This is a genomic window from Priestia sp. 179-F W1.4 NHS (assembly GCF_045369295.1).
Taxonomy (GTDB): Bacteria; Bacillota; Bacilli; order Bacillales; family Bacillaceae_H; genus Priestia; species Priestia zanthoxyli.
On record NZ_JBIQFF010000001.1, the window covers coordinates 173015 to 230685 of the forward strand.

Here is a 57671-nt window from a genome sequence, read left to right on the forward strand (position 1 = left end):
TAGGTGTTCCTGACCCATATAGAGGAGAAACAGTGAAGGCTTACATTGTATTAAAAAATGGTGTAAGATGTACTGAAGAAGAGTTAAATGAGTTTTCTAGAAAGTATTTAGCTGCTTATAAAGTTCCGCGCCTTTATGAATTTCGAAATGAGCTTCCAAAAACAGCGGTCGGGAAGATTCTGCGACGAGCGCTGATTGAAGAAGAAAATGAAAAGCATAAAAAGGCGACGTAATCGATCGTCGCCTTTGATTTTTTTGCTGAAACATAATTGACAGATACTTGCGGTTTCTTTATTATAAAGATATGAATGAATAATCATTCATATTTTAAAGGAGCGTATAAGATTGAGAAGAAATAAGCCAAAGTATAAGCAGATTATCGATGCAGCTGTAGTAGTAATAGCAGAAAACGGATACCACAATGCTCAGGTTTCTAAAATTGCTAAGCAGGCTGGAGTTGCAGACGGTACGATATATTTATATTTTAAAAACAAAGAAGATGTCTTGATTTCCTTATTTCAAGAGAAGATGGGACAGTTTGTAGAAAAAATTTATGAAGAACTGGCGGGAATTGAAACTGCGGCAGAAAAACTTCACGTATTAATTGACAAGCATTTTTCGTTTCTAGCGGAGGATCATCATTTAGCTACAGTGACACAGCTTGAACTGCGTCAATCGAACAAAGATTTAAGATTGAAAATTAACGATGTATTAAAAGATTATCTGACTCTCATTGATTCTATTTTACAGACAGGAATCGAAACGGGTGAGTTTTCTGAAAATATAGATATTCGTCTTGCGCGACAGATGATTTTTGGAACAATTGATGAAACTGTCACAACATGGGTAATGAACGATCATCGATATGGTCTAATAGAATCGGTAGATAAAGTCCATTCCCTGCTGTTAAACGGCTGCAGCGGCTCATAATCGTAAGTGAGCCTGCTGCTCCCTTGCGAGGGGAGAAGCGCAAGGTAATGAAAATAGAAAGAAAGGGTGGGGGAAACAAATGGAGATTATCCAGGTTGAAACTGTTGATGCAATAAGCTTCATTACGTTGAATAGACAACCTGCTAACGCTTTGTCTCAAGATTTATTAAAAGATCTTTCAAGTGTTTTAAAACATTTAGAAGATAGCAAAGAGACAAGGGTTATCGTCATTAAAGGCGAAGGGAAATTCTTTTGTGCTGGAGCTGATATAAAAGAGTTTACATCACTGCAGCAGGAAAAAGATTACGAGAAACTTGCTGTTAACGGCCAAGAGCTCTTTGAGTATATTGAAAATTACCCAAAACCAGTTATTGCAGCTATTCATGGAGCTGCTTTAGGCGGAGGATTAGAGCTTGCTATGAGCTGCCATATCCGTTTGGTAACAGAAAATGCTAAGCTGGGCTTGCCTGAACTTCAGTTAGGAATTATACCAGGGTTTGGAGGAACTCAGCGATTGCCTCGTTATGTAGGGGTTCATAAGGCTTGTGAGATGATGCTGACAAGTGATCCAATATCGGGCAGCGAGGCAGTGGAGTTAGGATTGGCAAACGCAGCTTTTGAAGAAAGTCAGCTTATCAATGAAACATTTTTACTTGCTAGAAAAATTGCCAAAAAAAGCCCAATCTCTGTTAAAGCTACCTTGCAGCTGCTTCAACATGTAAAAACAGATGCTTATTACAGCGGCATCAAAAAAGAAGCACAGTTTTTTGGAAGCGTATTCAAAAGCCGGGATGCTCAAGAAGGCGTAGCCGCTTTTATTGAAAAGCGCCAGCCTAAATTTTTAGGAAAATAAGCTTAGGAGGGGAATTGAATGAATATTTATGTGTTAGTAAAAAGAACGTTCGATACAGAGGAGAAACTTTCACTAAAAAATGGTCAAATTGTTGAAGATGGAGCTGAATTTATTATTAATCCTTACGATGAGTATGCAGTTGAAGAGGCTATTCAGCTAAAGGAAAAGCATGGCGGAGAGATTACGGTCGTGAGTGTAGGAGGGGAAGAATCAGAAAAAGAACTCCGAACAGCTTTGGCTATGGGAGCAGATAAAGCGGTTTTAATCAATACGGAAGATGACATAGAAGATGGTGATCAGTACACGACTTCTAGGCTGCTGGCACAGTACTTAAAAGAGCAATCTCCTGATTTAATCTTAGCAGGAAACGTAGCGATTGACGGAGGTTCAGGCCAGGTGGGACCGCGCGTAGCAGAACAGTTAGAAATCCCTTATATTACAACGATTACAAAGCTGGATATTGAAGGTGAAAAAGTGACGGTTGTACGCGATGTGGAAGGAGATTCGGAAGTTATTGAAACGTCGCTTCCTCTTTTAGTAACAGCTCAGCAGGGACTTAATGAGCCTCGCTATCCATCTCTTCCAGGGATTATGAAAGCGAAGAAGAAACCGTTGGTTGAAGTGGAATTAGACGATTTAGATTTAGATGAAGATGATGTAGAAGCAAAAACAAAGACAATTGAAATTTATTTACCTCCGAAAAAAGACGCGGGGCGCGTATTACAAGGAGATATAAAAGATCAAGTAACAGAGCTGGTCAATTTACTGCATAAGGAAGCAAAAGTCATTTAATAAGTCAAAAGTCAAAACAATGGGGGTATTGTAATGGGACGCAAAGTGTTAGTTCTTGGAGAAGCACGTGATGGGGGATTACGAAACGTATCGTTTGAAGCGATTTCCGCAGCGTCTACTGTAGCTGACGGGGGAGAAATTATTGCAGCGTTAGTAGGAAAGGACGTAAAATCTTTAAGTGAAGAACTTATTGCATACGGAGCAGATAAAGTTGTTGTGACGGAGCATGAAGATTTAGCTGCTTACACATCGGATGGTTACGCTCAGGCATTATTAGCCATCATTGAAAGTGAACAGCCTGAAGCTATCGTATTTGGGCATACGGCTCTTGGCAAAGATCTAGCGCCAAAACTGGCAGCTCGCTTAGATAAAGGACTTATCTCGGATGTGACGGATGTAGAAGTGGGAGGGGATCAAGTAGTCTTCACTCGCCCAATTTATTCTGGTAAAGCATTTGAGAAGAAAATCATGACCGATGCTTTTACGTTTGTCACGATTCGTCCAAATAATATTTCACCGCTTGCAAAAGATGAGGGGCGTACAGGTGATGTAGAGGATTTAAATGTTGAAATCAAAAACCTGCGTACTGTTGTAAAAGAAGTCGTACGCAAAGCAACGCAAGGGGTTGATTTGTCCGAAGCAAAAGTCGTGATTGCAGGTGGTCGAGGTGTAAAAAGCACGGAAGGTTTTGGACCTCTCCAAGAACTAGCGGACGTGTTAAATGGAGCTGTTGGAGCGTCTCGCGGAGCGTGCGATGCAGATTACTGCGACTATTCTCTTCAAATCGGTCAGACGGGTAAAGTAGTCACACCAGATTTATACATTGCCTGCGGAATTTCAGGTGCTATTCAGCATTTGGCAGGTATGTCAAATTCAAAAATTATTGTTGCAATCAATAAAGATCCTGAAGCGAATATTTTTAAAGTAGCTGACTACGGAATCGTTGGAGATTTATTTGAAGTAGTGCCTCTGCTAACGGAAGAATTTAAAAAGCTGAAAGTACAGTCTGCGTAAGATTCTCGGACAAAAGTATTTGAGACGAAGTGAAGAACGAACCGTTGATCAAGATTTTTGATTAGTGGTTCGTTTTTTTGTTAGGGTAAACGCAGGGTAGGTCTTTCTAGCAGGTGATTGGAGGGCAAGGCGAAGACTCCTGCTAAAAAAGCGAAGTCTTGCATGGAAATCAACTGCGGTGTCGCAAGCGGTTCAACCCATGTATACTATTTGTTCGTCTTTGGATTCATTTAGTCAGGTCTCAGCCTCATGGGAAACGAAATTTTCTACGCATATTTTTAGGCAAATTGTACAAACTAGAGCGGAGAATAAACAGTATAAATGTAAGCAAAAAGTTAGCAAACCTTATTTGAAGGTGATATACTGTGAGTAGAATTTGGATATTGCATATATTTAGGAGGAATTAAAATGGCTATTGCACATGCTACAGATAAAAACTTTACAGATGAAATTAAATCAGGCCTAGTGCTTGTTGACTTTTGGGCACCATGGTGTGGCCCTTGTAAAATGATTGCTCCAGTTCTTGAAGAAATTGATGGCGAACTTAACGATAAAGTTAAAATCGTAAAAGTAGACGTTGATGAAAATCAAGAAACAGCTGGAAAATTTGGTGTTATGAGTATCCCAACTTTAGTATTATTCAAAGATGGAGAGAAAGTTGATCAAGTAGTTGGTTTCCAACCAAAAGAAGCATTAACAGAATTAATTAATAAACACGCGTAAGTCAAAACCTAGCTCAGGCTAGGTTTTTTTCTTTTTCTCCACTTTTTCTCTTTTGGGAATACTTTTATTTAGCGAATATGCGTTCGTTTGTTTTATACTAGATGTAAGGAACACCGCCATAAATCCAGCTTATGTACATGTATTAAGACAGGAAAGAATGTAGGTTACGCTTCATAAGCGATTGTGTAGATGGACAGAGTAAGAGAAGAGGAAGGAGAAAAGTATGAACGATTATTTAAAAGAAAAGCTGGCTATTTTACCGGATCAGCCCGGCTGTTACTTGATGAAAGATAAATATGGAACGGTCATTTACGTAGGAAAAGCAAAAGTATTAAAAAATCGAGTACGTTCCTACTTTACCGGATCTCATGACGGAAAGACGCTTCGACTTGTAAACGACATTGTCGACTTTGAATATATCGTCACATCTTCTAATTTAGAAGCGCTTATTTTAGAAATGAATTTAATTAAAAAGCATGACCCAAAATACAATATTATGCTTAAAGATGATAAGGGCTATCCGTTTATTAAGATTACAGCTGAAAAACAGCCCCGACTTGTTATTACAAGAAAAATAAAAAAAGATAAAGGGAAATACTTCGGTCCTTATCCTAATGTTCAAGCAGCAAATGAAACCAAGCGGCTTCTTGATCGCATTTATCCGTTAAGAAAGTGCTCCACTATGCCAGATAGGCCTTGTTTGTATTACCATATCGGGCAATGTCTAGCTCCTTGCGTAAAAGAGGTAAAAGAAGAGCAAAACAAACAAATTATTGAAAATATCACGCGGTTTTTAAATGGTGGATATGAGCATGTCAAAACAGAGTTAACTGAAAAAATGTTAAAAGCTTCAGAAGAACTTGACTTTGAACGGGCTAAAGAATACCGAGATCAAATTGCTCATATCGAAGCGACAATGGAAAAGCAAAAAGTAACGTTTAATGATTTTGTTAATCGAGATGTGTTTGGCTATTCTTACGATAAAGGCTGGATGTGTGTTCAAGTTTTCTTTATTCGCCAAGGGAAATTAACTGAGCGGGAAGTTTCTATGTTTCCTTTTTATAAAGAGCCAGAAGAAGATTTCTTAACTTTTATCGGTCAGTTTTATGCCAAAAATATTAAGCCAAAAGAAGTGCTGGTTCCAGCAACGATTGATGCAGAGTTAGCTGAGAAATTAGTAGAAGTAGAGGTTCAGCATCCAAAGCGAGGCAAAAAGAAAGAATTAGTAGAACTTGCGTGTAAAAATGCAAAAATTGCGCTCGGAGAAAAATTCTATTTAATTGAACGAGATGAAGAGCGCACGGTTGGCGCAGTTGAACGGTTAGGAGAAGAGCTTGGAATTGCAGCGCCTTACCGGATTGAAGCATTTGATAACTCAAATATTCAAGGAACAGACCCAGTTTCTGCGATGATTGTTTTTGTTGATGGGAAACCGGAAAAGAAAGAATATCGCAAATATAAAATTAAGACCGTAAAGGGACCAGATGATTACAGTTCCATGAGAGAAGTCGTTCGCAGACGGTATTCCAGAGTGTTAAAAGAAGGCCTTCCGCTTCCGGATTTAATTGTTGTAGATGGAGGCAAAGGGCATTTAGCTGCAGTCCAGGACGTTCTCGAAAATGAATTGGGACTTTTAGTGCCTACAGCAGGTCTTGTTAAAGATGATAAACACAGAACCTCCAACCTGATGATTGGTGAGCCTCCTCAAATCATACCGCTTGAACGCAATAGTCAAGAATTTTATTTGCTTCAGCGAATTCAAGATGAAGTTCACCGCTTTGCAATCACCTTCCACCGTCAAGTGCGCTCTAAGTCCGCTTTTCAGTCAGTTCTAGACGACATTCCGGGAGTGGGAGAAAAGCGTAAGAAAGCTTTGTTAAAGCATTTTGGTTCGGTGAAAAAATTGAAAGAAGCAACGGTTGAAGATATACGAAATTCAGGTGTTCCTCAAAACATTGCTGAAAAAATTTATGAAACATTACAAAAATAGTCTTGAAATAATAGAAAATATTTGATAAGCTATTAACTAATTTCATACGACACTTCATCAAATGAAGTGAAGATAGAGGTGCAAATTTAATCAGTACGCATCAGGAAGGGTATGAGCCCTTATGAACGATGCGGAAAGGGAAATTTGCCGAAGTGAACATTACCTCATAGTAATGATTGCTGGTTCTGCGTTGAATAAACGTAGGATTGTCAAGATGTAGATTCTTGGAGAGCTATCTCACGGCAGTGGACGGTTATGTTTTATAATTTTCGTTCGTTAAGCAATGAGAGCTCATCTCATTGCTTTTTTTATTGTCTGAGTAAAAAAATTCAGCTTCTCATCATCCTGCATATGCAAATTTATTGAAAAGGAATGAACAAAATTATGGCATTAATCGTTCAAAAATTTGGTGGAACATCTGTTGGTTCTGTTGAACGTATTCAACATGTAGCAAACCGTGTTATTCAAGAAGCAGAGCGCGGTAACCAAGTAGTAGTTGTTGTATCGGCAATGGGCAAAACCACAGATGCACTGGTGAAATTAGCAAGTGATATTACGGACAGTCCAAGTAAACGCGAAATGGATATGCTTCTTACAACTGGAGAACAAGTAACGATTTCCCTGTTAACAATGGCTCTTCAATGCAAAGGTCATGAAGCCACTTCGCTAACAGGTTGGCAAGCTGGTATCCAGACGGAAGCAGTTCACAGCAATGCACGAATCCAGCACATTGACACGACTCGTATTCAAAGCCAATTAGATAGAGGTCGAATCGTAGTAGTAGCTGGATTCCAAGGCTGTTCAGAAGATGGAAGCATTACAACATTAGGTCGAGGCGGCTCTGACACGACGGCAGTAGCTCTTGCCGCGGCACTAAAAGCTGCAAAATGTGATATTTATACAGACGTAACAGGAGTGTTTACGACGGATCCGCGCTACGTAGAAGATGCTCGTAAACTTCATTCTATTTCATATGACGAAATGTTAGAATTAGCCAATTTAGGAGCAGGGGTGCTGCATCCGCGCGCTGTTGAGTTTGCAAAAAATTATCAGGTACCGCTAGAAGTGCGTTCAAGCTTAGAAAACGAGAATGGAACGATTGTTGAGGAGGAAGTTTCAATGGAACAAAACTTAGTCGTAAGAGGAATTGCGTTTGAAGATAATATTTCACGGGTGACAATTGAAGGGTTAAACAACGAGTTACAAACTCTTTCTACTATTTTTACAGCATTAGCAAAAGAACAGTTAAATGTGGATATTATTATTCAAAACGTAACGGCTAATAATCGCCTCTCTATCTCATTTTCTATTAAAACTGTAGATGTAGAAGCTGCTCTTGCCGTCTTAAAAGAGTATAAATCTACCTTGGGGTATACGCGTATTGAACATGAAAGCAGTCTGGCTAAAGTATCGATTGTGGGATCTGGCATGATATCTAATCCAGGTGTTGCAGCCGAAATGTTTGAAGTGCTGGCAGGAGAGAAAATTGAAGTGAAGATGGTCAGCACGTCTGAAATTAAAGTATCTACAGTTGTACCGCATGCTGATATGGTAAAAGCTGTTGAGACGCTTCACGTAGCATTTGAATTAGAAGAGCAGCAGGCAGTGCAAGTATAAAGAAAAGAAAAAAGACGTGGTATCTCCACGTCTTTTATATATACGTATTTCTTACTTTTTATAACGCTCCGCACGGGTTTCGGTAGGTAAGATATCTTTTCGGTCCCACTGCACGGAAATCAGCACTTTTCCGTTCTTTTCTTTAGGTGTTAAGTAGGCTTCTGTTAGGCAGTTGTTTTGACGCTGAATCTGTTCAGCCACAAACCCTGACTCAAGATGAAATGAACAAGTTTCCTGCTGAAATCTTTTGCTGACCACATCACCTGATAACTCAAGCTCTAGTGAATATTTATCTTTTTTGGCAAGCGTCAGTGTTCCCCAGGAAGCTGCTTTAAAAAATGCGACGATTTCATCCATTGTATTTAATGGATATTTACGCGCAAGGTGTTTTCCTGCCCAGTATGAGATGGTATTCGTTTCGTCTCCAAGAAGCTCTGGAATTAACACGTCACGCAAAAGGCTGTATCCGAAATATGGAACGTGATCAAGAGCTCTCTCTGTTTCAGCTGCGGCATTAGGTTCTAATGTTTCCATCGTCTCTTCAAGTTCTTGCTGTGATTCTGTTTGTAAATTGCTCATGCTTTCCCCTCTTTCTTTACTACTATTATATACAAATCTAAAAAACCTCTCACGCATTTTTTTAATAAAATGTAAGAGGATCTTTATTATGGTAAAAAGAGTTAGATGTAAAGATAAAAAATCCATAAAATTACTTTTAAAAGGGTACTTTTACCTGTGTAAATGTTTTGTGAACTTGTTTACAATAAAAGTATAAAGTAAACGCTTACTTAACTGTGGCAAGCGATATTATAATAGAAAGAAAAAATCTTTAACATCAATGCAGTAAGCGTTAACAAATATAAAATTTTATAAATTTATATTTTATAGAAGATTTAAACATCTTGCCTTGACGCTCTTAATCGATGGGAGTAAAATTAACCTGTCACATACTTTATTAGGAAATGCAAAGGTTTTCATTTCCTGTATTCACGATTAATCTATTTGTCTAGTGGGAGTAAGAAAGTTCTTCACAAACTATGTTCATTTAACTAAGGGGGGTCTACGCAGATGGCGGCAAACAGAGAGTTTCAATATCGGAGAATCCATTCACTACTTGGAGTAATACCAATCGGGATTTTCTTAACACAGCATTTAGTTGTGAATCATTTCGCGACAAAGGGAGAAGAATCATTTAATCAAGCAGCTCACTTCATGGAGAGCTTACCTTTCCGCTATGCTCTAGAAATTTTCATTATTTTCTTACCAATCGTTTTTCACGCAATATACGGTCTTTACATCGCATTCACTGCTAAAACAAACGTTAACAACTATGGATTTTTCCGTAACTGGATGTTTATCCTTCAGCGTGTTTCAGGTGTAATCACACTTATCTTCATCACATGGCACGTATGGGAAACCAGAATACAAGCTGCGCTTGGAAAAGAAGTAGATTTTCAAATGATGGAACGAATTTTAAGCAACCCAGCAATGTTTGCATTCTACATAGTTGGTGTTGTATCTACGATCTTCCACTTTGCAAACGGTCTATGGTCATTTGGAGTTAGCTGGGGGTTAACTGTAACACCACGTTCTCAAAGAATTTCAACTTATGTGACATTAGCAATCTTCTTAGCACTTACATTCGTAGGTGTTCGTACATTATTCGCATTTGCATAAAATTAAGGTTTTGAAGGAGTGGGGTTCCGATGAGTAACGGAAAAATCATCGTAGTCGGTGGCGGTTTAGCTGGCTTGATGGCAACAATAAAAATTGCTGAGTCTGGCAAGCAAGTAGATTTATTTTCACTAGTTCCGGTAAAAAGATCTCACTCAGTTTGCGCGCAAGGTGGAATCAACGGAGCCGTAAATACGAAAGGTGAAGGAGATTCACCATGGGAACACTTTGATGACACAGTGTATGGCGGAGACTTTTTAGCCAACCAGCCACCTGTAAAAGCAATGTGTGAAGCAGCTCCTGGTATTATTCACTTACTTGACCGTATGGGTGTTATGTTTAACCGTACTCCTGAGGGTTTGTTAGACTTCAGACGATTTGGCGGAACGCAGCATCACCGTACGGCTTTTGCTGGAGCAACAACGGGTCAACAGTTATTGTACGCATTAGATGAGCAGGTTCGTCGCTATGAAGTTGCCGGACTTGTGACAAAGTACGAAGGATGGGAATTCTTAGGTGCTGTTCTTGATGATGAGCGCAGCTGTCGCGGAATTTCTGCACAGAATTTAAAATCAATGGAAATTAAAACGTTCCCAGCTGATGCGGTTATTATGGCTACAGGTGGACCTGGTATTGTCTTTGGAAAATCGACGAACTCAGTTATTAATACAGGTTCAGCGGCATCTATCGTGTATCAGCAAGGTGCATACTATTCAAACGGAGAGTTTATTCAAATTCATCCAACTGCTATCCCGGGAGATGATAAGCTTCGTCTTATGAGTGAATCTGCTCGTGGAGAAGGCGGACGCGTTTGGACATATAAAGACGGTAAACCTTGGTATTTCTTAGAGGAAAAATATCCAGCATACGGTAACTTAGTACCTCGTGATATTGCAACTCGTGAAATTTTTGACGTCTGCGTAGCGCAGAAGTTAGGAATTAACGGAGAGAACATGGTTTATCTGGACCTTTCACATAAAGATCCAAAAGAGCTAGACATTAAACTTGGAGGTATCATCGAAATCTATGAAAAATTCATGGGCGATGATCCGCGCAAAGTACCAATGAAGATTTTCCCAGCCGTACACTATTCAATGGGCGGTTTATGGGTGGATTACGATCAAATGACAAATATCCCTGGCTTGTTCGCAGCTGGTGAGTGTGATTATTCGCAGCACGGAGCGAACCGTTTAGGAGCAAACTCATTATTGTCAGCTATTTATGGCGGTATGGTTGCTGGTCCTAAAGCCGTTGAATACATCAATGGTTTAGAAAAGAGCGCAGATGCTATTTCTTCAAGCGTATATGATCGTCATGTGAAAGAAGAAGAAGAGAAATGGAACAATATCATGAATCTTCAAGGTACAGAAAATGCATACGTTCTTCATAAAGAGCTAGGGGAATGGATGACTGACAACGTGACAGTCGTACGATACAATGACAAACTGTTAAAAACAGATGAAAAGATTCAAGAATTAATTGAACGCTATGATCGTATTAACATTAATGACACGGCTAAATGGAGTAATCAAGCGGCAACATTTACTCGTCAGCTTCAAAACATGCTCCAACTTTCACGTGTTGTAACGCTTGGAGCTTACAACCGTAACGAAAGTCGCGGTGCTCATTATAAGCCGGATTTCCCAGATCGTAACGATGAAGAATTCTTAAAAACAACAATGGCATCTTTCGTTGATAAGAAAACGGCTCCTTCTTTCCATTATGAAGAGGTAGACGTATCGTTAATCAAACCGCGTAAGCGCGACTACACAAAGAAAAAAGATGAAAAACCAAAAAAACAACAAGAGGGGGTTCGTTAATCAATGAGTGAACAACAAACAGTCCAAAAGACAGTGCGCTTCATTATTACACGTCAAGATTCAGCTGAATCTGCTCCTTACAATCAGGAGTTTGAAATTCCGTATCGTCCGAATATGAACGTTATTTCAGCACTGATGGAAATCAGACGTAACCCTGTTGATGCTTCAGGTAAAGAGGTTGCTCCGATAAACTGGGAAATGAACTGTTTAGAGGAAGTATGCGGAGCCTGTTCAATGGTTATCAACGGTAAACCTCGTCAGTCATGTACAGCTCTTGTTGATAAACTAGAACAGCCGATTCGCTTGCAGCCAATGAAAACATTCCCTGTTGTTCGTGACTTGCAGGTAGACCGCAGCCGTATGTTTGATTCACTGAAAAAAGTAAAAGCGTGGGTTCCGATCGATGGCACATACGATTTAGGACCAGGACCGCGTATGCCTGAAAAGAAACGTCAGTGGGCGTATGAGTTATCCAAGTGTATGACATGCGGCGTTTGCTTAGAAGCTTGTCCAAACGTAAACGACAAGTCAAACTTCATCGGTCCAGCACCGCTTTCTCAAGTTCGCTTGTTTAATGCCCATCCAACCGGTGCGTTAAATAAAGGAGAACGTTTAGAGACGATTATGGGTGATGGAGGGCTAGCGAACTGCGGGAACTCTCAAAACTGCGTTCAATCATGTCCAAAAGGAATTCCATTGACTACTTCAATCGCAGCTTTGAACCGCGACACAACAATTCAAGCATTCAGAAGTTTCTTTGGTAGCGATCAAGTATAACCACTCAAAACCTCTCCACGTGGAGAGGTTTTATTTTGTCTATGACGAACGGAGGAAATACAGATGAATAATATTTCGTATATTGAAGACATGGATCACTGGAAAGAGTCATTTTCGTTTAAGCAGAAAATCAAGGTAAGATTTTCGGAAACAGATATGTTTGGGCACTTAAATAATACGGTTCCTTTTGTTTATTTTGAACAAATACGTACGGAATTCTTTCACCATATTGGCTTTATGCAAAAGTGGACGAGTGAGTATGAGGGAACGATACCGGTGGTGGCTGATTTGCAGTGCGACTATGTCAAACAAGTGTATTTTGGCAACGTGCTAGCTGTTTTTGTAAAAGCCCATAAAATCGGACGTTCATCGGTTGATTTACACTATATGATTCAAAATGAGCAAGGAGAGGTTGTACTCACGGGGAGAGGAACAATGGTGCAAATTTCTAAAGAAACAGGAAAAAGCGTGCCTTGGAATGAAGAGATGAAAAGGTGTTTATCGACTATATAAAAATGGCTTGAAGGCTCTTTCTTCAGGCTTTTTTTCTTTTTCAAAGGTAAAAAAGAGTTTTTTGCATATTTTTTCTAAAACTAGTAACCGCGTAGGCATACCGCACATAAGATATGTTGACTAAATTTACACCCATCCGATAGTTCAACTCAGGATCAGGCAAGGAGGGTTACATTGAAAGAAAAAGAGTTTCAACCTAAACCGCTACTTACAAAGCGTGAACGAGAAGTATTCGAGCTTTTAGTACAGGACAAAACAACAAAAGAAATCGCGAGTGAACTATTCATTAGCGAAAAAACAGTTCGAAATCATATTTCTAATGCGATGCAAAAGCTTGGAGTCAAGGGGCGTTCTCAAGCAGTCGTAGAACTCCTTCGAATGGGAGAACTTGAACTATAACATGAGCTGGCTTTCTTCTTAGAAAGCCAGCTTTTTGTATATTTTTTTTAGTGGCGCATACATATCTAACAAGAATATCATTAAGAAAATATTATAAAAAAGGTAAATCTTTATAAAAGAAACTTATTGCTTGAAATTGAATTTCAGAGTACGTATACTTTTAAGTAAGGAGATACTACTTCAAAAGAAAGAGAGGTGAGATGATGAAAAATGTATGGTTAGGGGTATTATTATGCATGATATTCTGCTTGCCTTTTGCGAGTTTGCCAGATAAATTTATTGATAATGACTTTGAAAAAGTAAAGGTCACAAAAAGTTCGGTACAGCATTACACGGATATCGTGCACATGTCTCCAGGAGCTAAGCACAGCGTCAAACAAATAGGATCTCTCATACAAAATGTGATAGTAACTTTTGCTTTAGTATGGGTGAGTACCAAGCTCATCATTCCGACGCATCAAATTGCGTATTTTTTCCTCAAGAAAACACTTTTTTATCCAAAAATCTTTCAATCAAGTTACCTCAATTAAATAAAAAAGGTTGAAATTTCAGCAGCCTTTTCTTCAAACCTAAAATTACCTACTATTCTTAGGCTTATTTGTCATGGGGATTTTCTATACAAATAATGCAATGAAAATTTAATATTCTTCTTAAAAACTTTATAGGAGTGATCATTCAATGATGATTAAAGAAACGGAATTACCAGGAATCGGCCGTAAATTTGAAATTGAGACAAGCGGAGGAAACCGTGTGGTCGTTATTATTCATGATGATGGACGGCGTGAGATCTACCACTTCGATCAAAAAGATTTAGAAGAAAGCATTTTTGACATTACGTTAACAGATACGGAATCAAGACAGCTAGCTGCAATTTTAGGCGGCATGATTTACAAGCCAAAAGCAATGGAAACCATTGAAGTGGCATTCAATGACTTAGTGATTGAATGGTACAAAGTTGAAAAACAGGCGAAAGCTCACAGTAAAACAATTGGCGAAATTGACGTTCGCAGCAACTATGATGTCACAATCATCGCTGTCATTAAAAACACGCAAAAAAAATTATCCACCCCAGGACCAGATACGTTAATTGAAGAAGGAGATACGCTTGTCATCTCTGGTGAAAGAGGAAATTTAAAAACGCTCATTAAAGAATTGCTTTCACAAGGAGGTAGTTCATAATTGGATCATTTAGTATTTGAAGTTGGGACAGCTTTGTTATTAGTCGCTTTAGCGGCTATACTAGCACATAAATTTAAATTTACGATTATTCCATTCCTCATTCTGCTGGGCATGGCGGTTGGTCCCCATGCTCCTGAGTTTGGCTCATTCAGTTTAAAGTTTATTGAAAGCCAAGAGATTATTGAATTTATGGGGAGAATTGGAGTTCTCTTTTTACTCTTTTATTTAGGGTTAGAATTTTCAGTTGGAAAGTTAATTAAATCAGGTAAGTCCATCGCGGTGGGAGGATCTATTTATATTTTAATTAACTTTACCTTAGGATTATTGTATGGATACCTGACAGGAAATCCTCTTCTTGAAGTGCTGATTATCGCTGGAATTATTACGATTTCGTCCAGCGCAATTGTCGCAAAAGTATTGGTTGATTTAAAACGAACGGCAAATCCAGAAACGGAATTGATATTAGGGATCATCATGTTTGAAGATATTTTCTTAGCGGTTTATCTTTCTGTCGTTTCAGGGTTGGTGCTTGGAGACCACGGATCGCTTGCTGGATCTTTAACATCTATTTTAATTGCGTTTGGCTATATGATGCTGTTCTTTATCATTGCTCGAAAAGCTACGCCTCTACTAAATAAACTTTTAAATATTTCATCGAATGAAATCTTTATAATCGTCGTTTTTGCGGTATTGTTTTTTGTGGCAGGCTTCTCAGAAACAATTCACGTGGCAGAAGCAATTGGAGCATTATTGCTTGGACTTGTATTTTCTGAAACAGAACATCGCGATCGGATTGAACATCTTGTCGTACCGTTTCGTGATTTCTTTGGAGCCATTTTTTTCTTCAGCTTCGGATTAAGTATTGATCCTCTCACGCTCTGGGATGCAGGATGGCTTGCTCTTGGAGCAGTTGCGCTTACGATTATTGGTAACTTTACAGCCGGTATGATTTCAGGAAGAAAAAGCGGGCTATCACACAAGGCTTCTACCAATATTGGATTAACAATCATGTCACGAGGTGAGTTTTCAATCATTATGGCTAACATCGGAATTGAAGGAGGATTATCGGCCATCCTTCAGCCATTCGCTGCGCTTTATGTATTGATTTTAGCTATTATTGGTCCTTTGTTAACGAAGGAGTCTAAGCATATATATGGATTTTTAAACTCAATATTTAAATGGAAAAAAGCAAATCCTCAAGAATCTAATAGATAAAATATATAAAACACAGTTGACAAATCGGATTAATATGATAAAATTCAAAATAATCCAATAACAAATCAGTTAACTATAGCAATGGGCTGATCGGTCAACCGAAAGCTCCTACCTTTTTTAGGTAGGAGCTTTTATGTTTTTAGGTGAAATAGCTTTTGATTTAAAAATTCAAGGAGGAGGAATTGCTGTGAGTGTCGTGATTCAATCGGTTAACCGCTCATTTCAAAAAGGAGAACAAGTAACTCAAGCATTGCGAAATGTAAATCTTACGATTAATAAAGGTGAATTTATTACCATTATTGGTCCGAGTGGATGCGGAAAAAGTACGCTGCTTAAAATGATCGCTGGACTTGATATAGATTATGAAGGGCGCATTGAAATCAACGGGAAGCACATAGCCGGACCTAGCATTAAACAAGGAATGATCTTTCAAGAACACCGCTTGTTCCCGTGGCTTAATGTGGAGCAAAATATAGCGGCTGACTTATCGCTGAAAGATTCGAACGTTCGGCGCCGCGTAGATGAGCTAATTGATATTGTCAGGTTGAAAGGATTTGAAAAAGCTTATCCTCGAGAACTATCTGGGGGGATGTCCCAACGAGTTGCGATTGCGCGTGCTCTTTTAAGAAATCCAGAGGTTTTATTGTTAGATGAACCGTTTGGTGCGTTGGATGCTTTTACTCGCACTCATCTGCAAGATGTGCTGTTAGACATATGGAAAAAAGAAAAAACAACCATGATTTTTGTTACCCACGATTTAGATGAATCCATTTACTTAGGAACTAAAATTGTGATTATGAGTGCCAGACCAGGAGAAATTAGTCGGGTTGTTCCAGTAGAAATTAGTCATCCGCGAAAAAAGACAGAAGTACCTTTTCAGCAGCTAAGGCAGCAAGTGCTGAAAGAATTTGAAGAAGCAGGAGAACATTAAAGATTCAATCAGACAGAGAAGGAGACAGAACAGATGAAAAAGCTACTTTTAACTGCAGCTATTGTACTTGTTCTCGCATTGGCTGGGTGCGGGACCAAAGAAAAAGCGAGCGGCGAAGATTCGAAAAACGTTACGATCAATATTGGCATTCAACAAAGCCTAGGACCTTTAATGCTGGCACAAAACCAAAAATGGTTTGAAAAAGAATTTAAAAAAATAGGTGTAAACGTTAAATGGACAGAGTTTCAAAGCGGTCCTCCGCAATTTGAAGGGTTAGCATCTGGACACTTGGATTTCGGCCAAGTTGGAAACTCACCGGTTATTTCTGGTCAAGGGGCAGATATTCCATTTTTAGAAATTGCTAATTCGAGCGACGGATTAAAAGGAAATGCTATTTTAGTAGGAAAAAACAGCAAGATTAAAAGCGTAAAAGATTTAAAAGGTAAAAAGATTGCGGTTGCGAAAGGCAGCAGCGGTTTTAACTTATTGTACAGAGCTCTTGATCAAAATGGGTTGAAGCCAAGTGACGTAAAGATTATTCAGCTTCAGCCAGACGAAGCTCAGCCAGCATTTGAAAATGGGTCAGTGGATGCATGGTCAATTTGGGAACCGTTTATCTCCCTGCAAAACTTAAAAAATGAAGCTCGTATTTTAGCAGACGGCGATTCGTTAAAGGTTGCTTCACCAGGCTTTACTATTGTAAGAGAAGGCTTTGCAAAAGATCATCCAGGGTTAGTCGTTAAGTTTTTACAAGTTTATCAAAAAGCACTTGAATGGCAAAACGAACATTTTGAAGAATCTGTGGATATTCTAGCAAAACAAAAAAATCTAGATAAAGACGTAGTAAGACAAGTGTTAAAAAATAATCCTGCCTATAATCGCCCAACCTCTAAAGAAATTATTGCAGAACAACAGCGAACAGCTGATTTTCAACAATCTTTAGGCGTTATTAAAAAGAAAATTGATACGGGAGATGTCGTTGATAATTCATTTATTGAAAAAGCATTAAAAGAAAAATGAGGTGATGAAAATGAGTAAAACATCCGTGGTTTCAGGACATGTCCAGTCTTCAGCAGCTCACTTGCAACAAGTGAAAAAAAGAAAGGAAGAAGCGAAAAATAAGCAGGGAATTTTCCTTCGTTCTCTCGTCGTGCCAATTTTGCTTATCGTCGTGTGGCAAATCATTGGTTCTGCGGGCTATGTATCTAAAACCGTTCTTCCTACACCTGTTGATATTGTACTTTCTTTCAAACAGCTCATCGTATCGGGAGAACTCGGAGCTAATCTTCAAATCAGTATTTTACGTGCTGCCATAGGTTTTGCCGTTGGAGCTGGTCTAGGTTTACTATTTGGTATTATTGTCGGTTTCTCAAAGAAAACGGAGCACTATATGGATCCATCCATTCAAATGCTTAGAACTGTTCCTCACCTTGCCTTGGCTCCTTTATTTATCTTATGGTTTGGTTTTGGGGAAATTTCAAAGATATTGCTAATTGCAAACGGTGCGTTTTTCCCAATCTATGTTAATACGTATTTAGGCATTCGCGGCGTTGATTCGAAATTGTTTGATGTTGCGCGTGTTCTGCAATTTAGTAAATGGAAACAAATCACGAAACTCATTTTACCAGCCGCTCTTCCTAATATTTTACTTGGTGTCCGATTGTCTTTAGGTATTGCATGGCTCGGACTGGTAGTAGCTGAATTAATGGGAGCAAGTGAAGGTGTAGGATATATGATTATGGATGCTAGGCAGTTTTCTCAAACAGATGTAGTTTTTGTCGGAATTATCATTTTTGCTGTTGTAGGCAAATTAACTGATTCATTTGTCCGAGTATTAGAAAAGCGTCTTCTTAAATGGAGAGACAGCTACGCAGGTGAAAAATAAAAGAAGGATTTATATACTTATTAATCCTTGTAAATCTATCAGTTTTATAAGTTAAAAGGAGAGATGATAATGAGTCAGTTTACAATTATTACGGGAAGCCCTTCAAAACAATCAAGGTCAGCTGCTTTAAGTGAGTATATTGCAGCATATCTGCAAAATGAAAAACATGAAGTAAAAACCGTGCATGTCCGCGATCTACCAGCTGAAGACTTACTATATGCTAACTTTTCTAGCCCTGCGATTCAAGAAGCTCAAAAGAAAGTGGCAGATGCTGATGCCGTTATTATTGTCAGCCCAATCTATAAAGCTAGCTACACAGGAATCTTAAAAACATTTTTAGATTTAATACCTGAAAAAGGTTTGCACAATAAAACTGTGCTGCCGATAGCTACAGGGGGAACCATTGCTCATCTACTGGCTCTTGATTATGTATTTAAGCCGACATTATCCGTTTTAGGAGCTACTGCTCTTATTCATGGAGTTTATATTGTTGATTCTGAGGTGGCCTATACGAAAGAAAATGAAATTGAGTTTATTGCGGAAGAAGCAGAAGCGAGAATTAAACGTTCATTAAAAGAGCTTGAATATCATCTAGAACAAACGAAAAGGAGTGTTGAATCATGAAAATGTTATGGTTTATTCCTTCCCATGGAGATGGAAGATATCTAGGGACAAATCGAGGAGGTCGTTCAGCAGACTATTCATATTTTCGACAAGTTGCTCAAGCAGCTGACCGGTTAGGATTTGAAGGAGTTCTGATTCCAACGGGGAAATCATGCGAAGACCCGTGGCTATTGGCTGCTTCACTTATACCTGAAACAGAGCGTTTGAAATTTTTAGTAGCTGTACGTCCAGGCATTATGGCTCCTTCCGTGGCAGCGCGCATGACTTCGACTCTTGATCGAATTTCAAACGGTCGTTTACTAGTTAACGTAGTAGCAGGAGGAGATCCAGCAGAATTAGCCGGAGACGGCCTTTTCTTATCACATGATGAACGTTATGAAGCTGCGGATGAATTTTTAGATGTGTGGAAAGGGTTATTGGCTGGAGATACGGTTAATTATGAAGGAAAACATATTCATGTAGAGAACAGTGAGCTGTTGTATCCACCTGTTCAAAAACCTTCTCCACCTATTTATTTTGGCGGATCTTCACCCGCAGGACAAAAAGTTGCAGCAAAACATTCTGACGTGTATTTAACGTGGGGAGAGCCTCCTGAACAAGTAAGAGAAAAAATAACGGCTGTGAGAAAGCAAGCAGAAGCAGAAGGCAGAACCGTTAAGTTTGGGATTCGTTTGCATATTATTGTACGGGAAACGGAAGAAGAAGCTTGGGAAGCAGCCGATCGATTAATTCAGCATTTGGACGACGACACAATTCAAGCTGCACAGCGTACTTTTGCAAGGTATGACTCAGTTGGGCAGCAGCGAATGGCGAGCCTTCATAGAGGAACCCGAGAGGAACTTACGATTAGCCCTAACTTATGGGCAGGTGTGGGGCTCGTCCGGGGAGGTGCAGGAACTGCCCTGGTAGGCAGTGCTGAAAATATAGCGAAACGAATAAAAGAATATGAAGCTTTAGGAATTGAATCTTTTATTTTATCAGGCTATCCGCATTTAGAAGAAGCTTATCACGTAGGAGAGTTATTGTTCCCGCTTTTAAATATTGATGAGGGTGAAGGAAAGAGTGAAAGCATCGGTGAGATTATTGCAAACGATAGGTTTCCAAAAGCTTCAACCTCGTAAAAGAAGAACCGGTGAATTTTTCACCGGTTCTTCTTTTACATTCATCTCAGCCGAGAGACGAGTCCGTTAAATTGTTGGTTTTGGTTTTTCAGGTGCAGCTTGTTTATCTTTTCGACTTTCTTGAATATATACTTTAAAGAGAAAAATATTTAAACAGCCCAGTGTGAGGAATAACGGTGCAAAATAATATTCTTGAGACATAAGTAGGACGAAAACGCTTCCAAAACAGAACAGAGAACTAAACATAAAGTAAAACTGTAAGAATCTTCTCATTTTAGTCGCCTCCTATTCTTTTTCTTCTTACACTTATTATATCAAATACTTTCCAAAAAAGACACAAAATATTCAATTTTTTTCTTATTTACCTATTGATTTTTTTGTCGATATGTAAATTAAGTGGGTTGTAATACCAATTAATTCCTGGGTGTAACTTTCTGATGGAAAGTTTATGTAAAATTTTATATGATAGAAATGGTATTGAAAAAAGGGGGAAAATCATCATGAGACGAATTGGGTGGCTATTTTTTACTATGGCAATTCTCTTACTCATAACTGCCGGTTGCTCAAATGATCAACAGAAAGCACAGGATCGATTTGATAAATATGTAGCCATGTGGAATAAAGAAGATTTTGAAGGTATGTATGGATACTTGTCTAAAGATGCTAAAAAGACGATTTCAGAAAAAGACTTTGTAAATCGATATAAAAATATCTACGATGCAATTGAAGCGGACAAGCTTAAAGTGAAGGCAAGTAAAATAGAAGACTTAGAAATAAAAGACCATAAAGCTGTTTTACCTTTTGAAGTAAACATGAACTCTGTAGCCGGTGAAATCTCATTTAAAGAAAATGCTGCTGTGGTTCAAGAAAAACAAGGGGATACAGAGAATTGGTATATTAATTGGAAGCCTAATATGCTTTTTAAAGGACTTAAGCAAGGAGAGCAAGTAAGAGTAGCTACTCAGTCAGCTGTGCGTGGAGAAATTATGGATCGTTCAGGGAAATATTTAGCTCAAAACGGAGAAGCGATTCAAGTTGGAGTTGTTCCCCAGCAGTTTTCTAAAGGCGGCGAGCAAGCGATACGACAATTAAGCAAGACTCTTGCTCTTTCAGAAAAAAGTATTAATCAAGCACTGAGCGCTTCTTGGGTGAAAGAGAATCAATTTGTTCCTATTAAAACAGTTAGTCAAAAAGACGCCTCTAATTTAGAGAATTCTTTGAAAAAAGTAGAAGGCATTCAACAAAAAAAGGTGAATGCGCGCGTATATCCTTGTGAAGAAGCGTGTGCTCATTTAGTTGGATACGTTGCGCCTGTCACAGCTGAATATTTAAAAGAGCATAAAGATGAAGGTTATAATGCTCAGTCTAAAGCTGGAATGATTGGCTTAGAATCTTTGTATGAAGATAAGCTTCGTGCTCGAGACGGCGTCACGATTTATAGTGTAGATAAAGATGGTAATAAAAAGAATGAAATTGCAAAAGTGAATCTAAAAGACGGGGAAAGCATTCAGGTTACGGTAGACACGAATGTTCAAAAATCCCTTTATGAACAGTTAAAAGATGAAAAAGGAGTAGCTACTGCTCTTCAACCTAAAACGGGAGAAATATTAGGTCTTGTAAGCACGCCAGCTTTTGATCCGAATTCTTTTTCTTTTGGAATCGATGCTAATACGTATCAATCCCTTTCAACGAATCCTAATAAGCCGTTAATGAGTCGTTTTACCAAAACGTATTCTCCGGGATCTACATTTAAGTTAGTCACCGGAGCTTTAGCGGTTGATGAAGACGTGCTAAATCCAAACGAAAGTATATCAATCAGCGGGAAGAAATGGCAGAAAGATAAAAGCTGGGGAAATTTCTACGTAACACGAGTGGGCAGCAAACCGAATGTTAATTTACGTGATGCTTATGTTACATCTGATAATATTTATTTTGCGCAGACTGCTTTGAAGCTAGGTTTAGACAAATTTAACAGTGGTTTAAAACAGTTTGGGTTTAATCAAAAATTGCCTGTTAATTATCCTTTTGAAACGTCTAAAATTGCAGGTGATCAAGATATTAAAGATGAGGGAGTATTAGCAAACTCTGGCTATGGCCAGGGGAAACTGCAAGTGAATCCTCTCCACTTGGCATTGATGTATACATCGATTGTAAACGATGGAAATATAGTAAAGCCTATTCTTATGAACGGTGATGAGAGTGGAATATGGAAAAAACAAGTAATATCTAAAGGAACGGCGCAATTAATTCAAAATGATTTAGTTGATGTCATTGAAGATAAAAACGGTACGGGTCATGCAGCAAAGATAGATGGGTTAACCTTGGCTGGAAAAACGGGAACAGCAGAGCTAAAGAAAACTCAAGGTGAAAAAGGGCAGGAAAACGGATGGTTTGTAGCTGTGGACACAAAACAGAAAAACTTACTCGTTTCAATGATGGTTGAAGGGGTAGAGGATAAAGGCGGAAGTCATTATGTCGTGCCGAAAGTAAAAAATGTATTTCAGCAATATAATAAGTAAATAATAAAAGCCAGTTCTAAAAGAGCTGGCTTTTATTATTTACACAAGGGGAGTAATGTTAAGTTTTTGTAAATCCCAATTTTATACAAACTCTGAAAACCCTTATTTTAAAAGGAATCAACGTATTATTGTTAATGTATTGTAAAGAAGCCTAAAAAAATGTGTTTGAAAAGTTATTGACAATTAACAATAATAGGAGTAATTTTTGACTTGGCGTAAAAAAATGAATCGCATAACCTATAGGTGAAAGAACCACATTTTGGGACTTTTGCTCTGGTAAACGTTTGTTTTTTTAGAATTTTTTGATACACAAGAGAGGTGGTTTCTCTCGTTATAGTAATGAACAGCTAGGTTTTATCCATTACTTTAAATGAAAAAAGAAACTAGAACACATATAAAAAGATAGAGAGAAAAAACGAGTGGTAAAGTTTCGATAAATTGGATGGAGGATTGCAACGTGATCAAAAGAAAAAAAGACAAGTTTTCTGAAATGTTAATGGACATTGCCCAAAATATTAAGGACTCAGCGGAGTTTTTAGGCAGCTTTGAACTTCAAAATGTATCTGACCTAAAGGAATTTGCCAACGTTTTAAAAGCGTATGAATCAAAAGGTGATAAATACGTGCATACAGTGATTACTGAGTTGAACAAAGCATTTATTACTCCAATTGAGCGTGAAGATATTTTACAGCTAGCGATGAGCATGGATGATGTACTTGATGGCATCGACAGCTTTGCTGCTTTAATGGAAATTCATTCAATTACGACATTTGATGAATATGTAGCTGAATTTGTTAAAAATATTCAAGGCTGTGCTGAAGAAATTTTAATTACGATTAATTTGTTGTCTGAGAAAAAGCTTCTTCAAATTAGTGAGCATGCAATTAAAATTAAAGAGTATGAGTCACATTGTGATACATTATATCGTCGTGCACTAAAACAATTATTTGCAACATGTAAAGATCCAATTAAAGTTATTCAATATAAAGAAATTTATGAAACGCTAGAAGAAATCGCGGATTATTGTCAAACGGTTGCGAACAACTTAGAATCAGTTATTATGAAGAATGCGTAACGGGGCTATAGTATAATGGATTCAATGCTAATATTAACCATTCTAATTGTAGTTGGTGCACTTGGTTTTGACTTTATCAACGGATTTCACGATACAGCTAATGCCATTGCGACTTCTGTTTCAACCAAAGCTTTAAAACCGCGACATGCAATTCTTTTAGCCGCAACCATGAACTTTGTCGGGGCTATGACGTTTACGGGCGTAGCCAAAACGATTACAAAGGATATCGTTGATCCTTATACGCTTCAAAATGGTTCTGTCGTTATTTTAGCAGCATTAATTTCTGCTATCGCGTGGAACCTAATCACATGGTATTTCGGTATCCCGAGTAGTTCTTCTCATGCAATTATTGGATCGATTGCAGGAGCAGCTATTGCAGCTGCTGGATTTGGTGCTTTAAATTACAAAGGTTTCATCAAAATCATCGAAGCCCTTCTAATTTCACCAGTTCTAGCTTTTGTAGTAGGTTATATTGTCTATACGATTATCAAGCTAACGTTTAAAAACCATAACTTGACGAAAACGAATAAGCGTTTTCGCCGCGTTCAAATCCTGACTGCAGCTCTACAATCTTACACACACGGTACGAATGATGCGCAAAAAGCAATGGGTATCATTACGCTAGCGCTTATTGCTAACAATATGCAAAGCGGTACTGAGATTCAGTGGTGGGTACAGCTGGCTTGTGCGGTCGCAATGGGGCTTGGAACGTCAATTGGTGGATGGAAAATCATTAAAACCGTTGGCGGTAAAATTATGAAAATTCGTCCTGTTAATGGAGTAGCTGCGGACTTGACGGGTGCTGCCATTATCTTTGGAGCAACATTTATTCATCTACCTGTCAGTACTACTCATGTTATTTCATCTTCTATCTTAGGTGTAGGTTCTGCTCACCGAGTGAAAGGTGTAAAATGGGGAACTGCACAGCGCATGGTGATTACATGGGTTATCACATTGCCAATTTCAGCTTCATTAGCTGCACTTATCTATATGATTTTAAATTTGTTCTTTTAATAAATGGGGAGCTTCTTTTAAAGAAGCTCCTTTTTTTATTTACATCCCCTCATTTGCACAGTACACTTAAAACATGAAAATAACACAATCGTTTTTAAAAGGGAGATGGAGAAATGTTTGGAAAAGTAGCTGCTGATGTATTGGGGCTAAGTGATATTGGTTCTGTTATTAAGCCAGTTGATTATGACAAGGTAGATGCAGACGATTACGTTATGCATGAAGAACAAGAAAAAATTTATTTTCTAATCAAATCAAAGTCAGATGAATATTGCTTTACCAATAAAGCGCTCATTCACCTTGATGGAACAAGTGCTACAAGTAAAAAGCGAATGCTTCGCCGCTATAACTACAGCACAAATCACATTTCAAACGTAATGCTAGAAACGGCTGGAACTGTCGATTTAGATGTGGAAATTAAATTTAAAATTGGCTCCGAAACTTTTTCTATCGATGTACACAAAAAGCATATAGAAGAGGTAAAAGATTTATATAAAGCGCTGTTTAAAATGTCTGAAATAACGCGTGAAAATGAAATTGCGCTCGATTTTGCTAAACAAAGCATTCAGCTAGCTTCTTCTACGCTAAGCAGTACAAGAAATACAAGTGGAAGTGTTGCTGGTGAATTTAAAGAAATTAACGAAGCCGCGTTTTCTTGGTTATTAGATAAAAAAACAGCCTACACAACAAAAGATTTCAGCTCAGTTTTCGAGCTGTATATCAATAATTAATAGAAACAGCTGCTCCTTTTATGGAGCAGCTGTTTTTTAATGCTGAACGTTGTAGAATCCTCATGTTAACCTTGAAAAATCACCGAAAAAAGAGCACAATATAAAATAGAAAAGAGAAACAATAGAGACGGGTTTAACTGAAAGAAATAATAGAAAATAAGACTCATAGGTGGAAAGGATTACGGTATGACAGCAAAAAATAATGAGGATACAGTGGCAGAATTAGAAAAGTCACTTCGACATATTGCAGCTATTGTGAAGCAAAAAGGAAGAGAAATTTTAGAAGACTATACGATTACGCCACCTCAGTTTATTGCTTTGCAGTGGCTGTTTGAACGTGGAGATATGACGATTGGCGATTTATCAAATCGGATTTTTCTCGCTTGTAGTACAACGACAGATTTAGTAGATCGTATGGAAAAAAATAAGTTGGTGGTTCGGGTCAAAGATCCGAAAGACCGCCGCGTAGTGCGTATTCATTTGCTTCCTGAAGGAGCACGCGTTATCGAAGAAGTAATTGAAAAGCGACAAACGTATTTAAATGGCGTACTGGCAAACTTCTCTCCTAGTGAAACAGAAGTTTTACGAGTAACGTTACGAAAATTACATGATGAAATGAAAGAAAAATGAGGCGATTGTTTTGAGTAGACCAATTGGTGTTATAGATTCAGGTGTGGGCGGATTAACGGTAGCAAAGGAAATTATGAGACAGCTTCCGAAAGAACAAATTATGTACATTGGAGATACAGCCCGCTGCCCATATGGTCCTCGTCCCAGTGAAGAAGTACGAGCTTTCACATGGGAGATGACTAATTATTTAGTAGATAAAGATATTAAAATGCTTGTTATTGCGTGCAACACGGCTACGGCAGTGGTACTAGATGAAATTCAAGAACAGCTCGATATTCCGGTTATAGGCGTCATTGAACCAGGATCACGAGCTGCGCTTAAAGTAACTAAAAATCATAAAATAGGCGTAATCGGCACAAACGGAACCGTTAAAAGCCAAGCCTATACACATGCACTCCGCGCTCTTCATACGAGAGTGGAAGTGGAAAATTTAGCATGCCCTTTGTTTGTACCTCTTGTGGAGAGCGGTAATTATGAAGGACCGGAAGCGCAGCGAATTGTAAAAGAAACATTAAAACCTTTTTATCATACAGATATGGATACCCTTATTTTAGGATGTACGCATTATCCGTTATTAAAGCCAGTTATTCAAGAAGCAATTGGACCTCGAGTTCAGTTAATTAGTTCTGGTGAAGAAACGGCAATAGAGGTAAGTGCCATTCTTTCTTATAGCAATTTACTAGCTCCTAGAAGCATGGAGCCCGAACACTACTTCTATACAACAGGCTCAACAGAACTGTTTCAATCTATTGCATCTAAATGGTTTGAACACCCTGTATATAATGTTGAGCATATCAAGCTTTAAAACCGAGCATATTAAGCTCGGTTTTTTTTGTGACCAAAAACTTGTTTGAGCTGGTCTAAAATGCAAATAAGCTCGTATACATAGTAGTACAAACAGTCTGAGGAGGGAAAGGAATGTCCAAAAAGACCAAATTTGTTCTCATATCCGCCGTGGTGACCACATCTGTGTTGTTATCCGGCTGTGGACTTTTCGGAGGGGATAACGCAGCAAAGGAAATTGATCCGCCAAAGGATGTCACCTATGTGAAAGATGAAAAATCATTAGCGACTGAAGCGAAAGTAACGGAAGCTAATAAAAAACAAAGTAAAGCGGCAGAAACATCTGCGCCTACCAAAAGAGAAATTTACTTGATTGATAAAAACGGGTATGTTGTTCCCCAGACGCTTGAAATTCCTAAATCAAAAGGTGTCGCTAAACAGTCTCTTGAATATTTAGTAGAGGGTGGACCAGTCACAAACTTATTGCCAAATAATTTCCGAGCAGTTCTTCCTGCTGATACAAGAGTTTTAGGGACAAAGCTGGAAAGTGACGGCACGATGGTAGCAGATTTTTCACCTGAATTTGCTGAATATAAAAAAGAAGATGAACTCCGTATCCTGCAGGCCGTAACGTGGACGCTGACGCAGTTTGAAGGCGTAAATAAAGTTAAAATTCGCATTAACGGCTATGATAAAGATGAGATGCCTGTAAATCATACACCAATCAGTAAAGGGTTGAGCAGAGCAGATGGCATTAACTTTGATAATACTGGAGTAGTTGACGTAACCCAAACGAAGCCAGTTACGATCTATTACTTAGCTCAAGAGGGCAAACAAACTTACTATGTTCCTGTTACAAAACGAATTGCTTCTGATGACAAAGATATGTACACTGCAATTGTGAACGAGCTTGTAGAAGGACCTGCGCCTGCATCAAGTTTAGTGACAGATTTTAATCCTGATGCAAAGCTCGTAGCAGCTCCAAAGTATGCGGACGGTCAGTTAACGCTGAACTTTAATAAAAATATCTTTGGAAATTTAAAAGGAACGGAAATTTCTCAGTATGTTCTCGACTCCTTGGTGTTATCGCTGACGGAACAAAAAGCCGTAGACAGCGTTGCCATTAAGGTGAATGGCAAAAAAACGCTAAAAGATGAAAAAGGGAAAAAGCTAACGGAGCCAGTTTCAAGACCTAAAAATGTGAACACAGGTAGTTTTTAAAAACAAATTTTTGTTATACTAGTAAAGGACTAAGTAGAAAGAGGTCTGCTGAAATAGCGACCTCTTTCCGCTGTTTTATAGTTAAAATGGAAGAAGCTATTACATATAAATGAATTAATAGGAGGACATGCTTAATGCGTTTGGACGGTAGAGAATTTAATGAATTGAGACCTGTATCTCTTCATACTTCATACTTAAAGCATCCAGAAGGATCTGTATTAATCTCGGTGGGAGATACGAAGGTTATTTGTACAGCAAGCATAGACGACAGAGTGCCTCCTTTTATGCGTGGACAAGGAAAAGGATGGATTACAGCTGAATATTCTATGCTGCCTCGAGCTACGGCACAAAGAAATATACGCGAATCAACAAAAGGTAAAGTCACAGGACGAACAATGGAAATTCAGCGTCTGATCGGACGAGCTCTTCGTTCTGTAGTCGACCTGGAAAAGGTCGGAGAAAAGACCATTTGGATTGATTGTGATGTTATTCAAGCAGATGGCGGAACAAGAACAGCATCGATTACAGGTGCATTTGTGGCTATGGTTTTAGCGTTTGGAAAGCTGGTTGAAGAGAACAAGCTGACAGAAATTCCTATTCATGACTATTTAGCTGCGACTTCAGTAGGTATCCATGGAGAAAATTCGATTTTAGATTTAAATTATGAAGAAGATTCGACAGCGGAAGTTGACATGAATATTGTGATGACAGGAAGCGGACAGTTTGTAGAATTACAGGGAACGGGAGAGGAATCGACGTTTTCGAGAGAACAGTTAAACCATCTTCTGGATTTAGGGGAAAAGGGTGTTTATCAATTGATTGAACAGCAAAAGGAAGTTCTTGATCATCTGGCTGCTTACATTCCGGTTAAAGAAAGGTAAGGGATTAACGTGCGTGAAATCATTATTGCAACTAAAAATGCAGGCAAAGTAAAGGATTTTGAAACACTATTCTCACCGAAGGGATTTAAAGTAACATCGCTTCTTGATTTTCCTGAAATTGAGGACGTGGAAGAAACGGGCGTTACATTTGCAGAGAACGCCACGCTAAAGGCAGAAACCATTTCATCAGCATTAAATAAGCCGGTTATTGCCGATGATTCTGGGCTTGCTATTGATGCCTTAAACGGAGAGCCAGGCGTTTATTCCGCGCGTTATGCTGGTGAAAATAAAGATGATAATGCTAATATAGAGAAGGTACTTCAAAAATTACATGACGTGCCGTTTGAAAAGCGCACGGCACGTTTTCATTGTACGCTTGCTATTGCAGTGCCTGGAAAGAGAACAGAGTTCGTAGAAGGCACGTGTGAAGGGCGCATCTTGGAAGAAAAAAGAGGCGAGAACGGCTTTGGATACGATCCTATTTTCTTTGTAGAAAAATGGAACTGCTCCATGGCAGAATTGTCTAAAGAACAAAAAAATCAAATTAGTCACCGAGCAAATGCGTTAGAAAAACTAGCACCGCTAATTGATGCGCAATTTTAGAAGGAGTGATGACGTGTGAAACTATTAATTGTAAGCGATAGCCACGGGTTACAAGAAGAACTGCTCACTATCAGGGAAAGACATGCTGATGTAGATAAGATGATTCATTGTGGTGACTCTGAGCTGCCACAAGACAGCAAAGAAATGTCTTCGTTTTTAGGCGTTCGAGGAAATTGTGATTATGATGCATCTTACGTCAATGATCGAGTAGAGTCACTTGGAGAAGCCACGTGTCTGGTTACACACGGTCACTTATATAATGTTAAAATGTCTATGATGAATCTGCATTACAAAGCGAGAGAAGTGGGGGCAAACGTTGTTTGTTTTGGGCATTCTCACATAGCGGGAGCTGAGCTCATGGACGGAGTTTTATTTATCAATCCAGGAAGTATGTTACTTCCTCGTATGAGAAAAGAACGTACGTATGCTATACTAGTAATGGATGGTACAGAAGCTACCGTGCAGTTTTACGATATAAGCGGTAAACATATTCCTAGCATGCAGTTAACCTGTACACTTTCAGCATAATATAGCCAAATATAGGGAGAAGAGAAGGTTTTTTACCTCTCTTCTCATAAAAATTCAAAAAAACGTTGACTTTTAAATTATATTTGAATATAATAAGTATTGTCTTTGATACACTTTAACATTATGTCCCAGTAGCTCAGCAGGATAGAGCAACGGCCTTCTAAGCCGTCGGTCGGGAGTTCGAATCTCTCCTGGGACGTCTATAAAAAAATCCCGGCTTTTACTTTTTAGTAAAAGCCGGGATTTTTTTATTTATCTTAAAAGTGAATGTTTGTTCATTCAGTGTGTACAAATGAACGTTTCAGAAAAACTTTTTGAACTGCTATAAACCCTTATTGCATCAATAATGAAAACGCATTCAAATATTCTGTTTAGTCTAAATTGTCTAAAAAAATCTTGAAAAGTGGTTGACTATGCATAGAAATGGGCGTAAGATAGTCCTCAAATATAAGTTTTCTAAAAATTTTAATTAATTGTAATTAATTTAAAATATGATGTGTAAAGCATTGTTCAAAAAGCATATAGCGTTTTAAAACGTTGAAGAGGATAAGTAGTTTTGATGTTTAGGTATCAACAGAGAGTCGGGTTGCTGGAAGCCGGCGTTACCAAGTCAAAATGAACTCACCTCAGAGTGTCACCCTGAAATTCAGTAAGGGCGACCGAGTGTACTTCCAAAGCACTCGTTATCAAAAAGAATGTACAGTATACATTCATAAGGTAATCATTACGATTACAAACGAGGGTGGTACCGCGTAAAGTACAAAAGACTTTTCGCCCCTTGACCTATATCATTTGATAGGGTCTATTTAGGGGTGAGAAGTCTTTTTTCTTTTATCTAGAAAACGAAAGGATGAGAAAAGTGGGAGCCAATATGCAAACGAAAGAACCTGTAAGCGCTGGGGCACAAATGAATGGAGCTGACATGTTGATTGAATCTCTAAGAAGAGAAAACGTTGACGTCATCTTCGGTTACCCAGGGGGAGCCGTTTTACCGATTTACGATAAGCTATACGGTTCAGGAATGTTTCACGTACTTGCTCGTCACGAACAAGGTGGAATTCACGCAGCAGAAGGGTACGCAAGAATTTCAGGTAAACCCGGTGTAGTTATCGCAACAAGTGGTCCTGGTGCAACAAATATCGTAACAGGTTTGGCAGATGCGATGATTGACTCACTTCCTTTAGTTGTTTTTACTGGTCAAGTAGCTTCAAGTGTAATTGGTTCTGACGCGTTCCAAGAAGCAGATGTATTAGGAATTACAATGCCAATTACAAAACATAGCTATCAAGTACGCAATATCAGCGACATGCCGAGAATCATCAAAGAGGCATTTCATATTGCGACAACAGGAAGACCTGGTCCAGTCTTAATCGACATTCCAAAAGATATGGCACAGGGTGATGGAACATTTAATTACGAAGGAGAAATTGATTTACCTGGCTATCAGCCAACTTATTTTCCAAATCAGCTGCAGGTTAAAAAGTTAACAGACGCAGTAGCAGCTGCAAAGAAACCTGTTATTCTAGCAGGTGCGGGAGTATTATTGAGTAAAGGTTCAGAAGAATTAAAAAATTATGCTGAGCGTCAAAATATTCCGGTTATTAATACGCTTTTAGGGTTAGGCTGTTTTCCTGCAGATCATCCGCTTCATTTAGGAATGGCTGGCATGCACGGAACGTACACAGCAAACATGGCAATTTATGAGAGTGATCTTCTCATTAGTATCGGGGCGCGCTTTGATGACCGAGTAACAGGTAACTTAAAGCATTTTGCACCAAATGCAAAAATTGCTCACATTGACATCGACCCAGCGGAAATTGGAAAGAATGTTCCAACCAAGATTCCAATTGTTGGAGATGCAAAAGAAGTATTAAAGCAATTGCTTCTGCAAGAAGGAGAAGTTGGAGATTATACGAAATGGCATGAGAAATTAGCGGCGTGGAAACAAGAATATCCATTATGGTATCAGAACTCAGCGGACGTGTTGAAACCACAAAAAGTAGTTGAGTTGCTTCACAAATATACAAATGGAGATGCCGTTGTTACAACGGACGTTGGGCAACATCAGATGTGGGTAGCTCAATACTACACATTTAATAATCCAGATCGATGGGTAACTTCAGGTGGCCTTGGCACCATGGGCTTTGGATTACCTTCTGCAATCGGCGCTCAGCTGGCAAATAAAGATAAAACAGTTGTAGCAGTCGTTGGTGACGGTGGATTTCAAATGACGCTTCAAGAATTAGGAGTTATTAGAGAATTAAATTTACCTGTAAAAGTCGTTGTACTTAACAATCAGTCGCTTGGTATGGTTCGTCAGTGGCAGGAAATCTTCTATGAAGAACGCTACTCACACTCTTTAATTCCGAATCAGCCTAATTTAATGAAGCTTGCAGAAGCTTATGATATCAAAGGTTTACAAGCTTCTACTGAAGAAGAAGCGCATGCGGCTTTGAAAGAAGCAATGGAAACAGATGGACCTGTTCTACTAAATTTCTTTGTCGCACCTAAAGAAAACGTATATCCAATGGTTGCACCTGGAAAAGGATTACATGAAATGGTAGGGGTGAAACCATGAAGCGAATTATTACAGCAACTGTATTAAACCGTGCGGGCGTATTAAATCGCGTGACGGGGTTATTTACAAAAAGAAATTTCAATATTGAGAGTATTTCGGTAGGTCACACTGAATCTGAAGATGTATCACGCATGACGTTTGTTGTGAACGTAGAGCATGATAACGCTGCTGAACAAGTGATTAAGCAGTTAAATAAGCAGATTGACGTGTTGAAGGTTCAAGATATTACGGATCAAGCGGTGGTATCAAGAGAGCTTGCTTTAATGAAAGTAGCCTCTACGCCAGCGAGCCGTAACGAACTTTATGCAGTAATTGAGCCTTTCCGTGCAACCATCATTGATGTAAGTCGCGACAGCTTAATTATTCAAGTAACAGGTGAATCCAGCAAGATTGAAGCGATGATTGATCTGCTTCAGCCTTATGGATTAAAAGAAGTAACGCGCACGGGTACAGTAGCTGTTCCGCGCGGTACGCAAAAAGCAGCAGCCAAACTTTCATCAATCATTTAATTCTAGCTAGTTACTAACCAAGTAAACTATATAAAACTATATAAACTAAGAGGAGAGATTTATTATGACAAAGGTATATTATAACGGAGATGCAAAGGATCAATTATTACAAGGTAAAACAGTAGCAATCGTAGGCTATGGTTCACAAGGTCACGCCCATGCACAAAACTTACGCGACAGCGGAGTAAACGTGGTAGTAGGATTACGTAAAGGTAAATCATGGGACCAAGCAGAGCAAGACGGTTTCACTGTATTATCTGTAAAAGATGCAGTTCAACAAGCAGAAGTAGTAATGGTATTACTTCCAGATGAGTATCAGCCAAAAGTTTATAACGAAGAAATTCTTCCAGGACTAAAACCAGGAAAATCTTTAGTATTTGCTCACGGTTTCAACATTCACTTTAACCAAATCGTAGCACCTGAATTCGTTGACGTATTCTTAGTAGCTCCAAAAGGCCCTGGTCACCTTGTAAGAAGAACGTATGAAGAAGGAGCTGGCGTACCGGCGTTATTCGCAGTATTCCAAGATGTAACTGGAGAAGCAAAAGACGTAGCGTTAGCTTATGCTAAAGCAATCGGTTCAGCTCGTGCGGGTGTGTTAGAAACAACATTTAAAGAAGAAACAGAAACAGATCTTTTCGGTGAGCAAGCAGTACTTTGCGGTGGGTTAACTTCATTAGTTAAAGCTGGTTTTGAAACGCTTGTAGAAGCTGGCTACCAACCGGAAGTTGCATATTTTGAGTGTTTACACGAATTAAAATTAATTGTTGACCTTATGTATGAAGGCGGAATGGAAGGCATGCGTTATTCAATCTCTGATACAGCTCAATGGGGTGACTTCGTTTCAGGACCACGCGTTGTAGATGAGCGTTCAAAAGAGCAAATGAAAAAAGTGCTTGAAGATATCCAAACAGGTAAATTTGCAAAAGGCTGGATCCTAGAAAACCAAGCAAATCGTCCGGAATTTACAGCTATCAATAACCGTGAAAACGAACATTTAATTGAAAAAGTTGGCGCTCAATTACGTGAAATGATGCCATTTGTTAAAAAACAAAAGAAAGAAGCGGTGATCGCTAGTGCAAAAAATTAAACTATTTGACACGACGCTACGCGATGGTGAACAGTCACCTGGAGTCAATTTGAACCTACAAGAAAAGCTTGAAATTGCTAAGCAGTTAGAGCGATTAGGTATCGACATCATTGAAGCCGGATTTCCCGCTTCTTCAAAAGGTGATTTTCAATCCGTAAAAGAAATTGCGTCTATTGTCAAAAATTCTTCTGTAACAGGCCTTGCAAGGTCTGTTACAAAAGATATTGACATTGCATGGGAAGCGTTAAAAGAAAGTGCAGAACCAAGACTGCATGTTTTTATCGCTACTTCCGAAATTCATATGCAGCATAAATTGAAAAAGACACCTGATGAAGTACTTGAAACAGCAGTGGAAATGGTGAAATACGCAAGTGAAAAATTCCCGGTTGTTCAATGGTCTGCTGAAGATGCATGTCGCACAGATTTACCGTTTTTAGCTAGAATTGTAGAAGCTGTTATCGATGCTGGTGCAAAAGTCGTTAATATTCCAGATACGGTAGGATTTATCACGCCTGGTGACTATCAATCCGTATTTAATTACTTAAAAGAACATGTATCAAATATTCATAAGGTCGATTTGTCAGCTCACTGCCACGATGACTTAGGGTTAGCTGTTGCTAATTCAATGGCTGCTATTGAAGCAGGAGCTACTCAAATTGAAGGAACGATTAACGGAATCGGAGAACGTGCCGGTAACGCGGCTCTTGAAGAAGTAGCACTTGCGCTTCATGTCCGTCAAGACTTCTATCAAGCGAGCACAGGTTTGATCTTGCCCGAAATCAAGCGTACGAGTGACATTATCAGTAAGCTTACCGGAATGAATATTGCGCCAAATAAAGCAATTGTCGGAAAAAATGCTTTTGCTCATGAATCAGGTATTCACCAAGACGGCGTCTTAAAAAATCCGTTAACATATGAGATTATTTCCCCAGAACTTGTGGGTGTTAAACAAAATCCGATTGTGCTTGGCAAGCATTCTGGTCGTCATGCGTTTCGTACACGCCTAGTAGAGCTTGGATTCACATTGGAAGATACAGAAGCAAACGTTCTTTTTGAGAAATTTAAAGACTTAGCAGATAAGAAAAAAGACATTACCGACGATGATTTATTGGCATTAGTCATTCAAAAGCAAGTTAGCAAAGACAGTGAATATAAGCTTGAAAGTCTGCAGGTTCAGTATGGTACGAACAATATTCCTACGGCTACGATTACGCTTCGCAAAGAAAACGGCGAAGAGATTCAAGAAGCAGCTACGGGATCTGGAAGCGTGGAAGCTATCTATAATACGCTGCAACGCTGTGTTGAGCAAGATGTCAAACTATTAGACTATCGTATTCAGTCTATTAACGGCGGGCCGGATGCACTGGCTGAAGTATTTGTGAAGGTTGAAAGCGAAGGAACTGAAGCAAGCGGACGCGGAGTAGCATTTGACGTATTAGAATCGTCAGCGAAAGCCTATTTAAATGCCATTAATCGATTAATCGCTATTCAGCAGCATCGTACAAAGCAAGAAGTAATGTGAACTGAAGGGAGAGACCACCATGACAAAAAAAGTCGCTGTATTACCGGGTGACGGCGTAGGAACAGAAGTAACCAAAGGCGCTGTTGCCGTTTTAAAAGCAATTGGAGAGCGCTTTGATCATCAATTCGAGTTTACGTATGGATTAATTGGCGGAGCTGCAATTGATGAGGCTGGCACACCTCTTCCAGAAAGTACAATTGAGACTTGTAAGCAGGCGGATGCCGTCTTACTTGGATCCGTTGGAGGGCCAAAATGGGATCGTAACCCTTCACATTTGCGACCAGAAAAAGGTTTGCTAGCTATTCGAAAAGAATTGGATTTATATGCTAACCTTCGTCCAGTGACGTTTTATGATAGCTTAGCAGATGCCTCTCCTTTGAAAAAAGAATACATTGAAGGTGTTGACTTCATTATCGTTCGTGAGCTAACAGGGGGCTTATATTTTGGTCAGCCTAGCGAGCGTCGAACAGAAGGAAATGAAGAGACAGTTGTCGACACGTTATTTTATAAGCGTACAGAAATAGAAAGGATTATTCGCCAAGCGTTTGAAACGGCTGTAAATCGACGTAAAAAGGTAACGTCGGTTGATAAAGCGAATGTGCTTGAGTCTAGTCGAGTGTGGCGTGAAGTAGCTGAAGAAGTAGCAAAAGACTACCCGGATGTAGAGCTTGAGCATATGCTTGTAGATTCAGCTGCTATGCAGTTAATTCGTAATCCGAAATATTTTGATGTAGTGGTAACTGAAAATATGTTTGGTGATATTTTGAGTGATGAGGCTTCTATGCTGACAGGATCGTTAGGGATGCTTCCATCTGCGAGTTTAACGGTTGATGGTCCATCTTTATACGAACCGGTTCACGGTTCTGCACCAGACATTGCTGGACAAAACAAAGCTAATCCGATTGCTGCTATTTTATCTGCAGCAATGTTGCTTAGACATTCATTTGGATTAGAAACAGAAGCAGCGGTGATTGAACAAGCGGTTGAAAGTGTATTACATGCAGGTCATCGAACAGCTGACTTAGCAGACGGTAATCATTATTTAAGTACCGATAAAATGGTGGATGCAATAACTGCGGTTATTGCCAACGATTCTGCCATTTCAAGCATTATGACAGCTTACAGTTAATCATGCGTTTCTCACGTTTTGTGAGAAACGTTTTTCATAATCAGAAAGGAGGAGCAGTATGAAACCAAAAACAATTATTGATAAGCTTTGGGAACAACATGTTGTACGTCGAGAAGAGGGGAAGCCGGACTTATTATATATCGATCTTCATCTTATTCATGAAGTAACGTCTCCTCAAGCATTCGAAGGTCTTCGCGTGGCAAATCGTCAAGTGAAGCGTCCGGACTTAACGTTTGCTACAATGGATCACAATATTCCAACGGTTGACCGTTTTAATATTAAAGATCCGATTGCAAAGAAACAAGTAGACAAACTATCTGAAAACTGTCATGAGTTTGGTGTGAAGCTTTTAGATTTAACAAGCGAAGAGCAAGGAATTGTGCATATCATTGGACCGGAATTAGGATTGACGCAGCCTGGAAAAACCATTGTGTGCGGAGATAGCCATACATCTACTCACGGTGCATTTGGAGCGCTTGCTTTTGGTATAGGAACGAGTGAGGTAGAACATGTTTTAGCAACGCAAACGCTATGGCAAGCGAAACCAAAAACGCTACAAGTGAAAGTAAATGGCAAAAAACAGCCTGGTGTTTATGCTAAGGACATTGTGTTAGCAATTATTCAAAAATTCGGCGTGAATTTTGGAACGGGTTCAATCGTAGAATTTACGGGCGAATGTATTCGCGACCTTTCAATGGAAGAGCGCATGACTATTTGTAATATGTCTATTGAAGCCGGTGCAAAAGCTGGTTTAATCAGTCCAGATGATGTTACTTTCTCTTATATTAAAGGGCGTCAGTATGCTCCTAAAGGAGAACAGTTTGAAAAAGCAGTGGAAGCTTGGGCAGCTTTAGCAACAGATGAAGGTGCAACATACGATGAAACGCTAGAAATTGATGCAGATACAATTGAGCCTGTTGTAACATGGGGAACAAACCCGGCGATGAGTTCTTATGTTAGCAAGCAAGTTCCTACATTAGAAGAGTGTACAACAGAAGCTGAGAAAAAGTCTTTGTCACGAGCACTTGAGTATATGGGCTTACAGCCCGGCATGGCAATAGAAGAGATCCCAGTTCAGCATGTATTTATCGGTTCATGTACAAATGCTCGTTTGTCTGATCTTCGTGACGTGGCAGCCTTTATTAAAGGAAAGAAAGTGTCACCAGATGTGCGAGCGATGATTGTACCAGGTTCTCAAAAAGTAAAGCGAGTGGCTGAAGAAGAAGGGTTATCTGCTATTTTTATTGAAGCAGGCTTTGAATGGAGAGACTCGGGCTGCAGCATGTGTCTAGGCATGAACTCTGACTTAGTTCCACAAGGCGAACACTGTGCGTCCACTTCTAATCGAAACTTTGAAGGACGTCAAGGAAAAGGTGCCAGAACGCATTTAGTAAGCCCGGTAATGGCAGCAGCGGCAGCGGTATATGGACATTTTGTTGATGTACGCAAACTACAAGAACAAGCGGTGCGATAAGGAGGAGAACACAGATGAATGCTTTTACAATCCATACAGGAAAAGTAGCAGGTCTCGACCGAGCAAACGTAGATACTGATCAAATTATCCCAAAGCAATTTTTGAAAAGAATTGAGCGTACTGGCTTTGGCCAATTTCTCTTTTTTGATTGGCGATATAATGAAGATGAAACGTTAAATGAAACGTTTGAACTAAATCAGCCTCAAAATCAAGGAGCAACAATTCTGGTAGCTGACGAGAACTTCGGGTGTGGTTCGTCACGTGAACACGCTCCATGGGCGCTTTTAGACTATGGGTTCCGTGCCATTATCGCACCGTCATTTGCGGATATTTTTAAACAAAATTGTCTAAAAAATGGTATTTTACCTATTGTTTTACCAAAAGAAGATGTTTCCTATTTAATGAAAGAGTCTCAAAGTGCTTCTTACGCCTGTACAATCGATCTTCATCAGCAAAAAATTACCGATGAAGCAGGTTTTGAACGTACGTTTGAGATCAATGGCCATTGGAAATATATGCTTGTTAACGGATATGATGAAATTGGCTATACGCTTTCTTTTGAAGACGACATTTCTGCTTATGAAGCAAAAACGGTAAGATATTAACCAAAAATCGAGCAAAATGATGATTTTGCTCGATTTTTTTGCGTTCCGTTAATTCAATTGCTAAACTGTAAAGCAAATGGACCGCGAAGTGGGGAGAAAACATGTCGAATGAACAACAAAACAAAATTGTAGCTTTTCCTCTATTAAAAGAACGGTTGGTTGAAAAAGCTACAGAACATATGCAGCACAAGCAATTTCAAGAAGCACTTCCTTTATTTGAGCAGGCCTACGAACTTGATAATAAGCATCATGAAATTTTGCTTGGCCTTGTTATTTGTCACGTGGAGCTCGGTGATGCAGGCATAGCTAAGGAATTATGTGAGCAAATGCTGAAAGAAGATATTGGCGATTATTATCATAATTTGCAAATGTACCTCATGGTGTTAATTCAGCTTGGTCATTATCATGAAGGATATGTCACTCTACAAGCAGTTATTCAAGAACACAAACTCCCTTCTGAACATGCTGAACAGCTTTATCAGCTATTGGAGTTCTGCAAAAATAGAATGAATCAAGAACAAGTCATAGAAGAACAAACAGAAGAAGAACAGATAGAGCAGTTTAAATCATTCACAGCTCTAGACAATATTCAAGATCAGCTTGAATGGGTTCATTCATTAAAAACAAAGAGAATTGAAAAGCAGCGCTTCTTTCTGGAACAGCTATTTTCATCTGAAGCTATTCACCCTATCGTAAAAACAGTCGCTTTAAAAACAGTCATGGAAGAAGAAGTAGACATTGATTTTATGATTAGTAAGTTTGGAGAGACGAAAAAAGTAAATGCGCTTCAGCTTCAACGAACAACACCGTATTTGTTTGCCGAGCAAGTAGAAGCGCAGCTGACGGAAAAGCTGGAGCATGAAAATCCTACATTGCTGCAGGTTGCCGTTGAAATATGGCAGCGTCATTTATTTATAACATTTCCGTTTTTACCGGGTGATAATGTAAAACTTTGGACAGAAGCGGTGTATGCTGTTAGTCTGATGATGCAAGGAGAAGAGTCAGATGCAGCTGTAGCAGAGGAAGATGGAAGTTTCTCCGCAGCTGAATTACGAAAGGCAATTAAAGAGCTAAAAGAAATTGAAGAAATTTCTTTTATATAAAATGTGGTGTTTAGTTGAAACGTCATTGTTGTATGTTATAATATAATGGTTGTAAAATGCACTTAAATACGTATAGTAGAATTTCATCTTTACATTACATTCCTACTTACTTTAAAGTAGTAGGGAGTTAAATAGATAATGATTGAGGTTTGAACTGATAGGCTATCTGCATTATCTAATTTAGAAATCACTACTTAAAATGATTTTGGAGGGAAACATTCATGTCTGCAAAATGGGAAAAACAAGAAGGAAATCAAGGCGTTTTAACAGTAGAAGTTGAAGCTGCTGAGTTTGATAAAGCCTTAGATAAAGCATTCACAAAAGTTGTAAAACAAGTAAACGTACCAGGGTTCCGTAAAGGTAAAATGCCTCGTCCACTTTTCGAAAAACGTTTTGGCGTAGAGTCTTTATACCAAGATGCACTAGACATCTTATTACCTGAAGCTTACAGCAATGCAATTGTTGAAGCTGGTATCGAGCCGGTTGATCGTCCAGAAATCGATGTTGAAACAATTGAAAAAGGACAACCTCTAGTTTTCACTGCTAAAGTAACTGTTAAGCCTGAAGTTAAATTAGGCGAATACAAAAACTTAGAAGTAGAAAAAGTAGATACAACTGTAACAGACGAAGACGTTGAAGCTGAATTAAAAACACTTCAAGAGCGTCACGCTGAACTAGTTGTTAAAGAAGAAGGAACAGTAGCTGAAGGCGATACAGCTGTAATCGACTTTGAAGGTTTCGTTGATGGCGAAGCATTTGAAGGCGGAAAAGGCGAAAACTATTCTTTAGAAATCGGTTCTAACACATTCATCCCTGGCTTTGAAGAGCAACTAGTTGGTCTTGAAGTAGGCGCTGAAAAAGAAGTGGAAGTAACATTCCCTGAAGAGTATCACGCTGAAGAGCTAGCTGGTAAAGCTGCTAAATTCCAAGTGAAATTACATGAAATCAAATCTAAAGAGCTTCCAGCTTTAGACGATGAGTTTGCAAAAGACGTAGATGAAGAAGTAGAAACTTTAGAAGCGTTAAAAGCAAAAACAAAAGAAAAATTACAAAGCGATAAAGAAAACCAAGCAGAATCAGCTCTTCGCGACACTTTAGTAGAAAAAGCTGCTGAAAATGCTGAAGTAGAAATTCCAGAAGCAATGTTCAACACTGAAATGGATCGTATGATGCAAGAGTTTGAACAACGTTTACAAATGCAAGGTCTTAACCTTGAACTTTACTTCCAATTCTCAGGTCAAGATGAAAAAGCTCTTCGCGACCAAATGCGTCCGGATGCTGAAAAGCGTGTGAAAATCAACTTAACGCTAGAAGCTATTTCAAAAGCTGAAAATCTTGAAGTAAGCGAAGAAGAAGTAGAAAAAGAATTAGAAAACATGGCAGGAATGTACAACATGCCTGTCGAAGAAATTAAGAAAGTGCTTGGCAGTCTTGATAGCATTAAAGAAGACATGAAAGTACGTAAAGCAGTTGAATTTCTTGTAGAAAACAGCAAAGCTGTTGCATAATAGTAAGTAAGAAACAAGGCGCGACTTGATCGTGCCTTGTTTTATAAACTTCAATAGTTTTTTTATATCATAACCAACACCGTAGAAGCAGCTTTAACCCATTGTTTGAAATCCGTGGTTATGAAATAGGCCCAATAAGAGGACACTATATAATAGCAGATCTTCATTCTGTTATGCTCATCAACAACATATACATAAAACGTTTTAGTATCTATTCAAGAAAATGTATGGTAAAATGCAATACAAATCTTTTCATAGCGCTTTTACTATGTGATAAAGAGGGGCATTTACCTACAAATAGATGAGTTGTTCATGTTGTTGGGCTATAGCGCGGATAGAAATCAGCTTCGAGCACTTTAGTAAATACTACAAGGGGTGAAAATTATGTTTAAATTTAACGATGAAAAAGGGCAGTTAAAATGCTCATTTTGTGGTAAAACACAAGAACAAGTACGCAAGTTAGTTGCGGGTCCAGGTGTTTACATATGCGATGAATGTATTGAACTTTGCACGGAAATCGTAGAAGAAGAGTTAGGTACAGAAGAAGAAGTAGAATTTAAAGATGTACCAAAACCAAAAGAAATTCGTGACATTTTAGATGAGTATGTAATTGGTCAAGAGGATGCGAAAAAATCGTTATCTGTTGCAGTATACAACCATTACAAACGAATCAATTCAAACAGTAAAATTGATGACGTTGAGTTATCAAAAAGTAATATTGCATTAATTGGACCTACAGGAAGCGGTAAAACTTTACTAGCTCAAACATTGGCTCGTATTTTAAACGTACCGTTTGCGATTGCAGATGCAACATCTCTAACAGAAGCGGGTTATGTAGGAGAAGATGTTGAAAACATCTTATTAAAATTAATTCAATCAGCTGATTACGATGTGGAGAAAGCTGAAAAAGGTATCATCTACATCGATGAAATTGATAAAGTAGCGCGTAAGTCTGAAAACCCATCTATTACACGTGATGTATCAGGTGAAGGTGTGCAGCAGGCTCTTCTTAAAATCTTAGAAGGTACTGTAGCAAGTGTTCCTCCTCAAGGTGGACGCAAACACCCTCATCAAGAATTTATTCAAATAGATACAACAAATATCTTATTTATTTGCGGTGGTGCGTTTGACGGAATCGAACCTATTATTAAGCGCCGTCTAGGTAAAAAAGTAATTGGTTTCGGTTCAGAAACAAAACAACAAGACTTTACAGAAAAAGAGTTACTAGCAAAAGTATTACCGGAAGATTTATTAAAATTTGGTTTAATTCCAGAGTTTATTGGTCGTTTACCGGTTACTGCTAGCTTAGTGCCTCTTGATGAAGAAGCGCTAGTCGAGATTTTAACAAAACCGAAAAATGCACTAGTGAAACAATATCAAAAAATGCTTGAACTTGATGACGTTGAACTTGAGTTCGAAGACGAGGCTTTAGTAGAAATTTCTAAAAAAGCAATCGAGCGTAAAACAGGTGCTCGTGGTCTACGTTCAATCATTGAAGGTATTATGTTAGATGTAATGTTTGATCTTCCTTCACGTGATGATATTACAAAATGTATTATCACAGGTGAAACAGTTCGTGATCAAGCGGCTCCTAAGTTCGTATTAGAAGACGGATCTACTATTCAAGAAGGCAGCAAAACATCAGCATAAAAAAAGCCGGGTACTCAATTTGAGTACCCGGCTTTTTTCTGTTGATGAAGGAAAACTAAATTTTACTTTTTACTAGAATCTTGTTTATTCCTACTGCTGCAGGGAGATAATAACTGATAATTATCTTACTAAACTGCGCAGGAGGTTTATCTATGAACTGGACGAATATTGCCTTAATGGTCCAACTCTTTTTTGGTATCATCATTGGCTTATATTTTTGGAATTTATTACGCAATCAGCGTACGCAAAAAGTCTCAATTGACCGGGATTCAAAAAAAGAAATGGAGCAATTGCAGAAGATGAGAGCCATCTCTTTAACTGAGCCGCTTGCCGAACGTGTGAGACCATCTAGCTTCTCCGATATCGTCGGACAAGAAGATGGAATTCGATCACTAAAGGCTGCCCTTTGCGGCCCTAATCCACAGCATGTGATTGTATACGGGCCGCCTGGAGTAGGAAAAACAGCAGCAGCACGTTTAGTGTTAGAAGAAGCAAAGAAAAATAAAAAATCACCTTTTAAACAAGCAGCTGTATTTGTAGAGTTAGATGCAACTACGGCGCGTTTTGATGAGCGAGGCATTGCAGATCCTTTAATTGGATCAGTGCATGATCCCATTTACCAAGGAGCAGGCGCTATGGGCCAAGCTGGAATTCCGCAGCCAAAACAAGGAGCGGTTACAGATGCACACGGCGGAATTTTATTTATTGATGAAATTGGAGAACTCCATCCTATTCAGATGAATAAGCTGTTAAAGGTTCTAGAAGATCGAAAAGTGTTTATGGAAAGTGCCTATTACAGCGAAGAAAATACACAAATTCCAACACATATTCACGATATTTTTCAAAATGGTTTGCCAGCAGACTTTCGTTTGATTGGTGCGACGACTAGAACGCCTAATGAAATTCCGCCTGCCATTCGCTCCAGGTGCGTAGAGGTATTTTTCCGTGAGCTTGATCGCGACGAAATTATTACAGTTGCAAAAAAAGCAGCAAATAAAGTAAGAATGGATATATCAGAAGAAGGTTTATCTCTGTTTTCTACATATGCACGCAATGGACGTGAAACGGTTAATATGATGCAAATTGCGGCTGGATTAGCGATATCAGAGGAACGAACGGACATTAAAAATGAAGATATTGAATGGATCGTTCATTCTAGTCAACTATCTCCAAGACACGATCCGAAAATTGCAGATGAGGAAAAAGTAGGGCTTATTAATGGATTGGCGGTGTACGGGCCCAACTCTGGAGCACTTTTAGAAATTGAGGTCAAAGCGATTCCTGCAAAAGAGAAAGGGAACATTATTATTACGGGTATCGTTGAAGAGGAAAGTATAGGGACTCAAGGGAAGTCTATTCGCCGTAAAAGTATGGCTAAAAGCTCAATTGAAAATGTCATAACTGTTCTTCGCTCAATGGATGTTCCAGCGGATGAGTATGATATTCATGTAAACTTTCCGGGAGGTGTGCCAATTGATGGGCCTTCTGCCGGTATTGCTATGGCAACAGGTATCTACTCAGCTATTTATGAAGTTCCAATCAAACATACGGTAGCAATGACAGGAGAAATTGGTCTGCACGGCAACGTAAAGCCAATTGGCGGCGTAATTCCAAAAATCAAGGCAGCAAAACAAGCAGGCGTTCAGACGGTGATTGTGCCAAAAGAAAATATGAATGCAATGGTAGAAAAGGTAAAAGGTATCGATATTATTCCTGTCCATCATTTAACAGAGGTGTTTGAACAAGCACTATTGTCTGTACATGAGCATGTTGCACATTTGTCGGTAGATCCAGCTATTCCAAATAGAGAATCTAGCTAATTCTATCATGATAATTAAAAATTAATGGTCAGATGAATATTCATCGCCTTTTTCGCGTATAAAACCTTTATACACAGCCAACGAAAAAGGCGTTTTTTTATGAAAAGAGCTTAAAAAGATATATTTTGCCTTTTAATTCTTTCTCATGATACAATTAGTAATTACTATTGTTAGACAATGTGTATACAAATGAGATAAAATTGTTAAAAGAATTCACACTTTACATACTTTAATTGACGAGCATTGGAGGTGTTCATTGCATGGCAGAAAAAGAAAAATTGACAATGCCGCTACTGCCTTTACGAGGTTTGATCGTCTATCCGACAATGGTGCTTCATTTAGATGTTGGGCGAGACAAATCTGTGCAAGCATTAGAAAAAGCAATGATGGATGATCACTTAGTTTGTTTAGTATCACAAAAAGATATGGGTATCGATGAACCAACAAAAGAGGATTTATATAGAACCGGTACGTTGGCAAAAATTAAACAAATGCTAAAGCTGCCGAATGGAACGATGCGCGTCTTAGTAGAAGGACTGAATCGCGTAACCGTTACAGAATTTGAAGACAGCGAAGAATATTTTGTTGTGCACGTGGAAAAGCAAAACGAAGAACATCAGGTTGATGTAGAAGATAAAGCGCTGATGCGCACGCTTTTAGATTATTTCGAACAATACATAAAACTTTCCAAAAAGGTGTCCGTTGAAACTCTTTCAACCGTAAGTGACATTGAAGAACCAGGAAGATTAGCGGATATTGTAGCCTCTCATTTACCAATAAAAATTCAGCTTAAACAAGAAATTTTAGAAATAACTGATGTGAAAGAAAGATTAAATACGATCATTTCTCATATTCAAGACGAGCAAGAAGTTTTGCAGCTGGAGAAAAAAATTGGACAGCGTGTAAAGAAATCAATGGAACGCACTCAGAAAGAGTATTATCTTCGTGAGCAAATGAAGGCGATTCAAAAAGAGCTTGGAGACAAAGAAGGAAAAACGGGAGAAGTAGCAACACTTCGCGAAAAAATTGAAGCAAGTGGGATGACGGACCATGTTAAACAAGTGGCGTTTAAAGAATTGGATCGCTATGAAAAAATTCCTGCTACCTCCGCTGAAAGCTCAGTCATTCGAAATTATATCGAGTGGTTGATTGCGCTACCTTGGACAAACGAAACGGAAGATACGCTCAATATTCATAATGCCGAACAAGTGCTGAACGATGAGCACTATGGCCTTGAAAAAGTGAAGGAACGCGTATTAGAATATCTAGCCGTGCAGCAGTTGACAAAATCCCTTAAAGGTCCTATTTTATGTTTAGCAGGACCTCCTGGCGTAGGGAAAACATCCCTAGCCCGCTCAATTGCTACGTCTCTAGATCGTCATTTTGTACGAGTATCTCTAGGCGGTGTGAGAGATGAGTCAGAAATCCGCGGTCATCGTCGCACGTACGTGGGAGCTATGCCTGGACGCATTATTCAAGGAATGAAAAAAGCAGGAACGATTAACCCGGTATTTCTGCTTGATGAAATCGATAAAATGTCCAATGATTTCCGAGGAGACCCGTCTTCTGCTTTGTTAGAAGTATTGGATCCTGAACAAAATCATAATTTCAGCGATCACTATATAGAAGAAACGTATGATTTATCAAAAGTGATGTTCGTGGCTACAGCTAATAACTTAGCTACGATTCCGGGGCCGCTGCGCGATCGAATGGAAATTATTCAAATTGCTGGTTACACGGAGCTGGAAAAGCTTGAAATCGCGAAGCGTCACCTATTGCTGCGCCAGCTAGAAAATCACGGATTGCAAAAGGGCAATTTGCAGATTCGCGATGACGCCTTAACAGCAATCATACGTTTATATACGAGAGAAGCTGGTGTTCGTAACCTTGAACGCGAAATTGCTTCCATTTGTCGAAAAGCAGCTCGTATCGTAGTCTCTGGTGAGAAAAAGCGCGTGGTGGTGACGGCCAAAACGCTTGAAGAATTCCTTGGTAAGCCTAGGTTCCGCTACGGACAGGCTGAGACGGAAGATCAAGTTGGCGTTGCTACAGGTCTTGCTTACACAACTGTAGGAGGAGACACGCTGGCCATTGAAGTAAGCTTATCCCCTGGTAAAGGAAGACTAGTGCTAACCGGAAAGCTTGGAGACGTGATGAAAGAATCAGCTCAGGCGGCATTCAGCTACGTGCGTTCAAATGCAGAGAAACTAGGAATTGATGAGAAGTTTTATGAAAAACATGATATTCATATCCATGTTCCAGAAGGAGCTGTACCAAAAGATGGACCTTCTGCAGGAATTACCATTGCCACTGCTCTAGTATCAGCACTAACGGGTAAACCAGTGCGTAGAGAAGTAGGAATGACAGGAGAAATTACACTAAGAGGTCGCGTATTACCAATCGGTGGTTTAAAAGAAAAGTCACTTAGTGCACACCGTGCCGGATTAACTAAAATATTAATCCCTCACGATAATGAACGTGATATTGAAGATATCCCTGACAGTGTACAAGAGGAATTAGACATCGTTCTTGTGTCACATGTGGACCAAGTATTGGAACATGCGCTAGTAGGAGAGGTAAAATGAAAGTAACTCAAGCCGATATTGTTATCAGTGCCGTACGCCCTGAACAATATCCTAAAGAAAACCTGCCAGAATTTGCGTTAGCAGGCCGTTCAAATGTAGGAAAATCATCTTTTATTAATAAGATGCTCAATCGCAAAAGCTTAGCGCGTACGTCGTCTAAGCCTGGAAAAACTCAAACGCTTAACTTCTTTTTAATTAATGAAATCCTTCACTTTGTAGACGTACCTGGCTACGGATTTGCAAAAGTGTCTAAAAAAGAGCGTGAAGCATGGGGGAAAATGATTGAAACGTATTTAACAAATCGTGAGCAGCTTAAAGCTGTGTTAATGATTGTTGATCTACGCCATGCTCCTTCAAAGGATGACGTTATGATGTATGAGTTTTTGAAGCACCATGACCTTCCCGTTATGGTTATTGCGACGAAAGCCGATAAAATTCCTAAAGGAAAATGGCAAAAGCACTTAAAAGTAGTGAGAGAAACGCTGGATTTAGATCCAAATGATGAATTAATTCATTTCTCATCTGAAACAGGTGAAGGAAAAGATAAAGCGTGGAAATCTTTGCAGTATCGCATGACTCACTAAACAAAGAAATAGAAGCTAAAAAAATGGAACGTTTATCATCACTCTACCAGGAAGTGAGTCAAACGTTCCATTTTTTTAACTTGTTTACATAGATTACTTTCGTTTGAAAAATAATAAATATAGCCCAACTAGTAACAATAAAATAGGCCAGAAGGTTGTTAAATAATTTACGCCGTCTTCAACTTTTGGCAAAAATAGTTTAAGACGGTCTGAAAACATCATTAAAATGGCAATAATTAAAAGGGTGCCGCCTTGGAAAAAGCCCGATTTGGCTTTTCTAGCACTGAGTAAAAAGCTAATGGCCACCATAAAAACGACCATGCTAATATTCGTAGGCCAAAAGGGAATTTGTTCACTTACATAGAAATGAATACCTAAAGTGATTAATATGTAACTTGCAAGCAAGTTTGAATGATCTTGAGATAAAGCAGACTCAGTTAACAGTGCCGCTCCTATTAAAATTAACAGTACAGGCCACGTGTATACCTTTGCTGCAATGCTCATATGTAGTTCATTCAGTAAGAAAAAGATTCCAAATCCAACTAGTAAGACACCAAAAAACATTGATTGCTTTTTCATAGTAACCTCCAGGTGTTTCAAAACAGAAAACGTGATAAAACGCTGCTTTTTTGATACAATTTATTACGGAATAACAGTTAATATCTTAACACATGTTTTCAAAGACTGTTCACATTTTTTTTTCGAATGACTTATAGAACATGTTATAATAGTTAGAGATAAGGCGAAGATTACATCTGTGTAATGTCCGCCGGATTTTACGAACAGTAGAATGAAGTCCGCCGGATTTTACGGGCAGTTATCTCACTGTAGCTCTTTGGAAATTTAGGGGTTACTGCCCGTCAAATTCGGATAAATAAGCACATTTCAATTATAGGGGGTATGTACAAATGCATATTATAGCAGTCGGCTTAAACTTTCGAACAGCCCCTGTTGAAATAAGAGAAAAGCTTAGTTTTAATGAGCAAGAATTAGCATCTGCCATGAAAACGTTAAGCGGCCAAAAAAGCATTTTGGAGAACATCATTGTTTCAACATGCAATCGTACGGAAATTTATGCTGTTGTTGATCAATTACACACGGGCCGTTATTATGTAAAAGCATTTTTAGCTGAATGGTTCGGAATAGATAAAGAAGAGTTTTCGCCTTATTTAACGATCTATGAAAATGATGGAGCCATCGAACACTTATACCGAGTAGCATGTGGATTAGATTCAATGGTGATTGGTGAAACACAAATTCTTGGACAAGTGCGTTCAAGCTTTTTGCTTGCTCAAGAAGAAGAAACAATTGGAACGGTTTTTAATCAGCTGTTTAAACAAGCTGTGACATTAGCCAAAAAAGCTCATCATGAAACAGAAATTGGTGCGAATGCAGTTTCTGTCAGCTACGCAGCCGTAGAGCTTGCTAAAAAGATTTTTGGAGACTTATCATCTAAACACGTATTGATTCTTGGTGCGGGAAAAATGGGTCAGCTGGCCGTGCAGAATTTATATGGCAGCGGAGCTAAAAAAGTAACGGTAGTGAATCGAACATTTGAAAAGGCACAGGAGCTAGCAAACCGTTTTTCTGGAGAAGCCAAACCATTTGCTGATCTTCAACATGCTTTAAGCGAAGCAGATATTTTAATTAGTTCAACAGGAGCTAATGACTATGTAGTAACGAAACGAATGATGAGTGAAGCAGAGCGTACGCGTAAAGGTCGTCCATTGTTTATGGTAGACATCGCCGTTCCGCGTGACTTAGATCCAGAACTAGATGAGCTAGAGACGGTCTTTTTATACGATATCGACGATTTAAACGGGATTGTAGAATCTAATTTGCAAGAGCGTCAAAAAGCTGCGGATGAAATTGAAATTATGCTTGAAGCTGAAATTGTTGCTTTCAAGTCTTGGCTTGGTACATTAGGCGTTGTACCTGTTATTTCTGCACTTCGTCAAAAAGCACTTACCATTCAAGCTGAAACGATGAAAAGCATTGATCGTAAGCTCCCAGATTTATCTGAGCGTGAGCGCAAAGTGTTAAATAAACATACAAAAAGTATAATTAATCAACTTCTTCGCGATCCAATTTTACACGCGAAAGAATTGGCTGGAGAGAAACATGCTGAAGAGTCTTTAGAGCTGTTCATGAAGATTTTTAATATTGAACAGGAAGTTGCTTTGCAAAAAGAAAAAGAAGAGCAGCTTCATACATCGATTACGTCTCATTCAGTAGCTTATCAGTCTTAAGTGAGGATTGAATAATGGTTGATATGGAATTAACCAGAATCTATGAATTGATTGTGATTTTATACGCGGTGAGCGTTTTATTATATTTTATTGATTTTGTACAAAATAACCGGAAGGCAAACTCGATAGCCTTCTGGTTACTTTCTATTGTATGGGTTTTGCAAACAGCCTTTTTAATTTTACGAATGTTTGAGACGGGAAGGTTTCCTATTCTTACTGTTTCTGAAGGGCTGTATTTTTACGCGTGGGTGTTAATTACTCTTTCACTTGTGATTAATCGCCTGTTCCGCGTTGATTTTATGGTGTTTTTTACAAATGTGATTGGTTTCTTAATTATGGCTATTCATACGTTTGCTCCACTTGAAACATACACGGCTGTCCAGTCGGAGCGCCTTGTGTCAGAACTATTAATCATCCATATTACCATGGCTATTTTATCTTACGGCGCTTTTTCAGTTTCTTTTGTTTTTTCTGCTCTGTATCTTGTTCAGTATAATTTATTGAAAAAGAAGAAATGGGGCAAGCGCTTGCTAAGAATTGAAGATTTAACAAAGCTAGATTACATGTCCTATGTATTAATTTTAATTGGTGTACCGCTGTTATTGCTTTCGTTAATCTTAGGAATCATATGGGCTTATATTAAATACGTAGATTTTCATTGGTACGATACAAAAGTGTTAGGTTCATTTTTAATGTTTGTTGCATACAGCGCTTACTTGTATGCTAGACTGCGTAGAGGTATTCAAGGAAAGGCAATCGCGATGTGGAATATTGGATTGTTCTTAGTCTTACTTATTAATTTCTTTTTATTTGGCAGTTTATCGAATTTTCACTTTTGGGGTTCGTAATTAGGAGGACAACATGCGAAAAATTATTGTCGGCTCTCGTCGAAGCAAACTTGCGTTAACACAGACCAAGTGGGTCATTGAACAGTTAAAAAAACAAGGTCTTCCTTTTGAGTTTGAAATTAAAGAAATGGTAACAAAAGGGGACAAAATTTTAAATGTAACGCTGTCCAAAGTAGGCGGTAAAGGTCTTTTTGTAAAAGAAATTGAACAAGCCATGTTAGATAAAGAAATTGATATGGCCGTTCATAGTATGAAAGATATGCCGGCTGTTTTGCCAGAAGGATTAACGATTGGATGTATTCCTTTACGAGAAGATCACCGTGATGCGCTTATTTCAAAAAATGGTGAGCGATTTGAGGAGCTGCCAAGCGGTGCTGTGATTGGGACAAGCAGCTTGCGTCGAGGGGCACAGCTTCTATCTATGCGTTCAGATATCGAAATTAAATGGATTCGAGGAAATATCGATACACGCCTAGAGAAATTAAAAAATGAAGATTACGATGCGATTATCTTGGCCGCTGCAGGACTATCTCGTATGGGCTGGTCGAGAGATACGGTCACTCAGTACCTAGAGCCGGAAATAAGTGTTCCTGCTGTAGGACAAGGAGCTTTAGCTATCGAATGCCGAGAAAATGACGATGAATTATTATCTCTTCTTCAAACTCTAAATCATGATGAAACGGCTCGTGCTGTTAGAGCTGAACGCGTATTTTTAAAAGAGATGGAAGGCGGATGCCAAGTGCCGATTGCGGGATATGGGCGTATAGTAGACGGTGGAAATATTGAGCTAACGTCGCTAGTCGCATCTCCTGATGGCAAAACGATTTATAAAGAGCACATTACGGGAAAAGACCCCGTTGCTATCGGTTCAGAAGCTGCTACTCGCTTAACATCTCAAGGAGCTAAGCTTTTAATTGACCGCGTAAAAGAGGAGCTGGACAAATAATGAGTCATGAGGCTCCTCTTTTTTTGAAAAAAGTTTTGATTACAAGAGAAGCGAAGCAGGCTTATTCATTTGCAGCACAGATTAAAAAGCTTGGAGGCATACCTTTAAGCTTACCAGTCCTCACGTTTGCACGTTCTAACAATGAAAAAGAAGTGGAAGATGTCCTGCTGTCGATTGACTGTTTTGATTGGATTGTTTTTACAAGTCAAAACGGCATTTCTTTTTTCTTTGAATGGCTAAAAGAGTTAAATATCAGCTGGAGTGCTTTAAAAAGATTAAAAGTGGCTGCGGTTGGAGAAAAAACCGCAAAATTGCTGGAAAAATACGATGTTAACGTGCAACTTGTTCCAAAAGAATACGTTGCCGAATCACTTCTTGAGTCGTTAAAAGCAAATGTGTTACATCACGAGCGAGTTCTCCTTGTACGAGGACAATTAGCCCGCTCTGTTTTAAAAGATGGGTTAAAAGAGTGTGAGGTAACGGATTTAGTTGTATATCAGACCATTCGAAATCAAGGCTCTGAACGCTTGGTTAAGCAACATTTAGAAACAGGAATTGATGCCATTACTTTTACAAGTTCTTCTACAGTGAGATTTTTTGTCGAGTCAGTTAAAGATATTCCGAATTGGCTTGAGCTTATAAATGAAACCAAAGTTGTTTGCATCGGTCCTATTACGAGTCAGACAGCGAGCGAATATGGAATTAAGCATCTTGTTCCTAACACATACACAATAAATGGTATGATAAATATGTTGGTTAGTTGTTTTGAATAATAAAGGAGGATTTTAACATGAAAGATTTACAATTTACACGTCATCGTCGTCTTCGTAATTCTGTAAATATGCGTGCGCTTGTACGTGAAACACATTTACATCCGGAAGACTTTATATATCCTATTTTTATTGTAGAAGGTGAACAAAAAAGAAATGCTGTAAAATCAATGCCAGGTGTGGATCAAATTTCTTTAGACTACTTGAATGATGAAATCCAAGAGTTAGTCGATTTAGGAATCAAGTCAGCTATGGTATTTGGTGTTCCCGCTGAAAAAGATGCGGTCGGCTCACAGGCATACCATGACCACGGAATTGTCCAAAAAGGTATTCGTCAAATTAAAGAAAATTTTCCAGATTTTGTTGTTATCGCAGATACATGCTTGTGTCAATACACAGATCATGGCCACTGTGGTGTAATTGAAGACGGAAAAATCTTAAACGATCCTAGCCTTGACTTATTAGCGCGTACAGCGGTAAGTCAAGCTAAAGCAGGAGCGGATATTATTGCGCCTTCAAACATGATGGACGGTTTCGTGGCAGCTATTCGCCACGGTCTAGACGAAGCTGGATTTGAAGATGTGCCGGTGATGTCTTATGCTGTTAAATATGCATCTGCTTTTTACGGACCATTCCGTGATGCAGCGCATTCTTCTCCTCAATTTGGAGACCGTAAAACATATCAAATGGACCCAGCTAATCGCTTAGAGGCACTTCGAGAAGCGGAATCTGATGTCGAAGAAGGAGCAGATTTCTTAATTGTAAAACCAGCTCTATCATATTTAGATATTATGCGCGATGTGAAAAATACGTTTAATTTACCTGTAGTGGCTTATAATGTGAGCGGTGAATATTCAATGATTAAAGCGGCAGCTCAAAACGGCTGGGTAAATGAAAAAGAGATTGTTCTTGAAAAATTAATTAGCATGAAGCGTGCAGGAGCGGATTTAATTGTAACGTATCATGCTAAAGACGCAGCACGCTGGTTATCTGACAAGTAATTAAGGAGGCTTACACATGAGAAGTTATGAAAAGTCAAAAGCAGCTTTTTTAGAAGCGCAGCAACTAATGCCGGGTGGAGTAAACAGTCCTGTTCGTGCATTTAAATCAGTAGATATGGATCCTATTTTTATGGAACGAGGAAAAGGCGCTACGATTTACGATATTGACGGCAACAAATATATTGACTACGTCTTATCATGGGGACCTTTAATTCACGGACATTCCAACGATCAAGTAGTTGAAGCAGTAAAAAAAGTAACGGAATCTGGTACAAGCTTTGGTGCACCAACATTAATTGAAAATGAGCTCGCTAAAGTTGTGATTGAGCGCGTTCCTTCAATCGAAATCGTCCGTATGGTGAGTTCAGGTACGGAAGCAACGATGAGCGCACTGCGTTTAGCGCGTGGCTATACGGGCCGCAACAAAATTTTAAAATTTGAAGGCTGTTACCATGGACACGGTGACTCTCTTCTCATTAAAGCGGGCTCAGGCGTTGCAACGTTAGGCCTACCAGATAGCCCGGGAGTGCCTGAAGGAATCGCTAAAAACACGATTACAGTGCCGTACAATGATTTAGAAAGCGTACAATATGCTTTTAAAGAATTCGGAGATGACATTGCCGGAGTAATCGTTGAACCGGTAGCAGGAAATATGGGTGTGGTACCACCTCAGCCCGGTTTCTTACAAGGGCTTCGTGATATCACATCAGAATATGGCTCACTGCTCATTTTTGATGAAGTAATGACAGGGTTCCGCGTAGCGTACAACTGTGCACAGGGCTACTACAACATTACGCCTGACTTAACTTGCTTAGGAAAAGTAATCGGTGGTGGTTTACCAGTAGGTGCTTACGGTGGTAAAGCTGAAATTATGGAGCGAGTTGCACCAAGCGGCCCGATTTATCAAGCAGGTACATTATCAGGTAATCCGCTTGCGATGACAGCTGGATACGAGACATTAACACAGCTGACACCTCAATCCTACGATGAGTTCATTCGTAAAGCAGATCGCTTAGAAGAAGGATTGATGGCAGTAGCTGAAAAATATGATGTGCCGTTTACCGTAAACCGAGCTGGTTCAATGATCGGTTTCTTCTTCACAAACGAACAGGTCATAAATTACGAAACAGCGAAAACATCGAATTTAGATTATTTTGCAGCTTACTATCGTGAAATGGCTAATGAAGGCGTGTTTTTACCTCCTTCTCAATTCGAAGGAATGTTTTTATCAACTTCTCATACAGATGCAGACATTGAACATACAATTGCAGCAGCTGAAAAAGCTTTTTCAAAGTTGCGTGGATAAACAGCTAAATAGAAATAACTTTTATAAAGAAGCTTACGGAGGATTCCGTAAGCTTTTTTAGTTTTCAAGACATATTTTAATTTATTTGTTCATACATCTTTAATGACCGCGCTATTACCTGGCGGGTGTTGGAAGGGGGAGAACAATTTGTCGCAGGATAATTTATCATGTCTGCGTTTTTCCGTAGAAGAATCAGTATGGTTTCAAAAAGGACAGGAAGTCTCACAACTTTTGTCTATCTCCTTAGAGCCTCAAGTATCTATTCAAGAATATGACCAATATGTGTCTATTCGAGGAGCATTACAATTAACAGGTGAATACGAAACGTACGAGGGAGAGCACTCGTTACGCGAATATACAAATGAGAATCAAGTGCAATCTATCTCTGTCCGTGAAGACGGAACGGCTGAATTATCACATCAATTTCCTGTTGATATTACCATTCCTAAAAATCGTATTCAAAGTATTGAAGATGTATATGTATCTATTGATTTATTTGATTATGAATTACCAGGCACAAATCAGCTGCAGCTAATGGCTGACTTGTCCATCACAGGATTGTACGGGGAACAGCATGAAGAACAAGAACGAGAAGAAGAGGAAGAGTTTGCGGAAGAACAGCACATCGTCTCCTATGAAGAAGCAGACGATGCTGAAGAGGTATATACTGAAAACGTTGCTCAAGAAGAAGAGGAACAAGAGGAGCAAGAGTTTGACGTAAGCTATCGTGAAGCTCCCGCACTTTTAGAGGCAGAGGCTATTGAAGAAGATCATTCAGAAGAGCCTCCTAGTTATTTTTCATCTGTATTTAAAAAAGAATCTCGTGCTGAGCCGGTCGTGGAATATGAAGAGGAAGCATATGAACCATTTGAAGTCGAAGTGAAAAAAGAGGCACCAATCGAGGAAGAAAGAGAAGACAACGTGATTGAGCTCTTTCAGCTTCGTCAAGAGCAAGAAAGCTTCGAAGAATCGCAAGCTAGTGAATTAAATACGTATGCTGACATTCAACAAGAGGCTGAGCAAGAAAAGGAAAAGATTATTGTTGAATTTCGGAAAGAAGAAAATGAAAGCGGCCGAAATGAAAATGCCCTTTATTTAACAAAGCTCTTTTCTCGGGAAGAAGAAGCTTTTTCAACGTGGAAGCTTTGTATTGTTCAAGACGGAGATTCGCTTGATACGATAGCAAACCGCTATAATACGAATGTACAAAACATTTTACGAGTGAATAATTTAGGAGATGAATATGAGCTGGAAGAAGGAAGCATCTTAAATATTCCCGTTCGTTAAAGTCGGAAAGAAAACAGTTTTGACGCATATAATGTCTTAACTGTTTTCTTTATTTTTTACGAGGAAGGAGAATATAGATGCAGCGGACAGTAGCAGACTACAAAGTATTGTTAAAAGAATATGACTTAGATGTTGACTTTATCGAAGACTACGGAAAAGTAAAAAAAGTCTATACAAAAACTGGCGTATTTGCGCTTAAAGAAATGGCGAATCATCAAGAGCGAAATCAGAACTTCATTCAAAAGCTGCAGAACGTGTATCAAAAAGGGTGGATGGGCTTTGTCCCTATTTATCAAACGAAGCGTTCTCAGCCCATTGTTTCAGATGAAGGCGGCTCGTATTACTTAATGCCGTGGCTCCCAAATAACCCAACCGAAGAGCGTGATATTCGATATCATAAATTATTTCAAGAGCTTGCTAAGCTTCACGGTGCTTCGGCGCAGGAAGTAGAAGTAAAAAAAGAAGATATAGAAAATCATTATACATCGATGAAAGAAACGTGGGAAAAACGTCAGGAAGAGCTGAAGCAGTACGTAGTAGAATGCGAGAAGAAAGTGTATATGTCCCCGTTTGAATTGCATTACTGTACATTTTATTATGAAATGACAAGAGCGCTTGAGTTTGGTTTTGGAAAGCTCGATCAGTGGAACGATGAAATGGAAGAAAAGGAAAAGATCCGGCTGGTTACGTCTCATGGAAAGCTATCGGCTAAACATTTTATCTATGACGAACGGGGAAATGGTTTTTTTATTAACTTTGAACATGCAAAAGATGCTTCACCGATTTATGATTTGGTCTCATTTTATTTCCGTACTCTTCGCACGTACCCAGTAACTACCTATGACAGCTATGAGTGGTTTAGTACGTATGAAAAACATTTTGCTCTCAGAGAAGAGGAAAGACTGCTTTTGCACAGTTATTTAGCGTTTCCAGAACCCTTGTATCAGTGTATCGTTCAATATAGGCAGCATAAAGAAAGTAAAACGGAGCTTGAACATATGCAGTCATTTATTCGAGCATACTGGCTGACGAAAAACATTGAACAGCTCAATATTAAAATATTTGAAG

At 39.0% G+C, this 57671-nt stretch carries 55 protein-coding genes, 1 tRNA gene, 1 riboswitch and 1 other annotated feature (2 of these 58 running past the window's edge); of the genes, 53 read left to right on the forward strand and 3 right to left on the reverse strand.

The annotated features are described in order from the left end of the window. The 8 genes from ACH0CI_RS00835 to ACH0CI_RS00870 form a co-directional block, all read left to right on the forward strand. Positions 1-233 carry the 3' portion of an AMP-binding protein gene (locus ACH0CI_RS00835; RefSeq protein WP_406900776.1) on the forward strand. It extends 1459 nt beyond the left edge of the window, so 233 of the gene's 1692 nt are visible here — the last part of the coding sequence; its start codon lies beyond the left edge, outside the window; it ends in the stop codon at positions 231-233. Positions 234-345: 112 nt separating this feature from the next. Next, positions 346-930, forward strand: a complete 585-nt coding sequence (locus tag ACH0CI_RS00840) for a fatty acid metabolism transcriptional regulator FadR (RefSeq protein WP_013059408.1) — start codon at positions 346-348, stop codon at positions 928-930. A gap of 79 nt (positions 931-1009) precedes the next feature. After that, entirely contained in the window at positions 1010-1783 is a 774-nt protein-coding gene (locus tag ACH0CI_RS00845) for an enoyl-CoA hydratase (protein WP_028411759.1), read from the forward strand. An 18-nt stretch (positions 1784-1801) separates the two neighbouring features. Next, a complete protein-coding gene (locus ACH0CI_RS00850; protein WP_016765685.1) occupies positions 1802-2575 on the forward strand; it encodes an electron transfer flavoprotein subunit beta/FixA family protein in 774 nt (257 codons plus the stop codon). A 33-nt stretch (positions 2576-2608) separates the two neighbouring features. Next, positions 2609-3589 carry an electron transfer flavoprotein subunit alpha/FixB family protein gene (locus ACH0CI_RS00855; protein ID WP_033579632.1) on the forward strand — a complete coding sequence of 327 codons (981 nt, stop codon included), beginning with the start codon at positions 2609-2611 and terminating at the stop codon, positions 3587-3589. A 408-nt stretch (positions 3590-3997) separates the two neighbouring features. Further along, positions 3998-4312: a thioredoxin gene (gene trxA, locus ACH0CI_RS00860; protein WP_013059404.1), complete on the forward strand. Its 315-nt coding sequence runs from the start codon at positions 3998-4000 to the stop codon at positions 4310-4312. Positions 4313-4535: 223 nt separating this feature from the next. Next, a complete protein-coding gene (gene uvrC / locus ACH0CI_RS00865) occupies positions 4536-6302 on the forward strand; it encodes an excinuclease ABC subunit UvrC (protein ID WP_406900777.1) in 1767 nt (588 codons plus the stop codon). A gap of 65 nt (positions 6303-6367) precedes the next feature. Beyond that, a riboswitch (Lysine riboswitch) is annotated at positions 6368-6545 on the forward strand. Between the two features lie 141 nt (positions 6546-6686). Beyond that, on the forward strand, positions 6687-7919 hold the full coding sequence (locus ACH0CI_RS00870; RefSeq protein ID WP_047749793.1) for an aspartate kinase: 1233 nt from the start codon (positions 6687-6689) through the stop codon (positions 7917-7919). A 51-nt stretch (positions 7920-7970) separates the two neighbouring features. Here ACH0CI_RS00870 and ACH0CI_RS00875 read toward each other — a convergent pair whose 3' ends face one another. After that, positions 7971-8498 (reverse strand): YslB family protein, encoded by a 528-nt coding sequence (locus ACH0CI_RS00875; RefSeq protein WP_028411755.1) that lies wholly within the window; start codon positions 8496-8498, stop codon positions 7971-7973. Positions 8499-8987: 489 nt separating this feature from the next. Here ACH0CI_RS00875 and ACH0CI_RS00880 point away from each other — a divergent pair, with 489 nt between their 5' ends. From ACH0CI_RS00880 to ssuD, 13 genes are all read left to right on the forward strand, one after another. Then, positions 8988-9596 carry a succinate dehydrogenase cytochrome b558 subunit gene (locus tag ACH0CI_RS00880; RefSeq protein WP_028411754.1) on the forward strand — a complete coding sequence of 203 codons (609 nt, stop codon included), beginning with the start codon at positions 8988-8990 and terminating at the stop codon, positions 9594-9596. Positions 9597-9625: 29 nt separating this feature from the next. Continuing rightward, positions 9626-11413, forward strand: coding sequence for a succinate dehydrogenase flavoprotein subunit (gene sdhA / locus ACH0CI_RS00885; RefSeq protein ID WP_013059399.1), 1788 nt, complete (start codon positions 9626-9628; stop codon positions 11411-11413). Positions 11414-11416: 3 nt separating this feature from the next. Continuing rightward, on the forward strand, positions 11417-12190 hold the full coding sequence (gene sdhB / locus ACH0CI_RS00890) for a succinate dehydrogenase iron-sulfur subunit (RefSeq protein ID WP_013059398.1): 774 nt from the start codon (positions 11417-11419) through the stop codon (positions 12188-12190). Between the two features lie 63 nt (positions 12191-12253). After that, complete coding sequence (locus tag ACH0CI_RS00895) at positions 12254-12703, forward strand: acyl-CoA thioesterase (RefSeq protein WP_028411753.1); 450 nt, start codon at positions 12254-12256, stop codon at positions 12701-12703. Positions 12704-12877: 174 nt separating this feature from the next. Further along, positions 12878-13102 carry a spore germination transcription factor GerE gene (gene gerE / locus ACH0CI_RS00900; protein WP_013059396.1) on the forward strand — a complete coding sequence of 75 codons (225 nt, stop codon included), beginning with the start codon at positions 12878-12880 and terminating at the stop codon, positions 13100-13102. Between the two features lie 203 nt (positions 13103-13305). Continuing rightward, positions 13306-13632: a hypothetical protein gene (locus ACH0CI_RS00905; RefSeq protein WP_406900778.1), complete on the forward strand. Its 327-nt coding sequence runs from the start codon at positions 13306-13308 to the stop codon at positions 13630-13632. Between the two features lie 148 nt (positions 13633-13780). After that, positions 13781-14281, forward strand: coding sequence for a cation:proton antiporter regulatory subunit (locus tag ACH0CI_RS00910; RefSeq protein ID WP_013085158.1), 501 nt, complete (start codon positions 13781-13783; stop codon positions 14279-14281). Continuing rightward, a complete protein-coding gene (locus tag ACH0CI_RS00915; protein WP_406900779.1) occupies positions 14282-15496 on the forward strand; it encodes a cation:proton antiporter in 1215 nt (404 codons plus the stop codon). A gap of 133 nt (positions 15497-15629) precedes the next feature. After that, entirely contained in the window at positions 15630-16427 is a 798-nt protein-coding gene (locus tag ACH0CI_RS00920) for an ABC transporter ATP-binding protein (RefSeq protein WP_406900780.1), read from the forward strand. Positions 16428-16460: 33 nt separating this feature from the next. After that, the gene (locus ACH0CI_RS00925; RefSeq protein ID WP_335388143.1) at positions 16461-17447 is read left to right on the forward strand and encodes an aliphatic sulfonate ABC transporter substrate-binding protein; all 987 of its coding nucleotides are present in this window, start codon (positions 16461-16463) and stop codon (positions 17445-17447) included. Between the two features lie 10 nt (positions 17448-17457). After that, the gene (locus ACH0CI_RS00930) at positions 17458-18312 is read left to right on the forward strand and encodes an ABC transporter permease (protein ID WP_033579636.1); all 855 of its coding nucleotides are present in this window, start codon (positions 17458-17460) and stop codon (positions 18310-18312) included. A 69-nt stretch (positions 18313-18381) separates the two neighbouring features. Then, positions 18382-18936, forward strand: a complete 555-nt coding sequence (gene ssuE, locus ACH0CI_RS00935; RefSeq protein ID WP_028411747.1) for an NADPH-dependent FMN reductase — start codon at positions 18382-18384, stop codon at positions 18934-18936. Further along, a complete protein-coding gene (gene ssuD / locus ACH0CI_RS00940; protein ID WP_033579638.1) occupies positions 18933-20057 on the forward strand; it encodes an FMNH2-dependent alkanesulfonate monooxygenase in 1125 nt (374 codons plus the stop codon). The genes ssuE and ssuD overlap by 4 nt, the downstream gene beginning before the upstream one ends. Positions 20058-20123: 66 nt before the next feature. Here ssuD and ACH0CI_RS00945 read toward each other — a convergent pair whose 3' ends face one another. Continuing rightward, positions 20124-20330, reverse strand: a complete 207-nt coding sequence (locus tag ACH0CI_RS00945) for a hypothetical protein (RefSeq protein ID WP_013059387.1) — start codon at positions 20328-20330, stop codon at positions 20124-20126. Between the two features lie 227 nt (positions 20331-20557). Between ACH0CI_RS00945 and ACH0CI_RS00950 the strand changes: the two genes are divergently transcribed. The 24 genes from ACH0CI_RS00950 to yihA all read left to right on the forward strand — a co-directional run bounded on the left by ACH0CI_RS00950 (position 20558) and on the right by yihA (position 48196). Further along, entirely contained in the window at positions 20558-22576 is a 2019-nt protein-coding gene (locus tag ACH0CI_RS00950; RefSeq protein ID WP_406900781.1) for a penicillin-binding transpeptidase domain-containing protein, read from the forward strand. A gap of 442 nt (positions 22577-23018) precedes the next feature. Continuing rightward, a complete protein-coding gene (locus ACH0CI_RS00955; RefSeq protein WP_029711160.1) occupies positions 23019-23651 on the forward strand; it encodes a DUF47 domain-containing protein in 633 nt (210 codons plus the stop codon). A gap of 15 nt (positions 23652-23666) precedes the next feature. After that, positions 23667-24665 carry an inorganic phosphate transporter gene (locus ACH0CI_RS00960; protein WP_028411744.1) on the forward strand — a complete coding sequence of 333 codons (999 nt, stop codon included), beginning with the start codon at positions 23667-23669 and terminating at the stop codon, positions 24663-24665. 113 nt (positions 24666-24778) lie between these two features. Next, entirely contained in the window at positions 24779-25393 is a 615-nt protein-coding gene (locus tag ACH0CI_RS00965) for a PH domain-containing protein (RefSeq protein ID WP_013059383.1), read from the forward strand. Between the two features lie 186 nt (positions 25394-25579). Beyond that, entirely contained in the window at positions 25580-26023 is a 444-nt protein-coding gene (locus tag ACH0CI_RS00970) for a MarR family winged helix-turn-helix transcriptional regulator (RefSeq protein ID WP_013059382.1), read from the forward strand. A gap of 10 nt (positions 26024-26033) precedes the next feature. Further along, complete coding sequence (gene racE, locus ACH0CI_RS00975; protein WP_028411743.1) at positions 26034-26828, forward strand: glutamate racemase; 795 nt, start codon at positions 26034-26036, stop codon at positions 26826-26828. 113 nt (positions 26829-26941) lie between these two features. Beyond that, a complete protein-coding gene (locus ACH0CI_RS00980; RefSeq protein ID WP_406900782.1) occupies positions 26942-28027 on the forward strand; it encodes a GerMN domain-containing protein in 1086 nt (361 codons plus the stop codon). A gap of 134 nt (positions 28028-28161) precedes the next feature. Then, entirely contained in the window at positions 28162-28908 is a 747-nt protein-coding gene (rph, locus tag ACH0CI_RS00985; protein WP_335388149.1) for a ribonuclease PH, read from the forward strand. Between the two features lie 9 nt (positions 28909-28917). Next, the gene (locus tag ACH0CI_RS00990; RefSeq protein WP_335388151.1) at positions 28918-29511 is read left to right on the forward strand and encodes an XTP/dITP diphosphatase; all 594 of its coding nucleotides are present in this window, start codon (positions 28918-28920) and stop codon (positions 29509-29511) included. Between the two features lie 15 nt (positions 29512-29526). Beyond that, a complete protein-coding gene (locus ACH0CI_RS00995; RefSeq protein WP_028411739.1) occupies positions 29527-30039 on the forward strand; it encodes a metallophosphoesterase in 513 nt (170 codons plus the stop codon). A gap of 125 nt (positions 30040-30164) precedes the next feature. Beyond that, positions 30165-30238 (forward strand) — tRNA-Arg (locus ACH0CI_RS01000). Between the two features lie 329 nt (positions 30239-30567). After that, positions 30568-30821, forward strand: a binding site (T-box leader). Between the two features lie 68 nt (positions 30822-30889). After that, positions 30890-32617 carry an acetolactate synthase large subunit gene (ilvB, locus tag ACH0CI_RS01005; protein WP_205689536.1) on the forward strand — a complete coding sequence of 576 codons (1728 nt, stop codon included), beginning with the start codon at positions 30890-30892 and terminating at the stop codon, positions 32615-32617. Then, on the forward strand, positions 32614-33126 hold the full coding sequence (gene ilvN, locus ACH0CI_RS01010) for an acetolactate synthase small subunit (RefSeq protein WP_013059375.1): 513 nt from the start codon (positions 32614-32616) through the stop codon (positions 33124-33126). The genes ilvB and ilvN overlap by 4 nt, the downstream gene beginning before the upstream one ends. 64 nt (positions 33127-33190) lie before the next feature. After that, the gene (gene ilvC / locus ACH0CI_RS01015) at positions 33191-34216 is read left to right on the forward strand and encodes a ketol-acid reductoisomerase (RefSeq protein ID WP_013085141.1); all 1026 of its coding nucleotides are present in this window, start codon (positions 33191-33193) and stop codon (positions 34214-34216) included. After that, the gene (locus ACH0CI_RS01020; RefSeq protein ID WP_013085140.1) at positions 34203-35738 is read left to right on the forward strand and encodes a 2-isopropylmalate synthase; all 1536 of its coding nucleotides are present in this window, start codon (positions 34203-34205) and stop codon (positions 35736-35738) included. Before ilvC ends, ACH0CI_RS01020 begins: the two co-directional genes overlap by 14 nt. Positions 35739-35757: 19 nt before the next feature. After that, positions 35758-36867 (forward strand): 3-isopropylmalate dehydrogenase, encoded by a 1110-nt coding sequence (leuB, locus tag ACH0CI_RS01025; RefSeq protein ID WP_406900783.1) that lies wholly within the window; start codon positions 35758-35760, stop codon positions 36865-36867. A gap of 58 nt (positions 36868-36925) precedes the next feature. Continuing rightward, on the forward strand, positions 36926-38341 hold the full coding sequence (gene leuC, locus ACH0CI_RS01030; RefSeq protein ID WP_028411735.1) for a 3-isopropylmalate dehydratase large subunit: 1416 nt from the start codon (positions 36926-36928) through the stop codon (positions 38339-38341). Positions 38342-38355: 14 nt separating this feature from the next. After that, positions 38356-38946: a 3-isopropylmalate dehydratase small subunit gene (leuD, locus tag ACH0CI_RS01035; protein WP_028411734.1), complete on the forward strand. Its 591-nt coding sequence runs from the start codon at positions 38356-38358 to the stop codon at positions 38944-38946. Between the two features lie 101 nt (positions 38947-39047). Further along, positions 39048-40049, forward strand: coding sequence for a tetratricopeptide repeat protein (locus ACH0CI_RS01040; RefSeq protein ID WP_033579642.1), 1002 nt, complete (start codon positions 39048-39050; stop codon positions 40047-40049). A 221-nt stretch (positions 40050-40270) separates the two neighbouring features. Further along, positions 40271-41557, forward strand: coding sequence for a trigger factor (gene tig / locus ACH0CI_RS01045; RefSeq protein ID WP_028411732.1), 1287 nt, complete (start codon positions 40271-40273; stop codon positions 41555-41557). Positions 41558-41941: 384 nt separating this feature from the next. Next, positions 41942-43207, forward strand: coding sequence for an ATP-dependent protease ATP-binding subunit ClpX (clpX, locus tag ACH0CI_RS01050; protein ID WP_013059367.1), 1266 nt, complete (start codon positions 41942-41944; stop codon positions 43205-43207). A gap of 152 nt (positions 43208-43359) precedes the next feature. Continuing rightward, the gene (gene lonB / locus ACH0CI_RS01055) at positions 43360-45027 is read left to right on the forward strand and encodes an ATP-dependent protease LonB (protein WP_028411731.1); all 1668 of its coding nucleotides are present in this window, start codon (positions 43360-43362) and stop codon (positions 45025-45027) included. A gap of 260 nt (positions 45028-45287) precedes the next feature. Further along, positions 45288-47612 carry an endopeptidase La gene (gene lon / locus ACH0CI_RS01060; RefSeq protein WP_016765665.1) on the forward strand — a complete coding sequence of 775 codons (2325 nt, stop codon included), beginning with the start codon at positions 45288-45290 and terminating at the stop codon, positions 47610-47612. After that, positions 47609-48196 carry a ribosome biogenesis GTP-binding protein YihA/YsxC gene (gene yihA, locus ACH0CI_RS01065; protein WP_013059364.1) on the forward strand — a complete coding sequence of 196 codons (588 nt, stop codon included), beginning with the start codon at positions 47609-47611 and terminating at the stop codon, positions 48194-48196. The genes lon and yihA overlap by 4 nt, the downstream gene beginning before the upstream one ends. Positions 48197-48289: 93 nt before the next feature. Here the strand turns inward: yihA and ACH0CI_RS01070 are convergent, their stop codons facing one another. Beyond that, positions 48290-48775 (reverse strand): LiaF transmembrane domain-containing protein, encoded by a 486-nt coding sequence (locus ACH0CI_RS01070; RefSeq protein WP_013059363.1) that lies wholly within the window; start codon positions 48773-48775, stop codon positions 48290-48292. Positions 48776-49104: 329 nt separating this feature from the next. On the opposite strand from ACH0CI_RS01070, the gene hemA reads away from it, so the two are divergent. The 8 genes from hemA to ysxE form a co-directional block, all read left to right on the forward strand. Further along, on the forward strand, positions 49105-50445 hold the full coding sequence (gene hemA / locus ACH0CI_RS01075) for a glutamyl-tRNA reductase (protein ID WP_033579644.1): 1341 nt from the start codon (positions 49105-49107) through the stop codon (positions 50443-50445). A gap of 14 nt (positions 50446-50459) precedes the next feature. Continuing rightward, on the forward strand, positions 50460-51293 hold the full coding sequence (locus ACH0CI_RS01080; protein WP_013059361.1) for a cytochrome C assembly family protein: 834 nt from the start codon (positions 50460-50462) through the stop codon (positions 51291-51293). A 13-nt stretch (positions 51294-51306) separates the two neighbouring features. After that, the gene (gene hemC, locus ACH0CI_RS01085) at positions 51307-52239 is read left to right on the forward strand and encodes a hydroxymethylbilane synthase (RefSeq protein WP_335388159.1); all 933 of its coding nucleotides are present in this window, start codon (positions 51307-51309) and stop codon (positions 52237-52239) included. Further along, complete coding sequence (locus ACH0CI_RS01090) at positions 52239-53012, forward strand: uroporphyrinogen-III synthase (protein WP_335388161.1); 774 nt, start codon at positions 52239-52241, stop codon at positions 53010-53012. The genes hemC and ACH0CI_RS01090 overlap by 1 nt, the downstream gene beginning before the upstream one ends. 17 nt (positions 53013-53029) lie before the next feature. Then, positions 53030-54010 carry a porphobilinogen synthase gene (hemB, locus tag ACH0CI_RS01095; RefSeq protein WP_014458109.1) on the forward strand — a complete coding sequence of 327 codons (981 nt, stop codon included), beginning with the start codon at positions 53030-53032 and terminating at the stop codon, positions 54008-54010. A 16-nt stretch (positions 54011-54026) separates the two neighbouring features. Further along, positions 54027-55316 (forward strand): glutamate-1-semialdehyde 2,1-aminomutase, encoded by a 1290-nt coding sequence (gene hemL, locus ACH0CI_RS01100; protein WP_335388163.1) that lies wholly within the window; start codon positions 54027-54029, stop codon positions 55314-55316. 147 nt (positions 55317-55463) lie between these two features. Continuing rightward, a complete protein-coding gene (gene spoVID / locus ACH0CI_RS01105) occupies positions 55464-56603 on the forward strand; it encodes a stage VI sporulation protein D (RefSeq protein ID WP_406900784.1) in 1140 nt (379 codons plus the stop codon). A 77-nt stretch (positions 56604-56680) separates the two neighbouring features. Then, a protein-coding gene (gene ysxE / locus ACH0CI_RS01110) for a spore coat protein YsxE (protein ID WP_406900785.1) crosses the window boundary here: on the forward strand, positions 56681-57671 show its 5' portion. It continues 59 nt past the right edge of the window; 991 of the gene's 1050 nt are visible here — the first part of the coding sequence; its start codon is at positions 56681-56683; the stop codon falls past the right edge of the window.

Excerpts from the sequence above, each read along its gene's own strand:
- ACH0CI_RS00845 (WP_028411759.1), top strand. The coding sequence starts at position 1,010 with ATGGAGATTATCCAGGTTGAAACTGTTGATGCAATAAGCTTCATTACG.
- ACH0CI_RS00850 (WP_016765685.1), top strand. The coding sequence starts at position 1,802 with ATGAATATTTATGTGTTAGTAAAAAGAACGTTCGATACAGAGGAGAAA.
- ACH0CI_RS00855 (WP_033579632.1), top strand. The coding sequence starts at position 2,609 with ATGGGACGCAAAGTGTTAGTTCTTGGAGAAGCACGTGATGGGGGATTA.
- trxA (WP_013059404.1), top strand. The coding sequence starts at position 3,998 with ATGGCTATTGCACATGCTACAGATAAAAACTTTACAGATGAAATTAAA.
- uvrC (WP_406900777.1), top strand. The coding sequence starts at position 4,536 with ATGAACGATTATTTAAAAGAAAAGCTGGCTATTTTACCGGATCAGCCC.
- ACH0CI_RS00870 (WP_047749793.1), top strand. The coding sequence starts at position 6,687 with ATGGCATTAATCGTTCAAAAATTTGGTGGAACATCTGTTGGTTCTGTT.
- ACH0CI_RS00875 (WP_028411755.1), bottom strand. The coding sequence starts at position 8,498 with ATGAGCAATTTACAAACAGAATCACAGCAAGAACTTGAAGAGACGATG.
- ACH0CI_RS00880 (WP_028411754.1), top strand. The coding sequence starts at position 8,988 with ATGGCGGCAAACAGAGAGTTTCAATATCGGAGAATCCATTCACTACTT.
- sdhA (WP_013059399.1), top strand. The coding sequence starts at position 9,626 with ATGAGTAACGGAAAAATCATCGTAGTCGGTGGCGGTTTAGCTGGCTTG.
- sdhB (WP_013059398.1), top strand. The coding sequence starts at position 11,417 with ATGAGTGAACAACAAACAGTCCAAAAGACAGTGCGCTTCATTATTACA.
- ACH0CI_RS00895 (WP_028411753.1), top strand. The coding sequence starts at position 12,254 with ATGAATAATATTTCGTATATTGAAGACATGGATCACTGGAAAGAGTCA.
- ACH0CI_RS00905 (WP_406900778.1), top strand. The coding sequence starts at position 13,306 with ATGAAAAATGTATGGTTAGGGGTATTATTATGCATGATATTCTGCTTG.
- ACH0CI_RS00910 (WP_013085158.1), top strand. The coding sequence starts at position 13,781 with ATGATGATTAAAGAAACGGAATTACCAGGAATCGGCCGTAAATTTGAA.
- ACH0CI_RS00920 (WP_406900780.1), top strand. The coding sequence starts at position 15,630 with ATGTTTTTAGGTGAAATAGCTTTTGATTTAAAAATTCAAGGAGGAGGA.
- ACH0CI_RS00925 (WP_335388143.1), top strand. The coding sequence starts at position 16,461 with ATGAAAAAGCTACTTTTAACTGCAGCTATTGTACTTGTTCTCGCATTG.
- ACH0CI_RS00930 (WP_033579636.1), top strand. The coding sequence starts at position 17,458 with ATGAGTAAAACATCCGTGGTTTCAGGACATGTCCAGTCTTCAGCAGCT.
- ssuE (WP_028411747.1), top strand. The coding sequence starts at position 18,382 with ATGAGTCAGTTTACAATTATTACGGGAAGCCCTTCAAAACAATCAAGG.
- ssuD (WP_033579638.1), top strand. The coding sequence starts at position 18,933 with ATGAAAATGTTATGGTTTATTCCTTCCCATGGAGATGGAAGATATCTA.
- ACH0CI_RS00945 (WP_013059387.1), bottom strand. The coding sequence starts at position 20,330 with ATGAGAAGATTCTTACAGTTTTACTTTATGTTTAGTTCTCTGTTCTGT.
- ACH0CI_RS00950 (WP_406900781.1), top strand. The coding sequence starts at position 20,558 with ATGAGACGAATTGGGTGGCTATTTTTTACTATGGCAATTCTCTTACTC.
- ACH0CI_RS00955 (WP_029711160.1), top strand. The coding sequence starts at position 23,019 with ATGGAGGATTGCAACGTGATCAAAAGAAAAAAAGACAAGTTTTCTGAA.
- ACH0CI_RS00960 (WP_028411744.1), top strand. The coding sequence starts at position 23,667 with ATGGATTCAATGCTAATATTAACCATTCTAATTGTAGTTGGTGCACTT.
- ACH0CI_RS00965 (WP_013059383.1), top strand. The coding sequence starts at position 24,779 with ATGTTTGGAAAAGTAGCTGCTGATGTATTGGGGCTAAGTGATATTGGT.
- ACH0CI_RS00970 (WP_013059382.1), top strand. The coding sequence starts at position 25,580 with ATGACAGCAAAAAATAATGAGGATACAGTGGCAGAATTAGAAAAGTCA.
- ACH0CI_RS00980 (WP_406900782.1), top strand. The coding sequence starts at position 26,942 with ATGTCCAAAAAGACCAAATTTGTTCTCATATCCGCCGTGGTGACCACA.
- rph (WP_335388149.1), top strand. The coding sequence starts at position 28,162 with ATGCGTTTGGACGGTAGAGAATTTAATGAATTGAGACCTGTATCTCTT.
- ilvB (WP_205689536.1), top strand. The coding sequence starts at position 30,890 with ATGAGAAAAGTGGGAGCCAATATGCAAACGAAAGAACCTGTAAGCGCT.
- ilvN (WP_013059375.1), top strand. The coding sequence starts at position 32,614 with ATGAAGCGAATTATTACAGCAACTGTATTAAACCGTGCGGGCGTATTA.
- ilvC (WP_013085141.1), top strand. The coding sequence starts at position 33,191 with ATGACAAAGGTATATTATAACGGAGATGCAAAGGATCAATTATTACAA.
- leuB (WP_406900783.1), top strand. The coding sequence starts at position 35,758 with ATGACAAAAAAAGTCGCTGTATTACCGGGTGACGGCGTAGGAACAGAA.
- leuC (WP_028411735.1), top strand. The coding sequence starts at position 36,926 with ATGAAACCAAAAACAATTATTGATAAGCTTTGGGAACAACATGTTGTA.
- leuD (WP_028411734.1), top strand. The coding sequence starts at position 38,356 with ATGAATGCTTTTACAATCCATACAGGAAAAGTAGCAGGTCTCGACCGA.
- ACH0CI_RS01040 (WP_033579642.1), top strand. The coding sequence starts at position 39,048 with ATGTCGAATGAACAACAAAACAAAATTGTAGCTTTTCCTCTATTAAAA.
- tig (WP_028411732.1), top strand. The coding sequence starts at position 40,271 with ATGTCTGCAAAATGGGAAAAACAAGAAGGAAATCAAGGCGTTTTAACA.
- clpX (WP_013059367.1), top strand. The coding sequence starts at position 41,942 with ATGTTTAAATTTAACGATGAAAAAGGGCAGTTAAAATGCTCATTTTGT.
- lonB (WP_028411731.1), top strand. The coding sequence starts at position 43,360 with ATGAACTGGACGAATATTGCCTTAATGGTCCAACTCTTTTTTGGTATC.
- lon (WP_016765665.1), top strand. The coding sequence starts at position 45,288 with ATGGCAGAAAAAGAAAAATTGACAATGCCGCTACTGCCTTTACGAGGT.
- yihA (WP_013059364.1), top strand. The coding sequence starts at position 47,609 with ATGAAAGTAACTCAAGCCGATATTGTTATCAGTGCCGTACGCCCTGAA.
- ACH0CI_RS01070 (WP_013059363.1), bottom strand. The coding sequence starts at position 48,775 with ATGAAAAAGCAATCAATGTTTTTTGGTGTCTTACTAGTTGGATTTGGA.
- hemA (WP_033579644.1), top strand. The coding sequence starts at position 49,105 with ATGCATATTATAGCAGTCGGCTTAAACTTTCGAACAGCCCCTGTTGAA.
- ACH0CI_RS01080 (WP_013059361.1), top strand. The coding sequence starts at position 50,460 with ATGGTTGATATGGAATTAACCAGAATCTATGAATTGATTGTGATTTTA.
- hemC (WP_335388159.1), top strand. The coding sequence starts at position 51,307 with ATGCGAAAAATTATTGTCGGCTCTCGTCGAAGCAAACTTGCGTTAACA.
- ACH0CI_RS01090 (WP_335388161.1), top strand. The coding sequence starts at position 52,239 with ATGAGTCATGAGGCTCCTCTTTTTTTGAAAAAAGTTTTGATTACAAGA.
- hemB (WP_014458109.1), top strand. The coding sequence starts at position 53,030 with ATGAAAGATTTACAATTTACACGTCATCGTCGTCTTCGTAATTCTGTA.
- hemL (WP_335388163.1), top strand. The coding sequence starts at position 54,027 with ATGAGAAGTTATGAAAAGTCAAAAGCAGCTTTTTTAGAAGCGCAGCAA.